The 51,005-nt window shown below is 62.6% G+C and carries 74 protein-coding genes; 29 read left to right on the top strand and 45 right to left on the bottom strand.

Going from position 1 to position 51,005, the window contains the following annotated elements; all coding sequences use genetic code 11:
• Positions 1-775 precede the first annotated feature (775 nt).
• The 4 genes from DY201_RS20275 to DY201_RS20260 all read right to left on the bottom strand — a co-directional run bounded on the left by DY201_RS20275 (position 776) and on the right by DY201_RS20260 (position 3,034).
• Complete coding sequence (locus DY201_RS20275; protein ID WP_115732767.1) at positions 776-961, bottom strand: hypothetical protein; 186 nt, start codon at positions 959-961, stop codon at positions 776-778.
• A 98-nt stretch (positions 962-1,059) separates the two neighbouring features.
• Positions 1,060-1,752 (bottom strand): outer membrane protein, encoded by a 693-nt coding sequence (locus DY201_RS20270; RefSeq protein WP_115732766.1) that lies wholly within the window; start codon positions 1,750-1,752, stop codon positions 1,060-1,062.
• Positions 1,753-2,003: 251 nt separating this feature from the next.
• Entirely contained in the window at positions 2,004-2,237 is a 234-nt protein-coding gene (locus tag DY201_RS20265; RefSeq protein WP_245432052.1) for a hypothetical protein, read from the bottom strand.
• Positions 2,238-2,275: 38 nt separating this feature from the next.
• Positions 2,276-3,034, bottom strand: coding sequence for an SOS response-associated peptidase (locus DY201_RS20260; RefSeq protein ID WP_115732764.1), 759 nt, complete (start codon positions 3,032-3,034; stop codon positions 2,276-2,278).
• Positions 3,035-3,115: 81 nt separating this feature from the next.
• Here DY201_RS20260 and DY201_RS20255 point away from each other — a divergent pair, with 81 nt between their 5' ends.
• On the top strand, positions 3,116-3,322 hold the full coding sequence (locus DY201_RS20255; protein ID WP_115732763.1) for a hypothetical protein: 207 nt from the start codon (positions 3,116-3,118) through the stop codon (positions 3,320-3,322).
• Between the two features lie 73 nt (positions 3,323-3,395).
• Here DY201_RS20255 and DY201_RS28785 read toward each other — a convergent pair whose 3' ends face one another.
• Complete coding sequence (locus DY201_RS28785; protein WP_131922196.1) at positions 3,396-3,725, bottom strand: hypothetical protein; 330 nt, start codon at positions 3,723-3,725, stop codon at positions 3,396-3,398.
• 332 nt (positions 3,726-4,057) lie between these two features.
• On the bottom strand, positions 4,058-4,291 hold the full coding sequence (locus DY201_RS20240; protein WP_115733896.1) for a hypothetical protein: 234 nt from the start codon (positions 4,289-4,291) through the stop codon (positions 4,058-4,060).
• Between the two features lie 253 nt (positions 4,292-4,544).
• On the opposite strand from DY201_RS20240, the gene DY201_RS20235 reads away from it, so the two are divergent.
• Positions 4,545-4,802 carry a hypothetical protein gene (locus DY201_RS20235; protein WP_115732760.1) on the top strand — a complete coding sequence of 86 codons (258 nt, stop codon included), beginning with the start codon at positions 4,545-4,547 and terminating at the stop codon, positions 4,800-4,802.
• Between the two features lie 514 nt (positions 4,803-5,316).
• Positions 5,317-5,481 (top strand): hypothetical protein, encoded by a 165-nt coding sequence (locus DY201_RS29135; protein ID WP_165915782.1) that lies wholly within the window; start codon positions 5,317-5,319, stop codon positions 5,479-5,481.
• Between the two features lie 196 nt (positions 5,482-5,677).
• Here the strand turns inward: DY201_RS29135 and DY201_RS20230 are convergent, their stop codons facing one another.
• The 3 genes from DY201_RS20230 to DY201_RS20220 form a co-directional block, all read right to left on the bottom strand.
• The gene (locus tag DY201_RS20230; RefSeq protein ID WP_115732759.1) at positions 5,678-6,367 is read right to left on the bottom strand and encodes an outer membrane protein; all 690 of its coding nucleotides are present in this window, start codon (positions 6,365-6,367) and stop codon (positions 5,678-5,680) included.
• A gap of 451 nt (positions 6,368-6,818) precedes the next feature.
• Positions 6,819-7,115, bottom strand: a complete 297-nt coding sequence (locus DY201_RS20225) for a PRC-barrel domain-containing protein (RefSeq protein ID WP_115732758.1) — start codon at positions 7,113-7,115, stop codon at positions 6,819-6,821.
• Positions 7,116-7,312: 197 nt separating this feature from the next.
• Positions 7,313-7,813: a YciE/YciF ferroxidase family protein gene (locus DY201_RS20220; RefSeq protein WP_115732757.1), complete on the bottom strand. Its 501-nt coding sequence runs from the start codon at positions 7,811-7,813 to the stop codon at positions 7,313-7,315.
• A gap of 225 nt (positions 7,814-8,038) precedes the next feature.
• Here DY201_RS20220 and DY201_RS20215 point away from each other — a divergent pair, with 225 nt between their 5' ends.
• Positions 8,039-8,293 (top strand): DUF1344 domain-containing protein, encoded by a 255-nt coding sequence (locus DY201_RS20215; protein ID WP_115732756.1) that lies wholly within the window; start codon positions 8,039-8,041, stop codon positions 8,291-8,293.
• A 318-nt stretch (positions 8,294-8,611) separates the two neighbouring features.
• Here DY201_RS20215 and DY201_RS20210 read toward each other — a convergent pair whose 3' ends face one another.
• Both DY201_RS20210 and DY201_RS20205 read right to left on the bottom strand, forming a co-directional pair.
• Complete coding sequence (locus DY201_RS20210) at positions 8,612-9,016, bottom strand: response regulator (RefSeq protein ID WP_115732755.1); 405 nt, start codon at positions 9,014-9,016, stop codon at positions 8,612-8,614.
• Positions 9,017-9,073: 57 nt separating this feature from the next.
• Complete coding sequence (locus DY201_RS20205) at positions 9,074-10,123, bottom strand: sensor histidine kinase (RefSeq protein ID WP_115732754.1); 1,050 nt, start codon at positions 10,121-10,123, stop codon at positions 9,074-9,076.
• A gap of 587 nt (positions 10,124-10,710) precedes the next feature.
• Between DY201_RS20205 and DY201_RS20200 the strand changes: the two genes are divergently transcribed.
• The 4 genes from DY201_RS20200 (at position 10,711) to DY201_RS20185 (ending at position 12,293) form a co-directional block, all read left to right on the top strand.
• Positions 10,711-10,920, top strand: a complete 210-nt coding sequence (locus DY201_RS20200; protein ID WP_067966826.1) for a cold-shock protein — start codon at positions 10,711-10,713, stop codon at positions 10,918-10,920.
• Positions 10,921-11,056: 136 nt separating this feature from the next.
• Positions 11,057-11,308, top strand: coding sequence for a hypothetical protein (locus tag DY201_RS29555; RefSeq protein ID WP_115732753.1), 252 nt, complete (start codon positions 11,057-11,059; stop codon positions 11,306-11,308).
• Positions 11,309-11,398: 90 nt separating this feature from the next.
• Positions 11,399-11,674, top strand: coding sequence for a hypothetical protein (locus DY201_RS29550; protein ID WP_245432051.1), 276 nt, complete (start codon positions 11,399-11,401; stop codon positions 11,672-11,674).
• Positions 11,675-12,110: 436 nt separating this feature from the next.
• Positions 12,111-12,293 carry a hypothetical protein gene (locus DY201_RS20185; protein ID WP_115732751.1) on the top strand — a complete coding sequence of 61 codons (183 nt, stop codon included), beginning with the start codon at positions 12,111-12,113 and terminating at the stop codon, positions 12,291-12,293.
• A gap of 425 nt (positions 12,294-12,718) precedes the next feature.
• Here the strand turns inward: DY201_RS20185 and DY201_RS20175 are convergent, their stop codons facing one another.
• The 4 genes from DY201_RS20175 to DY201_RS20160 form a co-directional block, all read right to left on the bottom strand.
• On the bottom strand, positions 12,719-13,000 hold the full coding sequence (locus DY201_RS20175) for a hypothetical protein (RefSeq protein ID WP_115732749.1): 282 nt from the start codon (positions 12,998-13,000) through the stop codon (positions 12,719-12,721).
• A gap of 13 nt (positions 13,001-13,013) precedes the next feature.
• Positions 13,014-13,196 carry a DUF3606 domain-containing protein gene (locus tag DY201_RS20170; protein WP_115732748.1) on the bottom strand — a complete coding sequence of 61 codons (183 nt, stop codon included), beginning with the start codon at positions 13,194-13,196 and terminating at the stop codon, positions 13,014-13,016.
• 264 nt (positions 13,197-13,460) lie between these two features.
• Positions 13,461-14,078: a general stress protein gene (locus DY201_RS20165; protein ID WP_115732747.1), complete on the bottom strand. Its 618-nt coding sequence runs from the start codon at positions 14,076-14,078 to the stop codon at positions 13,461-13,463.
• Between the two features lie 50 nt (positions 14,079-14,128).
• The gene (locus tag DY201_RS20160; protein WP_115732746.1) at positions 14,129-14,440 is read right to left on the bottom strand and encodes a PepSY domain-containing protein; all 312 of its coding nucleotides are present in this window, start codon (positions 14,438-14,440) and stop codon (positions 14,129-14,131) included.
• Positions 14,441-14,787: 347 nt separating this feature from the next.
• Here DY201_RS20160 and katE point away from each other — a divergent pair, with 347 nt between their 5' ends.
• Entirely contained in the window at positions 14,788-16,887 is a 2,100-nt protein-coding gene (gene katE / locus DY201_RS20155) for a catalase (protein WP_115732745.1), read from the top strand.
• Between the two features lie 173 nt (positions 16,888-17,060).
• Here the strand turns inward: katE and DY201_RS20145 are convergent, their stop codons facing one another.
• The 3 genes from DY201_RS20145 to DY201_RS20135 form a co-directional block, all read right to left on the bottom strand.
• Positions 17,061-18,137 (bottom strand): extracellular catalytic domain type 1 short-chain-length polyhydroxyalkanoate depolymerase, encoded by a 1,077-nt coding sequence (locus tag DY201_RS20145; RefSeq protein ID WP_115732743.1) that lies wholly within the window; start codon positions 18,135-18,137, stop codon positions 17,061-17,063.
• Between the two features lie 204 nt (positions 18,138-18,341).
• A complete protein-coding gene (locus DY201_RS20140; RefSeq protein ID WP_115732742.1) occupies positions 18,342-19,253 on the bottom strand; it encodes a hypothetical protein in 912 nt (303 codons plus the stop codon).
• 272 nt (positions 19,254-19,525) lie between these two features.
• Positions 19,526-20,422 (bottom strand): DMT family transporter, encoded by an 897-nt coding sequence (locus DY201_RS20135; protein ID WP_115732741.1) that lies wholly within the window; start codon positions 20,420-20,422, stop codon positions 19,526-19,528.
• A gap of 156 nt (positions 20,423-20,578) precedes the next feature.
• On the opposite strand from DY201_RS20135, the gene DY201_RS20130 reads away from it, so the two are divergent.
• Positions 20,579-21,466, top strand: a complete 888-nt coding sequence (locus DY201_RS20130; RefSeq protein ID WP_115732740.1) for a LysR family transcriptional regulator — start codon at positions 20,579-20,581, stop codon at positions 21,464-21,466.
• 615 nt (positions 21,467-22,081) lie between these two features.
• On the opposite strand, the gene DY201_RS28780 is transcribed toward DY201_RS20130, so the two are convergent.
• The 8 genes from DY201_RS28780 to DY201_RS20090 form a co-directional block, all read right to left on the bottom strand.
• Complete coding sequence (locus DY201_RS28780) at positions 22,082-22,276, bottom strand: hypothetical protein (protein WP_131922192.1); 195 nt, start codon at positions 22,274-22,276, stop codon at positions 22,082-22,084.
• A 143-nt stretch (positions 22,277-22,419) separates the two neighbouring features.
• Positions 22,420-22,680 carry a hypothetical protein gene (locus DY201_RS20120; RefSeq protein ID WP_131922190.1) on the bottom strand — a complete coding sequence of 87 codons (261 nt, stop codon included), beginning with the start codon at positions 22,678-22,680 and terminating at the stop codon, positions 22,420-22,422.
• A gap of 112 nt (positions 22,681-22,792) precedes the next feature.
• A complete protein-coding gene (locus tag DY201_RS20115; RefSeq protein ID WP_115732737.1) occupies positions 22,793-23,293 on the bottom strand; it encodes a hypothetical protein in 501 nt (166 codons plus the stop codon).
• 101 nt (positions 23,294-23,394) lie between these two features.
• Positions 23,395-23,703, bottom strand: coding sequence for a hypothetical protein (locus tag DY201_RS20110; RefSeq protein ID WP_131922188.1), 309 nt, complete (start codon positions 23,701-23,703; stop codon positions 23,395-23,397).
• A gap of 54 nt (positions 23,704-23,757) precedes the next feature.
• Positions 23,758-24,741 carry an SDR family oxidoreductase gene (locus DY201_RS20105; RefSeq protein WP_245432140.1) on the bottom strand — a complete coding sequence of 328 codons (984 nt, stop codon included), beginning with the start codon at positions 24,739-24,741 and terminating at the stop codon, positions 23,758-23,760.
• A complete protein-coding gene (locus DY201_RS29130) occupies positions 24,741-24,884 on the bottom strand; it encodes a hypothetical protein (RefSeq protein ID WP_165915780.1) in 144 nt (47 codons plus the stop codon). Before DY201_RS29130 ends, DY201_RS20105 begins: the two co-directional genes overlap by 1 nt.
• Before the next feature lie 1,006 nt (positions 24,885-25,890).
• Positions 25,891-27,117: an arsenite efflux MFS transporter ArsK gene (arsK, locus tag DY201_RS20095; RefSeq protein ID WP_115732734.1), complete on the bottom strand. Its 1,227-nt coding sequence runs from the start codon at positions 27,115-27,117 to the stop codon at positions 25,891-25,893.
• 40 nt (positions 27,118-27,157) lie between these two features.
• Positions 27,158-27,475, bottom strand: coding sequence for an ArsR/SmtB family transcription factor (locus DY201_RS20090; protein WP_067963858.1), 318 nt, complete (start codon positions 27,473-27,475; stop codon positions 27,158-27,160).
• A 121-nt stretch (positions 27,476-27,596) separates the two neighbouring features.
• Here DY201_RS20090 and DY201_RS20085 point away from each other — a divergent pair, with 121 nt between their 5' ends.
• Entirely contained in the window at positions 27,597-28,418 is an 822-nt protein-coding gene (locus tag DY201_RS20085) for a sulfite exporter TauE/SafE family protein (protein ID WP_425358739.1), read from the top strand.
• A 25-nt stretch (positions 28,419-28,443) separates the two neighbouring features.
• On the opposite strand, the gene arsH is transcribed toward DY201_RS20085, so the two are convergent.
• Genes arsH through DY201_RS20055 form a run of 6 tightly spaced genes read right to left on the bottom strand, consistent with a single transcriptional unit; the run spans position 28,444 to position 31,968 of the window.
• Complete coding sequence (gene arsH, locus DY201_RS20080) at positions 28,444-29,169, bottom strand: arsenical resistance protein ArsH (protein WP_115732733.1); 726 nt, start codon at positions 29,167-29,169, stop codon at positions 28,444-28,446.
• Positions 29,144-29,566: an arsenate reductase (glutaredoxin) gene (gene arsC / locus DY201_RS20075; RefSeq protein ID WP_115732732.1), complete on the bottom strand. Its 423-nt coding sequence runs from the start codon at positions 29,564-29,566 to the stop codon at positions 29,144-29,146. Before arsC ends, arsH begins: the two co-directional genes overlap by 26 nt.
• Positions 29,566-30,627 (bottom strand): ACR3 family arsenite efflux transporter, encoded by a 1,062-nt coding sequence (arsB, locus tag DY201_RS20070; protein WP_115732731.1) that lies wholly within the window; start codon positions 30,625-30,627, stop codon positions 29,566-29,568. Before arsB ends, arsC begins: the two co-directional genes overlap by 1 nt.
• Positions 30,628-30,630: 3 nt before the next feature.
• Positions 30,631-31,161: an arsenate reductase ArsC gene (locus tag DY201_RS20065; protein ID WP_115732730.1), complete on the bottom strand. Its 531-nt coding sequence runs from the start codon at positions 31,159-31,161 to the stop codon at positions 30,631-30,633.
• The gene (gene arsN2, locus DY201_RS20060) at positions 31,151-31,624 is read right to left on the bottom strand and encodes an arsenic resistance N-acetyltransferase ArsN2 (RefSeq protein WP_115732729.1); all 474 of its coding nucleotides are present in this window, start codon (positions 31,622-31,624) and stop codon (positions 31,151-31,153) included. The genes DY201_RS20065 and arsN2 overlap by 11 nt, the downstream gene beginning before the upstream one ends.
• A 17-nt stretch (positions 31,625-31,641) precedes the next feature.
• Complete coding sequence (locus tag DY201_RS20055; RefSeq protein ID WP_115732728.1) at positions 31,642-31,968, bottom strand: ArsR/SmtB family transcription factor; 327 nt, start codon at positions 31,966-31,968, stop codon at positions 31,642-31,644.
• A 42-nt stretch (positions 31,969-32,010) separates the two neighbouring features.
• Here DY201_RS20055 and DY201_RS20050 point away from each other — a divergent pair, with 42 nt between their 5' ends.
• On the top strand, positions 32,011-32,559 hold the full coding sequence (locus DY201_RS20050) for a DUF6428 family protein (protein WP_115732727.1): 549 nt from the start codon (positions 32,011-32,013) through the stop codon (positions 32,557-32,559).
• 197 nt (positions 32,560-32,756) lie between these two features.
• Entirely contained in the window at positions 32,757-33,671 is a 915-nt protein-coding gene (locus tag DY201_RS20045; RefSeq protein WP_115732726.1) for a DMT family transporter, read from the top strand.
• A 122-nt stretch (positions 33,672-33,793) separates the two neighbouring features.
• Here the strand turns inward: DY201_RS20045 and DY201_RS20040 are convergent, their stop codons facing one another.
• The 3 genes from DY201_RS20040 to DY201_RS20035 all read right to left on the bottom strand — a co-directional run bounded on the left by DY201_RS20040 (position 33,794) and on the right by DY201_RS20035 (position 34,892).
• A complete protein-coding gene (locus tag DY201_RS20040; protein WP_165915779.1) occupies positions 33,794-34,324 on the bottom strand; it encodes a GNAT family N-acetyltransferase in 531 nt (176 codons plus the stop codon).
• A 102-nt stretch (positions 34,325-34,426) separates the two neighbouring features.
• Complete coding sequence (locus DY201_RS29125) at positions 34,427-34,591, bottom strand: hypothetical protein (RefSeq protein ID WP_165915778.1); 165 nt, start codon at positions 34,589-34,591, stop codon at positions 34,427-34,429.
• 40 nt (positions 34,592-34,631) lie between these two features.
• Positions 34,632-34,892, bottom strand: a complete 261-nt coding sequence (locus tag DY201_RS20035) for a hypothetical protein (RefSeq protein WP_115732724.1) — start codon at positions 34,890-34,892, stop codon at positions 34,632-34,634.
• 118 nt (positions 34,893-35,010) lie between these two features.
• Here DY201_RS20035 and DY201_RS20030 point away from each other — a divergent pair, with 118 nt between their 5' ends.
• From DY201_RS20030 to DY201_RS20015, 4 genes are all read left to right on the top strand, one after another.
• Complete coding sequence (locus DY201_RS20030) at positions 35,011-35,217, top strand: hypothetical protein (RefSeq protein WP_115732723.1); 207 nt, start codon at positions 35,011-35,013, stop codon at positions 35,215-35,217.
• An 85-nt stretch (positions 35,218-35,302) separates the two neighbouring features.
• The gene (locus DY201_RS20025; RefSeq protein WP_115732722.1) at positions 35,303-35,998 is read left to right on the top strand and encodes an SOS response-associated peptidase; all 696 of its coding nucleotides are present in this window, start codon (positions 35,303-35,305) and stop codon (positions 35,996-35,998) included.
• Between the two features lie 203 nt (positions 35,999-36,201).
• On the top strand, positions 36,202-36,561 hold the full coding sequence (locus DY201_RS20020) for a low affinity iron permease family protein (protein ID WP_115732721.1): 360 nt from the start codon (positions 36,202-36,204) through the stop codon (positions 36,559-36,561).
• Positions 36,562-36,665: 104 nt separating this feature from the next.
• The gene (locus DY201_RS20015) at positions 36,666-37,091 is read left to right on the top strand and encodes a CHRD domain-containing protein (RefSeq protein ID WP_115732720.1); all 426 of its coding nucleotides are present in this window, start codon (positions 36,666-36,668) and stop codon (positions 37,089-37,091) included.
• A gap of 162 nt (positions 37,092-37,253) precedes the next feature.
• Here DY201_RS20015 and DY201_RS20010 read toward each other — a convergent pair whose 3' ends face one another.
• Both DY201_RS20010 and DY201_RS20005 read right to left on the bottom strand, forming a co-directional pair.
• On the bottom strand, positions 37,254-37,490 hold the full coding sequence (locus DY201_RS20010; protein WP_115732719.1) for a hypothetical protein: 237 nt from the start codon (positions 37,488-37,490) through the stop codon (positions 37,254-37,256).
• Positions 37,491-37,751: 261 nt separating this feature from the next.
• Positions 37,752-39,830: an ATP-dependent helicase gene (locus DY201_RS20005; protein ID WP_115733893.1), complete on the bottom strand. Its 2,079-nt coding sequence runs from the start codon at positions 39,828-39,830 to the stop codon at positions 37,752-37,754.
• Between the two features lie 151 nt (positions 39,831-39,981).
• Between DY201_RS20005 and DY201_RS20000 the strand changes: the two genes are divergently transcribed.
• Together DY201_RS20000 and DY201_RS19995 are read left to right on the top strand one after the other, a co-directional pair.
• A complete protein-coding gene (locus DY201_RS20000) occupies positions 39,982-40,236 on the top strand; it encodes a hypothetical protein (RefSeq protein WP_131922186.1) in 255 nt (84 codons plus the stop codon).
• Complete coding sequence (locus DY201_RS19995; RefSeq protein WP_131922183.1) at positions 40,233-40,607, top strand: hypothetical protein; 375 nt, start codon at positions 40,233-40,235, stop codon at positions 40,605-40,607. The genes DY201_RS20000 and DY201_RS19995 overlap by 4 nt, the downstream gene beginning before the upstream one ends.
• A gap of 104 nt (positions 40,608-40,711) precedes the next feature.
• On the opposite strand, the gene DY201_RS19990 is transcribed toward DY201_RS19995, so the two are convergent.
• The gene (locus DY201_RS19990; RefSeq protein WP_131922181.1) at positions 40,712-41,272 is read right to left on the bottom strand and encodes a hypothetical protein; all 561 of its coding nucleotides are present in this window, start codon (positions 41,270-41,272) and stop codon (positions 40,712-40,714) included.
• An 890-nt stretch (positions 41,273-42,162) separates the two neighbouring features.
• Here DY201_RS19990 and DY201_RS19980 point away from each other — a divergent pair.
• From DY201_RS19980 to DY201_RS19970, 3 genes are all read left to right on the top strand, one after another.
• Complete coding sequence (locus DY201_RS19980; protein ID WP_115732714.1) at positions 42,163-42,465, top strand: DUF982 domain-containing protein; 303 nt, start codon at positions 42,163-42,165, stop codon at positions 42,463-42,465.
• A gap of 15 nt (positions 42,466-42,480) precedes the next feature.
• Positions 42,481-42,765 (top strand): DUF982 domain-containing protein, encoded by a 285-nt coding sequence (locus tag DY201_RS19975; RefSeq protein ID WP_115732713.1) that lies wholly within the window; start codon positions 42,481-42,483, stop codon positions 42,763-42,765.
• Between the two features lie 73 nt (positions 42,766-42,838).
• Positions 42,839-43,042 carry a hypothetical protein gene (locus DY201_RS19970; protein ID WP_115732712.1) on the top strand — a complete coding sequence of 68 codons (204 nt, stop codon included), beginning with the start codon at positions 42,839-42,841 and terminating at the stop codon, positions 43,040-43,042.
• A gap of 564 nt (positions 43,043-43,606) precedes the next feature.
• Here DY201_RS19970 and DY201_RS19965 read toward each other — a convergent pair.
• The 7 genes from DY201_RS19965 to DY201_RS19935 all read right to left on the bottom strand — a co-directional run bounded on the left by DY201_RS19965 (position 43,607) and on the right by DY201_RS19935 (position 47,485).
• A complete protein-coding gene (locus DY201_RS19965) occupies positions 43,607-44,020 on the bottom strand; it encodes a GNAT family N-acetyltransferase (protein ID WP_245432050.1) in 414 nt (137 codons plus the stop codon).
• 89 nt (positions 44,021-44,109) lie between these two features.
• Complete coding sequence (locus DY201_RS19960) at positions 44,110-44,397, bottom strand: type II toxin-antitoxin system TacA family antitoxin (protein ID WP_165915777.1); 288 nt, start codon at positions 44,395-44,397, stop codon at positions 44,110-44,112.
• Positions 44,398-44,914: 517 nt separating this feature from the next.
• The gene (locus DY201_RS19955; RefSeq protein ID WP_115732709.1) at positions 44,915-45,172 is read right to left on the bottom strand and encodes a hypothetical protein; all 258 of its coding nucleotides are present in this window, start codon (positions 45,170-45,172) and stop codon (positions 44,915-44,917) included.
• Between the two features lie 43 nt (positions 45,173-45,215).
• Positions 45,216-45,416 (bottom strand): hypothetical protein, encoded by a 201-nt coding sequence (locus DY201_RS19950; protein ID WP_115732708.1) that lies wholly within the window; start codon positions 45,414-45,416, stop codon positions 45,216-45,218.
• 82 nt (positions 45,417-45,498) lie between these two features.
• Positions 45,499-45,864 carry a hypothetical protein gene (locus DY201_RS19945; protein ID WP_131922179.1) on the bottom strand — a complete coding sequence of 122 codons (366 nt, stop codon included), beginning with the start codon at positions 45,862-45,864 and terminating at the stop codon, positions 45,499-45,501.
• Between the two features lie 151 nt (positions 45,865-46,015).
• On the bottom strand, positions 46,016-46,783 hold the full coding sequence (locus DY201_RS19940; RefSeq protein WP_115732706.1) for a hypothetical protein: 768 nt from the start codon (positions 46,781-46,783) through the stop codon (positions 46,016-46,018).
• 285 nt (positions 46,784-47,068) lie between these two features.
• A complete protein-coding gene (locus DY201_RS19935; RefSeq protein ID WP_115732705.1) occupies positions 47,069-47,485 on the bottom strand; it encodes a hypothetical protein in 417 nt (138 codons plus the stop codon).
• A gap of 110 nt (positions 47,486-47,595) precedes the next feature.
• Here DY201_RS19935 and DY201_RS29120 point away from each other — a divergent pair, with 110 nt between their 5' ends.
• The 7 genes from DY201_RS29120 to DY201_RS19905 are packed head-to-tail and all read left to right on the top strand — an operon-like array spanning position 47,596 to position 50,759.
• Complete coding sequence (locus DY201_RS29120) at positions 47,596-47,760, top strand: hypothetical protein (protein WP_165915776.1); 165 nt, start codon at positions 47,596-47,598, stop codon at positions 47,758-47,760.
• Positions 47,757-48,095, top strand: coding sequence for a hypothetical protein (locus DY201_RS19930; RefSeq protein ID WP_115732704.1), 339 nt, complete (start codon positions 47,757-47,759; stop codon positions 48,093-48,095). Before DY201_RS29120 ends, DY201_RS19930 begins: the two co-directional genes overlap by 4 nt.
• Positions 48,092-48,889, top strand: coding sequence for a YdaU family protein (locus DY201_RS19925; protein WP_115732703.1), 798 nt, complete (start codon positions 48,092-48,094; stop codon positions 48,887-48,889). Before DY201_RS19930 ends, DY201_RS19925 begins: the two co-directional genes overlap by 4 nt.
• Positions 48,831-49,277 (top strand): hypothetical protein, encoded by a 447-nt coding sequence (locus tag DY201_RS19920; RefSeq protein ID WP_165915775.1) that lies wholly within the window; start codon positions 48,831-48,833, stop codon positions 49,275-49,277. Before DY201_RS19925 ends, DY201_RS19920 begins: the two co-directional genes overlap by 59 nt.
• Positions 49,274-49,765, top strand: a complete 492-nt coding sequence (locus DY201_RS19915; RefSeq protein ID WP_131922175.1) for a hypothetical protein — start codon at positions 49,274-49,276, stop codon at positions 49,763-49,765. Before DY201_RS19920 ends, DY201_RS19915 begins: the two co-directional genes overlap by 4 nt.
• Positions 49,762-50,052, top strand: a complete 291-nt coding sequence (locus DY201_RS19910) for a hypothetical protein (RefSeq protein WP_115732700.1) — start codon at positions 49,762-49,764, stop codon at positions 50,050-50,052. The genes DY201_RS19915 and DY201_RS19910 overlap by 4 nt, the downstream gene beginning before the upstream one ends.
• Before the next feature lie 11 nt (positions 50,053-50,063).
• Positions 50,064-50,759: a hypothetical protein gene (locus DY201_RS19905; protein ID WP_115732699.1), complete on the top strand. Its 696-nt coding sequence runs from the start codon at positions 50,064-50,066 to the stop codon at positions 50,757-50,759.
• Positions 50,760-51,005 lie beyond the last annotated feature (246 nt).

The raw sequence follows: 51,005 nt of genomic DNA, 5'->3' as shown, positions 1-51,005 counted from the left end.
CGCCGGCACCTGCCGCTCCAGCACCTGCTCCGTCAGCTCCAGCTGCACCTGCTCCGGCAGCCCCCGCGCAGTAACGGCGAGGCGTTCCGGGGAACCTATTGAGGCTAGCAGAGTTGAAGTCGTGAGCATGATCCCCCCTCAGATCATGCTCACACAAGGCCTGTTGGATGGTGCCCCATCCGGCAGGCCTTTTCTCTAGCAGTTCCTGACAAAAGGGCTGCTTACGGGCAGGACCTCAGCGAAGTCCGTCTCTGCGCTCGTCACCTCGCCTTAGATATGTCCCCTATTTTGATGGCTTCACCCTCTTTCCTGCGGCACCCCTTTTTCCCCCAGTTTCCTTTTTCGGTGTCGCCGTCTGAAGATGCTTGGAGGCTTCGGTCCCTTTTTTTGAGAGCGAGTCCTTGCCGCCTGCTTTAGTCGTGGCCATTGCAGTGCTCCGGTTTAGCTAGAGGTTGCGGCGTTGGAACGTTGCCCCCCACCGCAAGTTCCAACGGACAGCGGTTTTTGTCTCGGTGCATCCGGCCAGTCTCGAGGAACCGAAACCCATTTATCGAATTAATAGGATACCCGGTTCGAGGCGGGAACGTGGTCATCCTTTCAACCACGTATGAGGGATAAGGGCCTGCCGCAGCAAAGCGGCAGGCCCTTGTCTATTTGGGAACCATTCAGCCGCTGCGGAATTGTCGTGCCTGGAGCCTGCCCGCCGCCTCACCGGTACGCTCCGAAGCAGGGCCGGCCGCTTCTCCTCCAACCAAGAGCGGCAGGTCCTCTTTCCTTAAGGGCTGAGGATTGCCGTAACCGTTGCATGCCGAAGCTTCACTTCGCCCTTCAGCTGCGAGACGATGACGCGCAGAGCCGGCTGGACAGGCACCGCGGCTTTGATGCCGGCGCCGATCGGCGTGGCGAAATGACTTGTGTGCAGGAACTCGAGCGCTTGCCAGAGTTTTGTCCCCCCGCGCACCAGGCACCGCTGGGATAGCCCGCCCCGGGAAAATTGTGTCGCCTCAAACAGAAACCCCGGCTGGAGCCGGGGTCAAAGGGCACGGATCAGGTCAAGCGTCAAAACTTGTATGACAACCCGACACGCACAGCATGGAACTGCGGGTCATGATCATAGGTAAAGCCTGGGAAAGCGACCGACGACAAATTGGAAACGCTCCCGAAGTCAGTATACCGATATTCCAAGCGAGTGGTGATGTTGTCTGTTACAGCATATTCAATGCCCGCGCCGGCAGTCCAACCGACTTTCGTCTCGTCAAATGATTCAAACGTCGTGCCAGCGCTGACGTAGGTATATTCGAGGTTGGCAAAGGCGGCACCCACAGTGCCATACACCAGCAGGCGTTCCATCGGAACGAAACCAAGTCGGCCACGAATGGACGCCTGCCAGTTCATGTCAAAATCAGTGCCATTGTCATTGTCCAGGCGATAGCCGCCATCGACAGCGGCGAACTCGAAATCGCCCTCGATACCGTAGACCACCTGTCCTGACTGCCAGTTGTAACCGGCATGGACACCCCCAATGAAGCCATCGCTGTCGAGGTCCTCATCAAAACCGGTGGCGACGCCGCCGATGAATTCTTCCGTGTGGTCTCTTCCCCACTGCCAACCGGCCTGAATGCCGACATAGCCGCCCGTCCAGACAAAGCCCGCCGGTAGGATAGGAGCTGCCTCTTCAACCACGACATCTGCTGCGCGAGCAGATCCGGCGAAAGCCACAAGAAAGCTAGTCGCAACAAGGAAGTTTTTCATCTAGGCAGCCCTTCCAGTTAAGAGTTGCCGGGAGGATTACGCAGCGGAACTAATTTAGCAAACGTAATTTACTTCCGCAGCTGACCTTTGGCGCCCTCCAGTTGCCATTCTGCAACTTATTTGCCCCCACAGGCTAAGACGGGATCAAATTCTGCGCCGAGTAAACCTTTGCATGCCAGGCCAAGCCTCTGAAGTGCGAAGTGACGGCCGCGGCTAATTGCGAGTATGCCCCGCAACGGGTCGCCTGTGCTCTAATCCATATCTGGAACTTGGCCAGCCTGATACAAAATGGTCGGCTCCCCATATTCGCCAATTGCCGGATTAGCTTCCCGGCTCCAGGCGATCACGCCCGCATGCTCGCTCTCGATCATCTTGGCCAGGCGCTTGGCCGCATCCTCGCTCTGCATCTGGCGTGGATCGAATGCGGGCTTCAGGTCGCCTTTGTCGTCACGATTGAACGCGGCGACAACGATCAGCTTCGGCATCTTCTGCTGTGGGACGACGTTACCGGTGTTTGACATCGCTACAGCAGTGACGCCTGAGTTGCGGCGATCTGCGTTGCCGGAAGATCCACGACAGTTAGCAGGTCGTCAGGCAGTGGACGCTGCAGCCTGCTCGCCTCTGACCACGGCGCGGTCATCCACGTTTCAATCTCTTCCGGTGTCGTCAGGATGACGGGCATTGCCTTTTCGTGGATCGGGGCAACAACACCGTTCGGGCTGGTCGTCAGGAAGGCGTAGACCTCCCAATCGAGCACGCCGTCCCGAATAGTGCGCGCGCCGCGCCATGGCGTCCATAGCCCGGCAAAAACAGCAAGCGGCTTGTTCTCGTTGAGCCCAAACCAGAAATTGCGATGCCGGCCGGTGAGGGGGTCTTTGTCACCTTCGGTCGGGCTGGGCTCGGCGAAGCTTGTGAACGGCACCACGCATCTGCTCTCGACGCCGAGATGGGGAGCCCAGTGCTTGCTGTCGGTCCGTCGGATGTTGGTAACGCCCTTGTCGGGTTCCTTTTCCAGCAACGCCTTGAAATCGACCGTCTGACCTTTCGCCTCGAGTTTTGCAGCGCGCGCCTTGGCCGCCTGGAATTGCACGTTGGAAGCCGTAGGCATGCCCCAGTTGAGCATGGCCAACTGCCGGCGCCCTTCGAAGTTGCGCACCACCGGGCCGTTGCGGCCGGGGTAGACGTCGATCGACGGTTCAAGGTTGCCGGCGATGTCGTCGAGCACCTTCGTCAGCGCGCGCAGTTCATCTTGCGACGATGAGAAATTGTAGAGGTTGCACATGGCCGGAGACTGCCGCGAGGCAGTAGCGGCGTCAATTGGGGCGGTGGTTTGCAACTGCCAACCGGCGCGCTAGGCCGGGGCATGAACGTCACCTATGATTCTGCAGCCGGCACCTTCACGATGGCAAATGGTGCCTGGACAAACACCTATCCAATCTCGGACCTGCCGCAGTGGCTCGCATTTTACAGGAACCAGCAGGAGCTGTTTCCGCGTTATGCAGCGTCCTATCAAGGGTCAGTCGACGGCCTCGAAAAGCTGGCCGCGGAGCTTCGTTCCGACATGATGTGAATTGACTCCCTAAGGAGTTTGTTCCTATTTCGTTCTCATGCCGCAGCCGAGCCGAACCATACCCTTTCCGCTATCAAAGCTGAACGATGCCCGCGATCTGGTCGAGGTTCGGTGCGCCTATTGCAGGCGAGCTCACGTCTATTATCCGACGGACCTGATTCAGCTGTTCGGCGACGTCGACGTCGATTCTCTTTCCAGCCGGATGAAGTGTGAAAGCGTCCCTGGAGGCCATGGGTTCCTTAAGGTCGAGCGCGTTTTCTCGGGCTCCAGGGAGATGGTGGGCAAGAAGATCCGTCGGCTTGTCGCCATCAGGGTCCGGCGCATACCGGTGTGGCGGGAGGAATAGCGCGGTGGCTAGGTCAAAGCGAGCTGAGAAACTGACCGAGAGCGAGATCGAGGCCATTGTCCTCGCTGCGATCCCTTTGCGCAAAGCGATCCAGCAGTGCTTCATCAGCCTGAGGCCGTTCAACGAGACCTATTCGCTTCTGAATGACCACGTTAACAGTCTGGACGCGGTACTGGGGAAGATCACTGGCCGATCCATTGACTACCGCGGGCGCGATCTTGGGCTGCTGCCTCGTCGTGATGTTTGAGCCACGGCTTATCCACACCAAGGGCGCTTGACCCTCGGGCTAGGGCTATTTGCCGGTTCCCCGCGTAGTGTTGCCTCGCGGTACCGATCGCTGCGAGTGTTGCTTTGCGGCAATGATGGCGCTCGAAAATGCCTGCCTCTGTTCAGGCGCTATCTGGATCGCCGCTTCCATTGTGATCAAGCACACCAAAATCCTGCGACTTCGCTCCGGCGCTTGCCTCGATGAAGCCTTCTGCGGCCAATCCTCGGCGCAGCAACTCGCGTACTGCGGAAGCCCGGCTAGGCATTCTTCGTTGGAAGCGAAAGTCCTCGACGGCCGCCAGTTCCTCTGCATTGAGCATAATCTGCAGGCGTTCGCCCCTCTCAAGCTCAGGCATCGACACCACCATCTTTCGGCATGAATGTGCTGAATGAGTAAGTGGCTAAAATATCGTTCTTGGCACAAACGTAGTCAAGACTGCCATGGTCTAGATCGGCGCATCATTTTCATTTGGCGTCCAACCCTAATTCTGGCCTCACCACCCATTTGCCGAATTCTACTAACTATATGATTTCGTTAATTTATTTATGGATTTCCCTTGCCATTAGCACGTCCGCCAGCGATAATCGGGCCTCAAAAGGAGATATCCAATGCGCCAGCTATCCCGAGATTTGATGAACAGCATATCGGCGGCCGTCGCAGCCGCCAGATCCTCGAGCCCAATCAACGTGGTTGAGATCGCGCAGACCGTTCAGAGCGAGAATCCGCAGGAGAATGTGGCCTTCGAGGATATCTTGAGTTACGTCCTCGATGTCGCGCAGTGCACCGGAGAGCCGCTGGTGTTCGAGCGGCAGCACAGCACCTCTGAAGGGGCCTACATGAACGGTGCTGGTTTGTTCGACAGCTAGCCTCCCGCCGCTTGAGCGGACTTGTAACCAGCCTGATGTCTAGAGCATCGAGCCAGTTACGCCACTGCTACGGCCTGCCCGAACTCACAGCGAAGGCCTGCCGGAGGGCGACCTCGGCAGGCCTCGCTGCATGGAGCGCCTGACGGTTCGGGTCGTTGCCTGGCGCTCCGCCAAAACAACGCATTCAAACGAAATGTCGTTCCCGCCATGAGCTATCCGGTGCGGTAAAGCCGACTGGACGGCCAAGGCCGCAAAGCCGGAACGGCATCAACAAGGCGTCTGTCCGGTTGTCGAACTGGTGCGGGCGATCATCCGGAGATGCTGCCTGACCAGCAACTGCGCAGGTCGCGGCTGCGCAGCCTCGTGGCAGCGGCACGGAAGCCGGCCGCGTGCCGCATCTTGCATTTCACCCGATGCCGGCGGAATAGTCCGGCCATGGCAGAACCCGTAACCAGCACCAGCCCGATCATGACCGGGCGCCATCGGGGCGCACCGGCAGTGACCGGAGGCAAGCGTGCACCACAAACGAAAGAAGCCCAGGAACGCCAGGGCCGGCTGCCTGATGTGCAAGCCGCACAAGGCCAATGGCGCCTGTCCGCGCCACCTCGACATGCGCATCGGCAACCGTCGCCGCTACGAGGCGGGAAGCGCTGAGCTCCGCTGCGAGGCTGCCCGCTGACAGCGGGCGTCGACCGGACGCAAAAGCCCCGCTGCCTCGAGGTGGCGGGGCTATCTTGCGTTTGGACAAGCAAAAACCCCGGCACAAGGCTGGGGTTTGCAACGTCGGACGGCTTGAGCTCGGGATTTGGACTCGAGCTCAAACGTTAGACTCGGGTTCAGAATTTGGACCTTGAGCTCGGAATTTATGCTTGGGCTCAGAATTTGTAGGCCAGGCCGACCCTGACATCGCTGGTCTTGAAGCCGAAGCGGCCGGTGGCGCCGCCCAGGCCGCTGAAGTCGAGATCGCCATAGTCGGTGTATCGATACTCGGCCCGGGCGAGGAGTGTGTCGGTGAAGGCATATTCCACGCCGACGCCAAGCGTCCATCCGACAAGGGTGTCGCTGAATTCCTGAAATGGCGTGCCATTGCCGAGAAGCGTAGCATCGGCGCCGGCAAAGGCCACGCCGCCGGCGATGTAGGGCAGGAACCGGTCTACGGCATATCCGAGCCTGGCACGCACAGCGCCCGTCCAGTTCAGCTCGTAGTCGATCCCGGCCCCTGGAACTGGAAAGCCGAGGACGCTTAGCTGGCCGATGCCATCGATGCCGGACCATGCAATGTCGGCGTCGATGCCGAGCACGACATCGTTGGCCAGCTGGTGATTGTATCCGGCATAGAAACCACCCGACCAGCCATCGATTTCGGCCGGTGCCGCCGCCGGCACATCTGACGACAGGTCGCCGTCACCCCAGCCATAACCCGCCTGAAGGCCGACATACCCGCCGGTCCAGACAAACCCTGCCGGCAAGATTTCGGGGCTTGGTTCAAGCACGACCGCATCGGCAGCCGAAGCAATGCCCGACAGTCCGAGCAGGAACAAGTTTATGAGCAGTAGCTTATTCACCGAAGTCTCCGAATTTTATTCCGGAAGACTTTAGCATGTAGCCGCAAAGTTCATATTGCCGATGTGTGTTTTCGGGAGTTCACCTGCCGAAGTTGCCGGAATACAACATGTCGGCATCTCTGCCGAATGGTGAATTCGGTTCCTGATCTTTCCAATGCTTGTTTTGGCATCGTTGCCGCAACGCCCGCGAAACCCTGGGCGCGATCAATCGTAGGTCGAAATGGGGGCGCAGGTCGAAATGGGGGCGCTCGATGCCTGAGCTGGCAGGCTTCCGGGCAGTCGGCCTCGCAGGCCCCCGACGTTGCAGGCCCCCAGACTTGGCGGGCCCCAGACTTGGCAGGCCCCAGACTTGGCAGGCCCCAGACTTGGCAGGCCGCTCCGACTAGCATGCCCCGACTGGCAGGCCTCGGCAGTGGCGCGGCCCCGTCGCCGCGCCACTGAAGCGCCAGATCTAGTCGAGGTGCTCCGGCATGTCTTTCAACTGGTCCTTCGTCCACGATGTCACCGCGTGGACGTCGCCATCCTCGTCGCGCATGAACTCGAGCTGGCCAACAGGCACCGCGACCGGTTTCGCGCCGATGCCGAGGAAGCCGCCGACATCGATGATGACCTGGGCCGTGCTGCCCGATCCGTGGACATGGGACACCGAACCGATGTCCTCATCATCAGGGCCGTAGATGGTGGCGTCTGCAAGCAGGTCGGGCGTGAGTTCGGCTTCGGTGAGGCGGACGTGATTGTTGTGGTCCATGATTGATCTCCTCTGGGGGTAGGGTGGATGGAGGGGGGCGAAACCGTCCGTTCGGCGATCCGTTCCGGCAGCCGCCTAGGGGCAGCAATCGTGATCGCGATGTCGCGGCGTTGCCGGGTTCGCAGATCGCCGCGCGGGGCAGGGCTTGTGCCCCACAGGTCGGCCTGTGCGGCAGACCTGTGGGGCCGCGCGGTCGATCATGCAGCCAAGGCCTGGCGGTTGGCCTTGCTGTCGGCCAGGGCCGTCAGATCCTTGTCGGTGGTCTCTTCCTCGGCCAGGGTGGCGGCGAAAAGCTCGGCCGCCTCCGGCATCTTCATGATTTCAGCCCAGCGGCGCAGCGTGCCGTAGCGGGTGATTTCATAATGTTCGACCGCCTGGGCAGCCGAGATCAGGCCGGCATCGCCGGCAGCCGTACCCTTGAAGTCCGCGAGAATTTCCTCGCCCTCTTCAAGAATGCCGTCGATGGCGGGGCAGGTCTTGCCCTTGGCCGGCTTGTCCATCAGTGCGAAGACCTGCTGCAGGCGCTCGACATGGCCTTCGGTCTGGTCGCGGTGTTTCTCGAACGCCGCCTTCAATTCCATGGAACTGGCGCCGCGGGCCATCTTGGGCAGCGCCTTCAGGATTTTGCGCTCCGCATAGTAGATGTCGCGAAGGGTGTCGTGGAAGAGGTCTTCAAGGCCCTTTTCTTTGGTCGGCATGGTTGGCTCCTTTGGTTGAGATCCCTCGGGGCCAGAACGACTGATGGCGCTTACAGTTCCAGAGGATTGAGGAGATCCGGACATCGCCGCCGCTGCTGCATCGGCAACAGCGTGCGAGCGTGCGCGCCAGTTATCTCGGCCAGGCATGGCAACCATAGAGGCGCGAGAAGGTTGAGTGAGTGGCCTGGAGGCAAACACGCCAGAAAGGTCAGGAGAAATCAAAAAATGAAAAAGCTCATTCTGGCGCTCGGCGCCACGCTGTTCCTTGCCGGCACGGCTTTCGCAGGAACTGCTGAAGGCGTGATCAAGGAATACAACAAGGAGACCAAGGTCATCATGCTGGAGGACGGCAAGAGCTTCACGGTCGGCGCCGACGTTGCCGTTCCCGCTGAGCTTGCGGTCGGCAAGAAGGTGGTGGTCACCATGGACGGCGACGACATCACCAAGGTCACCCAGGTGACGCTGTCGCCTCCGATGTGATCTGGTTCTCCAGCATGTAATCTGGTTCTCCAGATCGAGCCCCGCTGCCTTGAGGTGGCGGGGCTTTTTTATTTCATGGCAGGGCGCTGCCGGCCTGATCCCCGGGGGCTCATCAACAGGCGTTCGTCAGGTCGAGGCGCTTCGGGCTCGGCTCCGATCAGGGGCGAGCGGGGTATGGCGCTCAGGCGTCCATCATCATCAACGAGCCGGTCTGTATTCGCCGATCCCGAGCAGCCGCAAGCCGGCGGCGAAGCGGAACAAGAAGTGCGTGACGGCCGGGGTGCTGCGGCGCCTGTCGCAAGGGAAAACGCACGCGAACTATTTCCCCATTGCCCCGCTGTCGAAGTCCAGCTTGTCGCTTGAAAGCAGGAGGGCCATTGCCTCGGTGATGGTGAGATCGTCGTAGGGCTTCGAAAAGAAGCGACTGCCTCCGGGTAGCATGCTCTCCTCGATGATGGCAGCACCTGAGGCGACGATCAGCTTCACAGGCGGCCATCGATCGCGGATGTAGTGGGACAGTTTGATACCGTCCATCGTCCCCGGCATCTGCACATCGGTGAACACGAGATCGATGTCATCTCGCAGTTCGAGGATGCGGATCGCTTCGTCGGCGTTGCCAGCCTCCAGCGCTTCGTAGCCCGCCGACAGGACAAGATCGACTGCGCTCATTCGTATGATTGGACTGTCTTCCACGATCAGGACGACCGGTTTGCCGCTCATCATTGTTCACTCGATGTATGAGGTGCTGCAGCACTGCAGTCTGTTGGAGCAGATTTGTTTCTACGCCGCTGAAGAAAGGTCGGTCCGCAGGCCCGCGGTTTCCCGATGGCTGATTGTGACCACCGTACCTGGGGCCGCGTCGCTCACAGTAACTTCGCCGTTCAGGTTCTTCACGAGCGCTTCCACGACGCCAGTCCCGAGCCCCGCCTTGGGCGCATCGTCCCCCACGGGAATGCCGATCCCGTTGTCGGCAATGGAAAGCGTCCAGTCCTTGCCCGACGATCGATGCTCGATCACGATCGTCCCGGTTCGCTCGCCGGGAAAGGCATGCTTGAGGGCATTGATCACGAGTTCGGTTACGATGAGCCCCATGCTTATGGATACGTCCGCATCCACGGTGCTGTCATCGACCTTCACCTGGATTGACGGCCTCTCGGCGTCTGCGATCATCGATGCGCCAAGACTTTGACAAAGCTGCGTGAAATAGCCACGGAGCTCAACGCTGCCGCCAGCGGATGTGGAAAGCTGTCGTTGCAGCGCTGCGATTGACATGATGCGATGACGGGCGTCGTGGAGATGTCCACGAACCTCCTCCGACTGGACACGACGTGCACTCTGCATCAGGACGCTGGCGAAAATCTGCAGACTGTTGGCGACCCTATGTTGGACCTTCTGCAGCAGGATGGCCTTGTCGCGAACCAGATTATCCTTCAGTCGAGCCTGGGCGCGCATGTCGGTCACATCGGTTATGGCGAGAAGCAGGCGAATATGGTGGAGGTCGCCGTCGTCGAGCGTTCGTGCGTTGACAACCAACTGCCGCGTCATCAGGTCTGGTCGCTTCAGGTCGATCTCGTAGGCATCGATGCTCGCACTGCCGGTCGCGGTCGCCGTCAACAGTGAAACGAGCTTGGGCATCGCCCACTCCCCGTTTCCAAGTTCGCCGAGGAGCTTGCCTGCGACTGACGCGGGGTCGATCTCGAATGCCCGGCAGAACGACGCGCTTGCCGCAATAATTCTGAGAGTGTCAGACAGGAAAAGCAGCGGTTCGTTGGAAGACATCACCACGGCAAGTGTGCTTGCCGCTTCACAATGCTCTGTCGGATGTGGCATGGAGAGGCCCTCAAGGGCCGGAGACTTACGAAGCAAGTCATGACTCGGCAGTTGCGTCGAAAGGCTGATTGGCCAGGTCCGACACGAGTATTGTACCACGGTTGATGCGCGGGCCTTGCATCGATTGTTCCAACTTGACCGCAATGCCGGCAACTCGATCTCGGCCCTGGCGGAATGGGTGGAAGACGGACCCCGTCGGGCGTGCAACTGCTGCGCGTCGCCGCGCGGTACGGCTCCCGGCGTGCGGCCGATGGTCAGCCTGGCTGTTAGGCAGGCTTGCGGCACGCGCCCTGCGCGAGATCGGCAGGGCAATGGATGGTATCCTCTGGCTTCGGACACATTACACCAAGGCTTTCACCTTCCGGCTGCTCTGTACAATCTTAGGTAGAATCCGCTGAATTCCAAAAGCTGGAGTTGACAACGCGACAGGGCTGCCCTACATGTCCATCATCGATATTTGCTTGCTGAGCTTTGGTTACCGCGCGTTTGGCACCGCGCCCTGAACGAACCTTTTCTTTCAAAAATCGCTATCACCATCCGCAGCGCTTCGGCGTTGTGGTCCACTTTTTGCTATGAAAGGGTTCATCATGACCACTGGCACCGTTAAATGGTTTAATTCCACCAAAGGCTTCGGCTTCATCCAGCCCGACAATGGCGGCGCGGATGCGTTCGTTCACATCTCTGCCGTCGAGCGCGCCGGAATGCGCGAACTCGTCGAGGGCCAGAAGATCGGCTTCGAGATGGAGCGCGACAACAAGTCCGGCAAGATGTCTGCCTGCAATCTGCAGGCCGCCTAAGCCATACAGTATCTGTCTCTCCGTTGACCACGGATGTACTGGCACTGTGAGAGCATGATAACGATCAAGGTCAGGCAGTCCGCCTGACCTTTTTTATTGCCGCGCACCCTATGCGGCCTCCCAATCGGAAAACCCATTGTTTCAGACACACAGCAAATCTCGCCAGCAGGCCGAGATTGCCTTCAGCCGTGCGCAATCGCAATTCTTCGCACGCAACAGCCCCGTCGCTGCGGTGGACGTGCTCGTTCGCTCGCGCGCGGAAAAGACGCTCCGGCTTCGTCAAGCGCGGCTTGCAAAGGAACTGCACGATCATGCAGGGGCGACCGCGATCGCTCCTGGCCCAGCGATCCGAGACCAACGGACGGCAGCTGTTACGAGACAGGTCTGACGCGGACGCCCTGTCATCCGCGCGCCATCAGGCGGCTGCTCAAACCCAGGGTGAACATTGTCCAGGGGCAAGCCACCCAAAGGAACCTCGATGTCAGAAGAAACAAATGAAATCAACGCGATCAACACTGCCTGGCAAATAGCGATTCAGGAGGTCCTGCGCATGGTCATCCGTGACATGTATCGCGCGGACGGGGAGGTTGCCTTCATGGCGCATATCAAGCGCATCGAAGAGGCGGCTGTCGACAGCATCTACACCGACCTGAGGCTGCGCGGCACGGACGACTGGACGAATATGCTGGTCAAGGAAAAGGCGAGCAATTTCGTGACCACCTTGCTCACATCGTTCACATTCGACCGGGCCTGATCTGGCGACCGGGCCTGATCTGGCGACCGGGCCTGATCTGGCGACCGGGCCTGATCTGGCGACCGGGCTTGATCTGGCTGCGACGACCCCAACCGTCGGGCGTGGGACAGCGAGGTTTGTCGCGAGGCCCACCGATATCAGTGCCTGAGCGTTTCTTTCCGCGCAGTGCGAGAAAACCCTCCGGCAGGCCTTCGCCCAGGGAACTTATCGGGACGACAGGCGTTGTAGTCGCGAGCATGGCCTCCCCCCTCCGGTCATGCTCACACCAGGCCTGCCGGATGTGCCCCATCCGGCAGGCCTTTTCCATGGAACCTGTGATGATCTCGGCGATTGAGCTTACGAGCGGGCGCTTGTCCGTTGTGCAGGCTGCCGATGACGTGGCGCCTGCTTTCTTCGCCAGCCAACAGGGCCGCACCTCCCCGACAGGCAGAATTCAATGAAGACCACCAGCAATAACCTGAGTGACGCTGAAGCCATCCGTGACGACCTCAGGCTGCTCAGGAAACGGATCGCCGATCTGCATGATCGCAGAAGTTTCGACGACGTCGACATTCTATTGTCGGTGGCGGAATCGCATGCCGACCAGCGCCTGGCTACCCTGCGTCGTACCGGCGGATAGGGTGAGGTTGGCTTGCCGCAGCTTGCACCAACGCCTCTATGAGGGCGTCGGGATAGGCCTTGTCGGGGCATAGTTCGGCGATCAAGCCTCGTGCCAGCGCATGAAGCTCGGACCGGTCGGTCGGCAAAGGGGTTATGCGGCGCAACGCGCCCAGGGCTATTTCGAAATCCATTGCCGAGATGTTCGAGGGGCTGTTCATAGCTTCCTCCCGTAAGTGGGGCGGAAGCCTGATCTTCGCTCGCAGCCGACGATGCCCGTTCCAGTTATCGTCGATGTCTCGACTATACACCCTCATAACGGGAACAGCCACAGCTGCGCGGTTGCATCCGGAAATTGAGCAGCTTTGCCGTCGTCTTCGTCAGCGACTATCTTTGACGGTATTTGAGGGGGGCTGACGTGCCAATGTGCGCGCATAAAGAGCATCGCTATCGCCGCCGCTTGGGCGCAAAGCGCATGCGGAAATTCCGTCGGGCTTCATCGTCATGAATCGTCTGGCACTGGTCCGCGGCGACCAGATTGGCCTCGGGCACGATGCGATCGAAGGCCTCTTCCATGCTGCGGATGCGATAGTGACGGTGGCCGTTGTCGCTGGGCAGTATCGTCTTGACGGTGAAGCTGTTGGGCGTGCCCAACGGCACGCCGGCACGGGACCTGAGACTGACCGTCTCGTCGACGCTGAATGCGGCGGGCTGGCTCTGTTCAGGCATCTGTCCTGACCATCTACCCGCGCGGGCGCTGCGTGATGATGGCGTCAAGTTTGCGGCGCGATGGGCCATAGCGCCTGATCATCGCCGCGGCTTCGCCGCGCATCAGATCATATTTGCGCGCAAATTCCTCGATCTCATACTCCTGCCTCGAGACGAGCTTGCGGTCCTCAGCGGTTTTCTTCGGATCATCCGGCATGTCGGCCTCCTGTATAAGAGCCTGTATGAGAGAGTGATGAAACGCGCATGCGGGCGAATCGATCCCTCGGCCGGCAGCTATGTGTGCTAGCCAAGCGGCCCTACCGGAAGATCGGGCCGCCAGCATCTCACCCTCGGCATCTAGCCCCTCGGCATTTCAAGGTTTTGCCGCCGCGTCGTAGTCAAGACAGCGGCGGCTCACCGGTTCAGACTATGGGGGCCAGACTATGGGGGCCAGACTACGGGGGGCCAGACTACGGCGCGATCAGACCACCGGAGGGATGCGGGTGGCGTAGCGCCGGCGTTCTTCTTCGATGTCCTTGGGCGAGTACGGGTCGGCCGTTTCGTCGAAGGCCGTCCAGCCGCCATCGGCATAGGCTGCCCGGCGCTCGCTGACATCGACTGGATTGGCGTTGTGCAGGATGGACCTTGCGGTGTCTTCTTCAGCGCCTTCGGTGACGCGTGCGGTCACCAGCGTGCCACCCCGTCGCACGCCTTCGGCGTAGACATGGGCGTCTTCGGCGGGGACGCCGGAATCGGTCAATGCCCCGATGAGACCGCCAGTCGCACCGCCTGCGAGTGCACCGGCCGCAGCACCTGCGGCGGTCGCCGCCAGCCAGCCGGCTGCCACCACCGGGCCAACCCCGGGGATTGCCATGACGCCGAGGCCGGCGAGCAGGCCGCCTGTGCCGCCAACAAGGGCGCCGATGCCCGCGCCGGTGCCGGCAGCGTCTGCCGTATCCGACGAACGGGCGTCATATGAGCCGTCGACATTGCTCGCCACGACACTGATGTCGTCATGCGAAATGCCGGCTCGGTGCAGCTCTTCGACCGCTGCCTGTGCGTCGGAATAATGGTCGAACAATCCTGTCACACTTACCATGGTGATCTTCCTTCTACGTCCTGAAATGGGGTGAAAATGTTGGGCCCGGATTACTGGGCGACGACGTTGCCCTGGTAGTCGAGCGAAACGGCTGTTTCCTTGCCGTCCTTGGTCGCCTTGCCCTGCCAGATGCCGCTCTCGGCCTTGACCAGCGCCGTCACGTTCTGAAAGCCCGCCTCTTCGATCTTGGCCTTGGCTTGCGCTTCGGTGAAGCTGTTGGCGCCGGCTACCGGAGCCGTCGGATTGACAGTATCAGGCGTGGCAATGGCCGGCGTCTGAGGGTCGCTCGACGGCTGGGTCTGCGCCTGGGCATGGAAAGCCGTGGCAGCCAGAATGGCCGCGCTAAGTATAAGATTTTTCATTATTTTCTCCTGACTTGCGACAATAAAACCGTTGGCAGGACGATTGGTTCCCAAAAAGTGCCGGCACAATTTCGGCGCGCCGGCTCAGTCGGCCGCCTGGCATCCATGGCCGCTCGGACATATCAGCGGGGCGGCTCGGCGGGGCGGCCGGGATGTGGCCAATGCCGGCTCAGCCGGCGGGCGGCAGTGCCCACGCCAGTTTCATATGTTGCGGCCAGACTTCATTTCGCGAGCCCCCGTTTCATTTCGTGAGCCCCAACTTCATTTCGAGAACCAAGGGAACCGCACCGGCGTCGCGGCATTGAGGGTGATGTGCGCACCCGCACCCCCTCTCCAAGGAATGAGCAATGGCCAAGTCAACGAACCGCGGCAAGATTGCCACGATCCATGACCAGAAACTCCAGCGCGGCGAAGGCGGCGAGCTGCACCAGCTGGCCGAAGGCGCAACCCCCGTGCTGACCACCGCCCAGGGTGGCCCGGTCTCAGATGACCAGAATTCGCTGAAGATCGGCGCACGCGGACCGACCGCGCTGGAAGATTTCCATCTGCGCGAGAAGATCTTCCATTTCGACCATGAGCGCATCCCCGAGCGCGTCGTGCATGCCCGCGGCTATGGCGCGCATGGCTATTTCGAGACCTACAAGTCGCTGGCAAAATACACCCGCGCCGACATCTTCCAGCGTGCCGGTGAGAAGACCCCGGCCTTTGTCCGCTTCTCCACCGTCGCCGGCAGCAAGGGTTCGGTCGACCTGGCGCGCGACGTCCGCGGCTTTGCCGTCAAGCTCTACACCCAGGAGGGCAACTGGGACATCGTCGGCAACAACATCCCGGTGTTCTTCATCCAGGATGCGATCAAGTTTCCCGACATCATCCATGCGGTGAAGCCCGAGCCGGACAGCGGCTTTCCACAGGCGCAATCGGCCCACGACAATTTTTGGGACTTCATTTCGCTGACGCCCGAGAGCATGCACATGATCATGTGGGTGATGTCCGACCGGGCGATCCCGCGTTCGTTCAGGTTCATGGAGGGTTTCGGCGTCCATACCTTCCGGATGGTCAACGCCAGGGATGAATCGACCTTCGTCAAGTTCCACTGGAAGCCGAAGCTCGGCCTCCAGTCCGTGGTCTGGAACGAGGCGGTGAAGATCAACGGCGCCGATCCCGATTTCCATCGCCGCGACCTCTGGGACGCGATCAAGGCCGGCAATTTCCCGGAGTGGGAACTGCAGGTCCAGCTGTTCGACCAGGAGTTCGCCGACAGCTTCGACTTCGACGTGCTCGACGCCACCAAGCTCATTCCCGAAGAGCTGTTGCCGCCTGTCCCGGTCGGCCGCCTGGTGCTCGATCGCATGCCCGACAACTTCTTTGCCGAGACCGAGCAGGTTGCGTTCATGACGCAGAATGTGCCGCCCGGCATCGACTTCTCCAACGATCCGCTGCTGCAGGGCCGCAACTTCTCCTATCTCGACACCCAGATCAAAAGGCTGGGCAGCACCAACTTCACCCACATTCCGATCAACGCGCCCAAATGCCCGTTCCATCACTTCCAGCAGGACGGTCACATGGCCATGCGCAACCCGGTCGGCCGCGCCAACTACCAGCCGAATTCCTGGGGCGAGGGGCCGCGCGAATCCCCGCAGGCCGGGTTCCGCTCCTTTGCCGATGTCGAGGCCGGCCCCAAGCAGCGGCTACGTGCTGAAAGCTTCGCCGATCACTACAGCCAGGCGCGACAATTCTACCTGAGCCAGAGCCCGCCGGAGCAGGCCCATATCGCAGCGGCGCTGACCTTTGAACTCGCCAAGGTGAAAACACCGGTCATCCGTGAGCGCATGGTGTCGCATCTGCTCAATGTCGATCGCGGCCTGGCCAATGGCGTCGCCGCCAATCTGGGCCTCCAGTCCATGCCCAAGGCCGCCGACGCTGCCATCGCGACACGCCAGGATCTCGAGCCGGCAGCTTCGCTCAGCATTCTCGCCAAGGGACCGGAGCGTTTCGAAGGACGAAAACTCGGCATTCTCGTCACCGACGGCACCGATGCCGCCCTGCTTTCGGCGCTCACCGACGCGATCGCCAAGGCCGGGGCCAACTTCGAGATCATCGCGCCGAAAGTCGGCGGCGCCAAGCTGAGCGACGGCAAGCTCGTTGCCGCCGACCAGATGATCGCCGGGGCTCCCTCGGTGCTCTATGACGCTGTCGCGCTGCTGCCGGACGAGAAGGCAATGCCGGCCATCTCAGCCAATCCGGATGTTCGCGATTTCGTGTCCGATGCCTTCGCGCATTGCAAGTTCATCGGCCATGTCACGGCCGCCAGGGCGCTGATCGAGAAGGTCTGCGGCAATGGCGCACCGGACGATGACGGCGTCATCCACCTTGCCGCCGCGCAGGACATGCCGGCCTTCGTCGAGGCTCTCGGCAAATTGCGGATGTGGTCGAGAGAAGCGCGCTGACGCCTCAATGTCCAAGGCAGGCGAGCGGGCCCGGTGGTCCGCTCGCCTTGGCCGGAGCCGGCGCGTATCCCCTAGAGCGTTTCCGCTTTTCTTCGAACCGCGGAATCTCTCTATCTTCTTGTTTTTGCGCAATTCCTGACGGAAAACCGCTGCACACTTTTCCTGGAATTGCTCTAGCGCAGAAGCCCGGCCGATCGCAGCGCATCCTCGATTGTCCTGGTGATCCCCTCGGCGCGGGCCGGCCCGGCGGGAGCCGGCGCTGATACTCGTTTCTGCGGCAGCATGACCTCGGCCTGCGGGTCTGCAATGTTCCAGAATTGCGCGATGCGCTGCGTCGACGAGATGCCGGCGTCGATCATGAACGGGCCGGGTGCGCCGATGCCATCTGCGGCCAGCGGGGTGCCGTGCCCCATCCCCTTGATGCGATACTGTTCGATCACCTCCCGTCCGGCGCCGTCCTTCCAGACGATACGGCTGTGGCCGTCGACCATGGTCGTCCAGGGCGTCGCTTCATCGTCGATGCCGTGAAGGGTCCGCCATTGGCCGACGATGTCGTCGGCGTTCGATCCGACGACGATCTGGTCGGCCGAGCCGTGCCAGACGGAAAGTGTCGGCCATGGGCCCGTGTGGGGCGAGGCGGCGCGCAGCAGCTGCTGAAGCCGCCCCTCCGAGGGGCCGCCATGGCCGCGCATGCGGTCGAAGGCGGTCGGGATCGAATTGGCCGTGCCAAAGGGCAATCCGGCGATGATGGCGCCGCCGGCAAACACCTCCGGATAGGTCGCCAGCATCACCGACGTCATCGCGCCGCCGGCCGAGAGCCCGGTGATGAAGATCCGCTTGCGATCGAGGCCATGCGCCACGACCATCGCCTCGATCATCTGGCGGATCGAAAGCGGCTCGCCGCTGTTGCGGTTCATGTCGCCCGGCTCGAACCAGTTGAAGCAGAGATTGGCATTGTTGGCGCGCTGCTGCTCGGGAAACAGCAGCGCAAATCCCTGGCTGTCGGCAAGGGCGGACCAGCCGGCGCCCCTGTCGTAGCCAGCCGCGGTCTGGGTGCAGCCATGAAGCACCACGACCAGCGGCGCTGTTGCGGGCAGATTCTCCGGAACATGGCTTCGGGCGCGCAGGGCACCGGGGTTCGAGCCGAAATTGACCAGATCCGAAAGCACATGGTCGTCATGCCGGCTGGGCTCGACCATGTGCGTACGGCGTGCGGCCAGGCGCGAGATCGTATCCGATAGGTTTCTCATGAGGGGTGTCCTGTTTCCGCAGTCCGAGCCGGACCGCGCCCTCCACAACGTCGGCGAGCCCCTATCGTTGCTGCACTGCACAATAAATCGCGCGGCTGCATTGCCGGCCGCGCAGGCACGAAAAAAAAGGCCCGCTGGGGTGCCACCCCAACAGGCCTTTGCTTGCGAACCAGGTCTCGGCCGATCAGGCCGGGACAGCGCTGTTCATCGGCGCGACAGGTAGACAACCTCTTCGTCGTCGCGCTGCTTGCCGCCCAATGTGGCTGCGGCACTGGCGATGAAGGCGCCGATGGCGAGCGACAGGGCGGCGACGAGCGCGAATGTGGCGCTGGCCTTGCGCGCGGTGTCGGCAGCCTCCTGGGCCTTGACCTTGGCGGCCTCGACGCTCGCAATCATGGCATCGACGCGCGCCTGGGCGTCGGCTTCCGACAGTCCCGTGCGGGCAGCAACCAGTTGCGACAGATAGGTGCGATCCGCGGCGGAAACCTCGCCGGCGGCAGCACTTGCAACCAGGATGCGGGACGCCTGCGCGGTGGCCTGTGCCGCATCAGCGGCATCGGCGCTGGCAAGCCGTGCCGGGTCCGACGGACGGAACAGAGTGTCGACGAAATAGGACGTCGCATTGTCCGTGGCTGAGGCTGGCCCCGAGCCGGCATTTGCGGCCGCGCCCATCGCCGCACCCGATGCGACGTTCGATGCGGCCTGAACCCCGCTACCCACGGCGGCGGACAGTGCCGAGCCGAGCACGCCGGCGACCAGCAGTGTCGCCAGCGCCCAGGCCAGGAAGCCATGGGCGGTGTCGCGGAAATACACCTCGTCGGTGTGGATCCCGACCCATTTGGTGCGCAACCGGCCGGTCAGGTAGCCGCCCAGGCCTGCCGACAGCCATTGCACCACGACCAGCCAGATGGCCGTCGAGACGGCGAAGGTGGTTGCGGAAACGCCCTGGCTGGACCAGGGCGAGACCATCGTCAGGCCGAGCCCGGACCCCAGCAGCATCAGGATCAGCGTGATCGCCGACGCGGTGAAAGCGCCGGCAATGACCGGGCCCCAGCTGACGGCGGGAACCGAGGATTCGACAGTGGAGACGTCCACCTGAGATACGTTGGTTTGCATGGAGGTCTCCTAGCGGACGAAAAGAAGAATGAGGATGATGATCGGGATTGGTATCCCGAGTAGCCAGAGCAAGATGCCGCGTCCCATGGTCGTCTCCTGTTGGATTGTCCTCCGGGAAAGCGCCGACACATCAAAAGGTTCCCATGCCGTCCGAGTGGAATCGTCCGGCTCGAGCTCGGCTGTTGCGCCGGGCCGCAGGCGCCGGGGCGGCATCCAGACGCCGGTTGCCGTAGCGGCTCGGCCGCCGTCCCCATGCCGCTGCCGCTTTGCGCTCAGTTCCGCGACGTCATCCAGACGCCGACCAGAGTCACCGCCAGCCCGACGAACATCGCAGCAGTCAGCGGCTCCGAAAACAGCATCCATGCCCAGATCATCGTCACCGGCGGGCTGAGGTAGATGGCGGCACTGACCTTGGCGACCGGGAACAGGCGCAGGCTGGTGTAGTAGACGGCATAGGCGAGGAAGGTTGCGATCAGCACCAGCCAGGCGATGCCGATGGCGAAGTCTCTTGTCATCGGGGGAGCAAGGCTGCCCTGTGCCGCCGCGCACAGGCCGAACAGGACCGACCCCGTCAGCGTGTGAATGCAAAGGCTCTGGTGGACCGGCATATGCCGGGCCTTGCGTCTCCTGTGCAGGACGGAGGCGAAAGCGAAGACCAGCATCGATCCGACCGTCAGGCCATATGCCCACACCGGGGCGGTGCCGAAACCGAGACTGTCGAAGGACACGATCATAACCCCGGTGACGGCAATCGCGGTGCCTGCCCATTGCCGGGAGGTCAGCCGCTCGCCGAGCAGAGGTTGCGAGAGCACGGCGATAGCCAGGGGCAGGAGGTCGGCGATCAGAGCGACCAGCCCGGTCGGCACCTTTTGCTCGATGGCCAGCGCAAAACCGCCGAGATAGAGAAACACCGCCATGACGCCGAACAGCGCCTGGTCGCCGATCGCGCGCAGCGACATGGCCGGCCCGAAGGCCAGTGCGAAGGGCAGCAGGATCAGGCCTGAAAGCAATGTCCGCCAGAACAGCAGCAGCATGACCCCAGCCTCCTGGTTGGCATAGCGGATGCCGACGAAACCTGAGCTCCATCCGATGATCAGAAGGGTGGCGAGCAGCGGCCACAACAGCGGATGGCGACTCGCCGTGGCGGCGGAAAGGGCAGTTTCGGTCATGGGGCCTCTGTGGCGCGGAATGCCGCCTCCGGTAGAGGGAAAGCACCGCCATCGCACATGACAAATATAGATCAAGACATGACACGGCATTAAAGGATGTCATGTCGGAAGCAGCCTGTGCTAGGTTCGCGCCGGGAACATGCGACGGATGGGACGATGACCGAGCTGAACAGTCGCCGCCTGGAAATCGATGCGTTGCGGGCGCTTGCCGCAATCCGCAGGCATGGCGGCATCACCCGGGCAGCAACAGCGCTCGGGCTTTCGCAGTCCGCCGTCAGCCACAAGATCAGGCGGCTCGAAGTGAGCCTCGACTGCGAACTGCTCGGACGCAAAGCGGGTGCGCCGATGTTCACTTCCGCCGGCGAAGAGCTGCTCGACTATGCCGGGCGCATCCTTGGGCTGCATGACGAGGCGCTGTTGAGCCTGTCCAAATCTCCGCTCGCCGGCCGGCTGCTGCTCGGCTTCACCGAAGACACCGCCTGTACCGATCTGGCGCGCATCCTTGGCCGCTTCGGGCGGCTGCACCCTGATGTCTCGGTGCGCACCAGGGTGCGCATGAGCCTGGTCCTGCGCGCCATGCTGGAGCGCGGCGAACTGGATGCCGCCATCGTCCAGCTGTTCAGCCATGAGGTGCGCCCGACCGATGTCGTGCTCTACCGCGAAGGCCTCCACTGGGTGAAGCATCCCGACCTGACGATCCGGCGCAATCAAGCGATACCGTTCCTGTCGTTCGACGAGGAATGTTTCTATCGCCAGTGGGCGCTCGACATCGGCCGCGACGATGCGGTTCTCGAAACCGTGTTCGAGTGTTCGAGTGCCGCCGGCATCGTCTCGGCCGTCAATGCGGCAATGGGGGTCGCCTTGCTCAGCGACCGCCACATCCAGGGCGAAATGCAGATCATCACCGACCGGCTGCCGCCGCCGCCATCCCTGGCCTATGTCGTGCGGCGGGCGCGCAGGTCGCGCAATCCGGCGCTCGACAGCCTGGTCCGGGAAATCGAACAGGACATCGGTCGCAAGGGCGGTCTGGCTTTGGCCGGATGAGGGTGGAACACCTGCCGATCCGGCCGTGAGCCGCCCCGTCCATCGAACCCGCCGGCGGCGTGCCGCTTGCTGGTGCGGAGTCCGTCTTCACCCGTCGGCGGTCCACTCCTGCGGCTGGCGACCCCGCAGGCCATGACAAAGGCATAGGCCATGACAAAGACATGGGCCATGACAAAGACATGATGCCAAAGACATCCCGCAAGGCGGCCGACAGGGGGCGGTGCGCGAGGCGGCGATGCCGTTTCCATCGCGCCCCCGACTGCCAGGAACGGGCCAGGAGCGGCCTTTTTCGTCGATGGAAATTCCCTTGGGGAACCAGAAGCGACTTTCTGCGTTTCCTGTAGCGGAGCGATCCCCCACCCGCCCCACCAACATCGCTCCAGCATGAATGAAGGTCTGCCGGTTTGCCCCCCGGCAGGCCTTTTTCATTTCTGAAGCCGACGGAATTTGCTGGTCAAACCGCGGGGATCTTGCTGCGCAGGAATGCCGGACCATGGAACCCGTGCGCGCCACCGTCGAGGCGCGCGCCGTCAACCATGCGGCATCGAGGAAGAGCCGGTTTCGACCGGTCCGACCGGGCAAGGGCGCTGCGCGGTACGGCGCCGATGCCGCCTGTCAGGCAGCCGGCTTGCCGATCTGGTCGCCACGGCAGCTGTCTATGCCGGGCTCGCGCTCGATGCCAGGCTCGCGCTCGATGCCCGGCTCGTGCTCGAAGCAAGGCTCGCGGGCGATGCCGGGCTCGCGCTCGATGCCCGGCTCGCGGCCGAGTTCGATCTCGCCGTCACGTTCGATCTGGGCGCAGCCCGGCAAGGTGAACGAAAGGATGGAACCTCGCGGCCGTTTTCGAGTTGAAATGGTGCACAGGCGTAGCCGTTTTCGTCCCTTTCCCGGCTGCGCATCCTAGAACTTGACGGCCTGCCGACGGAGACGTGGGCAGGCCTCTCTTTGTTGCATCAGCGCTTCGGCTTGCGCTGAAGCTTTTCGACGTCCTTGTGGGGTGCGGTGTCGGGCTGGTTTTCGTCGGCGTCCGGATTGGCTGACGGGTCGTCCCGCGTGTCTCGTGTCGGTTTGTGGTTGGGCGTCGGTTCGTTCCTGGTCGTCGGTTTGTCAGTCTGTTTGTCCTGGGGCGTCGGTTTCACCCTGGGCGTCGGTGTATCAGGGGGCAGTGCCGGCCTGGGTTCGGCTGGGCTTTGCCGCGTTGCTGTCTTGACCATGGTGGGTCTCCGTTTCCTGTCAACAACCCGCCGTGCTCACCTAGGGTTCCCCCCTGAGCGAAGGACGCCGCCCGGCTCAAGAAATGTGCGTCTGTAAAGGAGCCGCCTTAGGTTAGTTGCGGCTGAAGGCGATATCAGCGGTCACCACTTTGTTTCCAGTCTGCGGGTGTCGTTCGACCGTGACGATGCGCATTTCGCCGGCAATCCTGCTCGCCACCTGCATGGTGGCGACCCGCGCGCCGGAGCCGCGGTCAGGCCAGTTGATCTGCAGCGTGACCGTATCGCCGCTGCGTCTGCCGGCAAGGCTGGCCGCACCGCGACGTGAACCGACATAGGTGCCGGAATAACGCGACCCTTCGGCGCGCAGATCGACGCCTATGCGCCGGGAAAAGACGATTTTCGCCCGGCAATTGCCGTCCAGATTGAGCGAAGCGCCCGTGCTGCGCGATTGCAGCGTGCAGACGACCGGGACCGGCGCCGTATCTGGCCTCAGCCGGACCTGGCCGGAGCCCTGCCAGCTGCCGGAAAGCGTTTGAAGAAAGTCCTTCTCCGCAACAACGGCCGCCGACATGGACATCAGTGCCAGCGGTATTGCCAACAAAGCCCTGGTCATCTCATTCCCCTCTCGAGGTTGCGAGGCGAGCCCTCTGTCGGGACGGGCCGGCCGGGCATTGCATGGATCATGCCGCAAGCGCCTGGCGATCGGCCTTGCTCTCAGCCGACGGCATCAGCGCCTTGCAGCGGCGGTCTCCGACACCCTTGGTCGGCATCTTGTCGGGGCATCTGGTCCCCGCCGTGGCGACAACGATCGAATGCCGCCGTGGTTCCCGGGCTGGATGGCAGCCTCTGTTGGAGGCTGCGTATACAGGCCTCGATCTCGGCCAGTTCGGCCAGCCATGGCGTCTCGCCGGGAGCGTAGAGGGCGCGATGCAGGCTGCGAAGATTGGCATCGAGGTTGCGCAGACGACCGATCTTCTCATCTGTGGAAAGATCCGGGTTGTCGACGATTTCGGGCGGCAACATGGCGCTCACCTTTGCATGCACGTGTCGTGCCGGCCTGTTGAGGCAGGCATTTGGTCAGTAGCCGCCGATGATCGGCAGGATCTCGCCGGTGATGTAGCTGGAACAGTGCGAGGAGGCGAGGAAGACATAGGCGGGTGCGATTTCCTCCGGCTGTGCCGGGCGCTTCATCGGGGTCTTGGCGCCGAACTGCGCGACGTCCTGCGCCTGCTTGTCGGACGGGTTCAACGGCGTCCAGACCGGTCCGGGTGCGATGGCGTTGACCCTGATGCCGCGATCGACAAGATTGGCTGCAAGCGCCCTGGTGAAGGCATGGATGCCGCCCTTGGTCATCGAATAGTCGACCAGCTCCTTGCTGCCTCTGATGCCGGTCACCGAGCCGGTGTTCAGAATGACGGCGCCTGGCCCCATATGCGCGAGCGCTGCCTTCGACATGTGGAAATAGCCGTAGAGGTTGACCTTGAGGGTGGTGTCGAAATGCGCCTCGGTGAGGTCGGCGACATCGGCGGAATGCACCTGGAAAGCAGCATTGTTGACGAGGATATCGAGCTTGCCGAACGCCTTGACCGTCCTGGCCACCGCCTTGCGGCATGCGCCGGGCGAACTGACGTCACCGCGAACAAGGATGCATTTGCGGCCTTCCGCTTCGACGGCGAGCCTGGTCTGCCTGGCATCGCTGTCTTCGCTGAGGTAGCTGATGGCGACGTCGGCGCCCTCCCGGGCAAACAGCACCGCAACCGCCCGACCGATGCCGGAATCGCCGCCGGTGATGAGGGCGACCTTGCCGGCGAGCTTTTGCGAGCCGAGATAATAGGGCGCGTCATACATCGGCGCCGGCTCGACAGACGTTTCGTGGCCGGGCTTCGGCAGATGCTGCCTTGGAAAGGGCGGCGTTGGATAGGGTCTGGCGCCGGCCTGCATCGCCTTTGGCGCCCTGGCCTTGCGCTGCGTCTCGTTCTTGCTCTTGTCGACCTTGTCGACCTTTGCCTGGATCGCGTTGCCTGGCTGCGGCGGCGCGGGGCTGTGCGGAAGCCACGGGATCAACCTTCCGCCTTGAATGTCCTGGCGAGCTCATCGAGTTTCCGCCGGTCGCGGCCATTGCGCTTGACAAGTTCGGCCGCCTGAAGCGGCGACAGGTCGCTGGTTTCCGTAAGGTGCCTGACCAGTTCGTCATCGATGGCCATGGCTGGGTCTGCCAGGGCTGGGTTTGTTGGGGGGCGGGTTGGCAGGGGTGGGGTCGTCGGTTTCATCGGGGCGCGCTCCGCATGGTTCCTGAACTGAGGAAATCCCGCCGGACAGGGTTGGTTCCATCTTATGCGTCGATGCCGAGGCGCCGGCAGGTCGCAACGGGGCAATCAGGCCCGCCTGGCCCATCGGACTGCCTCAAGTCGGGTTGCCTCAAGTCGGGCGGCCCGTTGCGCTGAATGCGGGCCGGCGCATTCATCCCGCGCATTCATCCCGCGTATTGATCGATGCAAGGCGTCGCCTCGGCCTATGCCCACCCGCTGCCGGATCTTGCGCCTGGCTTTCGACGATCAGCATCAATAGACGCGACGGGTGGGGATGCGAAGGATAGGTGGCAAAGGGAAGGGTTACGGGGGGCAGGGCGGATTGCCGGGAACCCGTGGCCCGGTCGGAGATTATGTTGGCGGAGTGCGTGCTCCCTCCGCAGCGCTCCACGCAGCGGGCCTGCCGTTTCCAGCCGGTAGCGGCAGGCCTCGCGCGACCGCCTTTGCTGTCAAACGTCCAGGCGCCTGATGCGCCCTTTGTCGATCCGGAATATTCCGCTTGTGCCGCCCTGGCGTGCGAAGTCGGTTTGCAGGTCATCCCAAGTGCCAAGAAACTGGCCGCAATCTGCACAGGTGATTGCAGTGCTGGGGGCCGCATCGGTTGGTATTCTCAGCCTGATGGTCCCACAGAAGGGGCATTCCAGCTTATGATTGAGATAGCCGTCTGACATGTCACACTCTCCCCGTGATGGTCGCGACGAGGCGTCGAAGGGGTTGTTGCTCAAGGGAAAGAGCCGCCCACCCCGACAGCGACCGAATTATAGACCGATGCGTTTGTCATTTCCACATCTGCATAGGTGGCGCGTCATGTCGGGTACTTCGGCGGCTCGATAGGCGGCTCTCCACGCCGGCCAATGGCGCCGCTCCAACCCCAGGCCCCTGGCGTTCGCCGCCATGCGGATCACGTCTCCGGCACCATTTCAGTTTCGCGGCGGCGCCAGCCGATACTCGCAAAGGCGATGGCAGCCGCGATGCCGAGGACGATGGCGATGGCGAGCGCGGGCCAGGTTCCAAAACGCGCCATCAGCACTGAAAAGAGAAACGGCGCCAGCGCCGATACGATCAATCTGATCGACGATATCTTGCCCAGCAACGCGCCATATCCATCGGAGCCGAACAGGGCCAGGGGCAGGGACCCCTGGACAATGCTGGTCAATCCCGAACCGAGGCCGAAAAGGATGGCGAAAGCCGCCGCACCCCAGATCCAGGGAGCAGACACCAGCAAGGTCGACAATCCTGCGACGAGGAACGTGGCGGAGATCACCGCCAGCACCAGCTGGGACAGGCCCCGGCCGGCCAGCATGTTGATGAAGCGGCTGAACACCTGGGAGGGGCCGAACAGTGTGCCCACCAGCACGGCACTGGCTCCAAGCCCGACGGCGCCGAGCAGCGGAACCATGTGGACGAGCAGCGCCGACAGGACGAAGCCTTCGAGCGCGAATCCCAGGCCCATCAGGGTGAACGCCCTGCGGCGATCCCAGGATGCGACGCTTCCTTCGATCGCCGCAGCGGCTCCGGCCGTGTGCTTGCCGCCGCGGCGATCGGCGTTCATCGCGCGTGCCAGCCAGCAATGAAACGGCAGGCACACAGCCAGATGCAGGACCGCGAAGGCCAGATAGACCTGCCGCCATGTCAGATGCGCGTGCAGTTCGGTGGTGATCGGCCAGAACAGGGTCGAGGCAAAACCGGCTATCAACGTCAGATGGGTGATGCTCTTCTGGCCGGTTTGCGGCGTGATCTGCACCAGGGCCGCAAAGGCCGCGTTGTAGAGGACGAAGGCCGAGGCAATCTCCATGGCGATCATGCCGGCGACGAAGGTCAGGCGACCGGGCGCGAGCGCGCACAAGACCAGCGACAAGGCCGCGACCAGCGACCCCAGGGCCATCATCGATCCTGCGCCATGACGATCGATGCGGCGGCCGATGGAAGGCGCGGCGAATCCGCCGATCAGCAAGGCGGCCGAAAAGACTGCGAATACCCATTCCTGCGTCCAGCCGAAATCCCTGGCCATCTCGGGCGCGAGGATGCTGAAGCTGTAATAGAGCGTGCCGTAGCCGATGATCTGGGTCAGGCCCAGGCCCCAGATGACAGTGCCGCGGCGGTGTTCAGTCGACAAGGGCGGTGCCATTTTCCATCTTTCCGGGATTATCGAAATAGTTGTCAAAAAACTATGCCGCGTTGTCTTTCGTCTGGGGGGAGCGAACGTCGGCGCAGCATTCGTCGGAGAGGAACCCGAGAAGGCCGTTCATTGCGGCGTAATTGGCACGGCAGATCAGTGTTGTTGCCTGGCGCTCCTGCCCAACGAGACCGGTGGCGATCAGTCGATGCAGATGATGGGAGAGGGTCGATGCGGCAATGCCGATCCTCTCCTGCAGATGGCCAACGGCCAGCCCCTGTTCGCCGGCGCGGACGAGGGCTCGGTAAATCCGTAGTCGCGTCGGGTTGCCGAGCGCTTCGAGCTGGGTTGCTGCTGTTTCGAGCTTCATGGAAATAGCTAGCGCTCATGGAGTGGCAACGTCAATGGGTATTTCGAGAATACTGGAAATATGACGGATGGACGACGAACGCTGTTGACGGCACCAACCCCGGACATCAGGAGTCGTTCGAATGCGACAGAAGGACGGGAACTGCATGGGGGACACTGAAGCGCCGACACGCTCCAAGGTGCAAGCATTTGGGAGCGGGGCGGTAATCGGGGCCTTGGGTGGCCTCATTGGCCTCGGCGGGGCGGAGTTTCGGCTGCCACTGCTGATCGGCCTGTTCCGGTTCCGGCCGCTGGAAGCAATCATCCTGAACAAGGCGATGAGCCTTGTCGTCGTTGCGTCTGCGCTTCCGTTCCGTATGCAAACCGTTCCCGCCACTGAGATTTTTCAGCATTGGGGAACAATTGCCAATCTGCTGGCCGGGAGCCTTCTGGGCGCTTGGTTCGGAGCTGGCTGGGCAACCCGGTTGAGCTCGGAGATGCTATTCAGGATCATCGCCGTTCTTCTTGTGGTGATTGCCGCAGTATTGCTCTTCGGACATGGAGGAGCAGGTGGCGTTGGTCTCGCTGGCCCCTATCTGCTGGTCACTGGCGTGGTCGTAGGTTTCGTGATCGGCATAGTTGCTTCACTGCTCGGGGTCGCCGGCGGCGAACTCCTGATACCGACGCTCATTCTGCTGTTCGGTGCAGACATCAAGCTGGCTGGAAGCCTGTCGCTGGCGGTCAGCCTTCCGACAATGCTAGCCGGATTTGCCCGCTACAGCAGGGACCAGAGTTTTTCGGTCCTGAAGCGCAACCGGGCGTTTCTGCTGATCATGGCAGCGGGATCGATTGTAGGCAGCTATGTCGGTGGACGGCTGCTTGGCATCGTTCCCGACAATATCCTGCTGCCGATGCTGTCACTGGTCCTCGTTATCTCCGCCGTGAAGGTCTGGCAGCACCGCTGACGACCCCCACGACGGGACCAGATGCTCAGATGGCCTTGAGCCTGACGCGCGCCTCGAGCTTTTCGGCATCTTCCTTGCGTTCGCTGTAGCGGTTGGTCAGATAGTCCGAGACATCGCGGGTGAGCAGCGTGAACTTGACCAGCTCTTCCATCACGTCGACGACGCGGTCGTAGTAGGATGACGGCTTCATGCGGCCTTCGGGATCGAACTCCTGATAGGCCTTGGCGACCGAGCTCTGGTTCGGAATGGTAATCATCCGCATCCAGCGGCCGAGCACCCGCATCTGGTTGACCGCGTTGAACGACTGCGAGCCGCCGGAGACCTGCATCACAGCCAGAGTGCGCCCTTGCGTCGGCCTGATCGAGCCTGTGGCGAGCGGGATCCAGTCGATCTGCGATTTCATCACCCCGCTCATCGCCCCGTGACGCTCCGGGCTGGTCCAGACCTGGCCTTCCGACCACAGGGAGAGCTCGCGCAGTTCCTTGACCTTCGGGTGATCGGTCGGCGCGCCGTCCGGCAGGGGAAGGCCGGCGGGATCGAAGATGCGGGTCTCGGCGCCGAAATGGTCGAGCAGGCGGGCCGCTTCCTGGGTCAGCAAGCGGCTGTAGGAGCGCTCGCGGAGCGAGCCGTAGAGCAGCAATATCCTGGGACGGTGCGTGGAGAATGGCTGGGAAAGCCGGGCCGGGTCAGGAAGCTCGAGGGCTTCGGGCGTGATGTTGGGCAGGTCAGGCAACGCGGTTTCCCCGGGCATCGATCAGCACTTCGCCGTCCTCCTTGAGAAACGGCCCTTTTTGCGGAAGCGGCAGGATGTCGAGCACGATCTCGGACGGGCGGCTGAGCCGCACGCCCCATGGCGTGACGACGAACGGCCGGTTGATCAGGATCGGATGCGCAAGCATGGCGTCGAGAAGGTCGTCGTCGGTGAGCGTCGGGTCGTCGAGGCCGAGTTCGCCATAAGGCGTGCCCTTCTGCCTGATGGCCTCGCGTATGCTCAGGCCGGCCTTGGCGATCATGTCCTGCAGCACGGCGCGCGCGGGCGGCGTTTTCAGATAGTCGATCACGGTGGGCTCGACCCCGGCGTTGCGAATGAGCGCAAGCGTGTTGCGCGACGTGCCGCAGGCGGGGTTGTGGTAGATGGTGACGTCCATCAGACGGTCCTTTCGCTTTGTTTGGTGGCGGAAACGGCCGCGCCGCGCTCGTACCAGCCCTTGCTGCGGTTCACGATCCAGACGACCGACAGCATCACCGGAACCTCGACCAGCACGCCGACGACGGTTGCAAGTGCCGCACCCGAGCTGAAGCCGAACAGGCTGATGGCGGCGGCGACCGCCAGCTCGAAGAAATTGGAAGCGCCGATCAGCGCCGACGGACCCGCAACGCAATGCTGCTCGCCCGAGAGGCGGTTGAGCAGATAGGCCAGGCCCGAATTCAGATAGACCTGGATCAGGATCGGCACCGCCAGCAGCGCGATGATCGCCGGCTGGGCGATGATCTGCTCGCCCTGGAAGCCGAACAAAAGCACCAGCGTAGCCAAAAGCGCCACCAGCGAAAGCGGCTGCAGCGTCTGCAGCAGCCGGTCGAGTGCCGTCTGGCCGCCCGAGGCGAGCAGCCGGCGTCTGATCAGCTGGGCGATGACAACAGGAATGACGATGTAGAGAACCACCGACAGGACCAGCGTGCCCCAGGGAACGGTGATCGCGGACAGGCCGAGCAGCAGGCCGACGATCGGCGCGAACGCAACCACCATGATGGCATCGTTGAGCGCCACCTGCGACAGGGTGAAATGGGGTTCGCCCCTGGTCAGGTTGGACCAGACGAAGACCATGGCCGTGCAGGGGGCGGCCGCCAGGATGATCAGCCCTGCAATGTAGGAATCGATCTGGTCCGCGGGCAGATACGGGCGGAACAGCCAGCCGATGAAGAGCCAGCCGAGCAGCGCCATCGAGAACGGCTTCACCGCCCAGTTGATGAACAGCGTGACGCCGATGCCGCGCCAATGCCTGCCGACCTCGCCCATGGCGGCGAAATCGATCTTCAGCAGCATCGGGATGATCATCAGCCAGATCAGCACGGCGACCGGGATGTTCACCTTGGCGATCTCGGCGCCGCCGATGGCGTGGAAGACGGCTGGCATCAGATGGCCAAGGGCGATGCCCACGACGATGCACAGCGCGACCCAGAGGGTCAGGTAACGTTCGAATGTCGACATGATTCAGGCTGCATCCGTGTTCTTTGAGGTCGACCCTTCCATGCGGCCGATCACCCGGAGGTGGTGATCGACTGCCATCCGGTCGATGGAGGCGAGCGGGAGGCTAAGGAACGCCATGATCCGGTTCTTCATGAACCGCGCCGCCGTGCTGAACGCGCGCTCTTTTTCGATGTCGGTTCCTTCGACGTGCGAGGGGTCTTCGATGCCCCAGTGAGCCGACATCGGATGACCGATCCAGACCGGGCAGGCTTCTCCGGCCGCGTCGTCGCAGACGGTGAAGATGAAATCCATTTCCGGCGCGCCAGCTACGGAGAACTCATCCCAGGACTTCGAACGAAAACCCTCTGTCGGATATTCGAGAGCCTCCAGCACCTTCAGGGCCATCGGATTGACCGCGCCCTTGGGCTGGCTGCCCGCCGAATACGAATTGAAACGCCCAGCACCTTCCTTGCGCAGAATGCTCTCCGCGAGGATCGAGCGGGCCGAATTGCCCGTGCACAGAAACAGCACGTTGTAGACGCGGTCAGTCATCAGTCGTCTCCGATATGGAACATGGTCGAAGGGGATGCAGGCGGCGCATCAGCAAGGCAGCGCTGGATGGGCACAGCGACGACGCTTGTCTGGTGGCCAGGATTTTCGACGGAGCCGTGTCTCGCCCGACGCGCTCGAAGCCCGCGGCTTCGAAGAAGGGCGCGGCCGAGGTGGTCAACAGATAGACTTCGGAAATTCCGAGATTCTCGGCTTTCCGAAGCAACTGCTCAGTGATGCGTTTTCCTGCGCCTTGGCCGCGTGCCGGGGGCAGCACGACGATGGAGCGCAAAAGGGCATGGTCTCCAACGACCTCCAGGCCACCGAAGCCGACGGTCATGCCGTTGTCCTGAAGCCGGAAAAACAGCCTGCCGTCTTCTGCGAGGTCGTCGGCAGGCAGGTGCTCCGCGGCAAGTGCGGCGACGAATTCGGCATCGCCGGGTTCGATCTGCTGGATTGTCTGTTGCATTGCAGCGTGTCCGAATGTCAGCAGCAGGCAGGCGCGAGTGCCGGCTGGCAGATGGCCGGATTGCCGGCGCAGCAGTCCTCCATCAGAAACCGGATCAGGCCGCTCAGCGCCTGGTAGTCGGCCGAGTAGACGATGGAGCGCGCGTCGCGGCGGGCGGTGACCAGGCCGCCGCGCTCCAGCTCCTTGAGGTGGAACGAGACATTCGACGCCGTAACCCCTGCGGCCTCCGCAATGATGCCTGCGGCCATGCCGTCCGGCCCGGCCTTGACCAGCAGCCGGACGATCTTGAGTCGCGTTTCCTGGGACATCGCCCCGAAGGCGATCAGCGCTTGACGTTCATCCATATTTCAACAATCCTAGAAATGTCAAAATGAGGAATAACCGAGATGCCGACCCCTGACAACCACGATTTTGCCGGCTCGACCGATTTCGCAGATGACGCCAGCGACGGCATTTCGATCGGTGCGCTGTTGTCCGTCCTTGGCGGGCACAAGGACAAGCCGTTGCTGTTCAGCTATGGCGGCCGCGTGGTGAAACCGGGCTACCACGTCACCGAGGTCAAGGCGGGAGCCTTTGCCGCACTTGATTGCGGCGCAAACCCCGAGGCCTGGACCGAACTCTTCATCCAGCTCTGGGATGTCGAGGAGGGCGAGCGGACCCACATGCCGGCCGGAAAATTCTCGGCCATCATCCGCAAGGTCGGCGAGCACGTGGCTCTCGATCCCGGGGCCAGGCTGACCTTCGAGGTCAGCGACGGCATCGCTGCGATGCAGTTGCACAAGGCATCCGTGCCGCTTGTCCGGGGCGGCGAGATCCATGTCGCGCTGTCTCCCCGGGCGGCGAGCTGCAAGCCGCGCGACCGCTGGCTGGCCGAGCAGGCCAAGGCCAGCTGCTGCGGCCCCGCCAAAGGCGATGGCCAGCCCTGCTGCAGCTAGGGCGCAAAACCCCCACAGCTTGATGGCTATTCCGGCAGGTGGTAGCAAGTTCGGGTCCTGCATGATGGGTTAGAGACGGATGGCCAGGCCTCCCAGAAGACCCGGTTACGACAACTGCGACGCGGACAGCTGCGCCGGGCGCTAGCCCGTTCGCTGCATCTGCCGCTTTTCCGTAACATCTTCTGGAGTCCATAAAGATGCGCCATTCGCTGCGCTTTCCTCCTGCTGTCCTGTTGGTAACCGCATGTGCCCTGTGGGGCGCTGCGACCGTCCTCAACAAGGCGCTGCTTGCGTCGATCGACCCGGTAACGCTGCTGGTCGTCCAACTGGCGCCGAGCGCCCTGTTCCTGTGGGCTGTGGTTCGGATCACAGCCTGTCCTTTTCCGGCGAAGTCGTACTGGTTGCCGCTGATCGCGCTTGGCGTGCTCAATCCGGGCATTTCCTACACGCTCAACCTGATGGGGCTTGCAAGTGTGTCGGCAAGTGTGTCGACGCTGCTGTGGGCGGCCGAACCGCTGATGATACTGGGCTTGGCAGCGCTCTGCCTTGGCGAGAAGGTCACCTGGCCGCTGCTGCTGGTCATGCTGCTCGGCGGCTTCGGGGTCGCTTTGGTGGCCAATGTCCATGGCGGGCTCGGTGACGCCATTGCGCCCCGGGGAATGGTCCTGCTCTTGGGAGCGGTGCTTTGCTGCGCCTTCTACACCGTGTTCTCGCGAAAGCTGGTCGAGAGCGTCGACCCTGTCTTCACCGTGGCCCTGCAGCAGACGGCCGGACTGGCCTGGGCCGTTGCCCTGCTGCTCGCCGACACGCCATTCGGCTCGGTCGACGATATCGGGGCCATTCCCCCTGGCCTCCTCGTTGCGGCGGCAATATCCGGCCTGCTCTATTACGCCGCCGCCTATTGGCTTTACATCGCCGCGCTGCGTTGGGTTCCGGCGGCCGTTGCCGGCAGCTACTTCAACGTCATTCCGATATTCGGCGTTGGGCTTGCCTGGCTGTTCCTCGGCGAGACGCTGACGCCTGTTCAGTGGCTGGGGGCGGGCGCAATCCTGGCATCGACCTACGCGCTGGTTCGGCTCACCCATGGCGCGGGATCCCGATCGGCGGAATGAGGTCGAGGGCGGTTTGACCGCAGGCACGATGGCACGGCAGTCCATGCCGGGCCGATGCCTTTGCCGCATCGCCGGAGGCGTCGTCTGCGCTGCCAGGGCGGCGGCGCTGTTCGGCTTGCCCGCTAGCGCCCCACTGGGGGCTCGAGGTGCTTCATGAAATAGACCGAGGCCCTGGAGTTGCCGAACGGATCGACAAAGTGGTTGGGCACGATGCCGATCTCCTGCCAGCCCCGTCGCCGGTAGAGCCGCTCGCTGGTGCCGCCCTGGACGGTGTCGAGGATCAGCAACGAACGGTTCCGATGACCAGCTTCCAGCTCGACCCTGTCCATCAGTGCCGCGCCAAGGCCGCGTCGCTGGAAGTCGCGGTGAACCAGAAGCTTGTAGACCTCCGCCCGGTGTGGTGCGTTTGGTTCAGGCGACAGATAGAGCTGCACGGTTCCGACCACCTGGCCCGCGATCAGGGCGCAGACCAACAGCCGCTCGCCATCGCTGACGGAGCGAATGGCGCCGTGCCAACAGGCCTGCGCCTGATCGGCGGAAAAAGGCAGCACGAAGCCGACGAGCGCGCCATCCTCGACGCTCGCCGTCAACATCTCCACGAGCCGCGGCATGTGCCGTTCGGCTTCGGCTGCGGTCAGCACGGCGATCGTCATGTTGTCATGCATCGGCGATCCCGTCTCAGCACCCCTCGGCCTCGTCAACGCCTCCGGCAGGTCGGCGATGCGCGGCGACGTTCGCTCCAGGGCTGCCGTAGCTCAGACCTTGCCGTCTTTTTGCGCCTTTTCGAGCTTTTCATGCGTCTTCTCGAACAGCGTCTTCTCGACAGGCTCAGGCCTGAACTGCTTGTCCATCTCCTTCACCTGTTCCATCGCCTTCTGGTGCGCTTCGGCTGCACCGACGATTTTTCCTTCGTTGGGCATGGTTATTCCTCCTTTTCTCCGGTTGATGACATCGACGCGTCTAGCGAACGCCCCAATTCGTGATGGCAAAATCCACGATCATCCATCCCATGGTCAAAACCAGCGCAGCGCCCAAAACCGCATCGACATAGTCGCCATATTTGCCGGGGAGGATTTCATCGAGAAAAACGGCAACGAAAAAGCCGAGTATCGCCCCGAGCGCGCCCAGGGCGGCAGCTCCACCCTGGCCCCACAGGACATATCCGGCCACGGTCAGGAGCAAAAAGATCAATATTCCAACGGCGCCGGCAGCGTGGTTCATCTGTCTTGTGCCCCGCGATCTCCTGTATAATACGGCACGAAATCTCCATTGCGGCAAGTTGTCGACGGTGTTGCGCGTGGTTTAGCTTTGCCAGATGCCATCTCGTTACAGAATCACCTTGAGCCTTGGTTTTTCTTTTGCCGTTCTCGCCGCGAGTGTGGCCGCTGCCGCGTGCCCGGCGGTCAGCCAGGCGTCCGAACGCGGCAAGCTGCAACAGCTGCTTGCATCGAACGGCGTGGCCGAAGCCGAGCGCGTCATCACAAACCTGACGCCGGTCCCGGCGGCCGGAACAGTCTTGGACTACAAGGCGTGGTGCGCGGCCTGAAATCTTGGCCCCTTAAGTCCTGGCCGCCTGACGTCTCCTTGGCAGAGCCATTGCCATTTTCCCGCTTGAGCGGCACTTTGAGGTCATGTGCGGCCGTGTCTTTGTCAAATCGACCCTTGCCGAGATGGTGCGGAGCTTAGGCTTTGCCGATCCTGCTGCCATCGGCCCGCTCGACAACAGCTTTCCGCGTTACAATGGCGCGCCGAGCCTGATCTATCCTGTCATCGTCCAGGACGAGGCCCAGACGGGCAGCGCCATGTTCGTGCAGGCGAAATGGGGGCTGGTGCCGGCGTGGCAGAAAGAGGCCGCCCCCGGCCGGCCGCCGCCGGTCAATGCCCGCTCCGAGACCATCGCCACCAACGGCCTGTTCAAGCGCGCTTATGCGATGAGGCGCTGCCTGATCCCGATCGACGGCTATTTCGAGTGGAAGGACATCCACGGCACCGGCAAGGACAAACAGCCCTATGCCATTGCGATGAAGGACGGCGCGCCCTTCGCGCTCGCCGGAATCTACGACATCTGGCGCAATCCCGAGACCGGCGAGCTTTTGCGCAGCTTCTGCGTCGTCACCTGTGCGCCCAACGAACTGATGGCGACGATCCACGACCGGATGCCGGTCATCCTGGCGCCGGCCGATTATGCCAGATGGATCGGCCCGGAGGCCGACCCCGCCGACCTGATGAAGCCGTTCCCGTCCGAATTGATGACGATGTGGAAGATCGGCCGCAAGGTCGGGTCACCCAGGAACGACACGCCTGATATTCTCGATCCGATCGAGTGATTCATGCCGGCGCCGCTGGCCTTCTTCGCGTGGCGACCATGCCCTGGAGCGATCTTGCCAATGTTCTGGGACCACGCCCTCGGCTGTCGGGTTGATAGTCTTCGGAAATCTCGTGATCTGGCCATCCTGGAGGCGCAGCTTTCAAGTGAACCAAAGGGCGGAGCCTGCGTTATCAGCGACGCAACCTGACGTCAGGCGTCGCCATGGACCCGCATCTGTTCAGATTTGCCGGATTTCTCTCACGGCCGCCCGGTTTTTACCTGCTGATGGCTGCGCTGATCGTCAGCACTGCCCTGGTTCCCTTTGGCCTGACGGACATCGTCACTTATGGGCTTTCGGTAGCAGCGATCCTGATAACGGGCGTCGTTCTTATCCAGGGTTACCGCGACACGGCGGCTATTCACGCCAAGCTGGACGAGATCGTGCTCAGTTTGAACAGCGCCCGCAACGAGGTGGTCGGGCTCGAACATGCCGACTCCAAGGAGATCAGGAAGGCGTTGAAGACCATCGAAAGGGAAGCGCAAGACGCCGATGACACCGGCCTTGCCGGCCCGACGGAATAGATGCGCGTCGCGGCCCCATCGGCGGAACTCCTGCGGCAGGCCGCACGTTTCAGAAAATCGTGTGCGGCCGCGTTGCTTCGCACATCCCCCAAGGAGGATAGGACATGTCCGCTTTCAAGACATTCGCGCTTGCGTTGACATTGGGAACACTGCTGGCGGTGACGCCATCGCTGTCGGAGACGATGAAGTTCAAGGCCGATCTCAACGCCGCCAGCGAGGTGCCGCCGACCGACAGCAGCGGTAGCGGGACAGCCGAAGTCACTGTCGACAGCGCCACCAGGAAGCTTAGCTGGACGGTGACGTCAACCGGACTGTCCGGCGATGCGACGGCCGCTCATTTCCACGGGCCGGCGGCGGTGGGCGAGAATGCCGATCCTGTCGTCGACATATCGTCCAGCGTCGCCAGCGGCTCCGCGGACCTGACGGATCAGCAAATGGCCGATCTGCAGGCGGGCAAATGGTATCTGAACCTTCACACCCAGAAATTCCCTGATGGCGAAATCAGGGGGCAGGTCGAAAAGGCAGAATGAGGTGATCGCCAGCCCCGCTCGCCGGCGGGCGGGGCGTGGCGAAGAAATGACGAAGCTGCGTATCTCGAGGCTAGGCAGACCTCGCCGACGAACCGGTTGAACCGACTGACGCCTCGTCGGTCTTGTCGGCGGAACGCCTTGCCGATGATCCTCGGTTCATGATCACAAGCTCGCCGCGCCGTTGCGGACGTGCCTGGCACCCAGTTGCTCGAGCGCAAGGCGAACCTGGCGAAGTTCCGCCTGCCAGCCGTCATCGGAATTCATCGCGCTTTCGGAAGCCGCCCGTTGCAGCGCCCGCGCATCGTCCTCGAGATGCCGCAGACGTTGTATCTTGATCTCGCGGGATGCGAGCGGGTCGTCGACAATTTTCTGTATCAGTTTTTCGCAAGGCGTATCCATGGCGACCCCCGATTGTCCATTGCATCAGAAGACAATGGCCGGTGCGCGGCTTGGTTCCGTCGTTGCCCCGCTTATTGACGCCCCGCTTCGTCGAGAAACGCAGCGTTCACAACGCAGCTTCACATGGGGCGTCGGCTTCCGACGATACCTCGGAACCAGATTGGCTGCCGACCGCACGCCATCCGGCAACGACGCGAGGGGATGAAGCCTGTCCAAGACCGCATTGCGCCTGGCCGAGCGCCGGTCGTCCATGTTCGCGGTCTATTTCCACATCGACCGCATCTTGCCCTTGATGTCGACCGATGTGCGCGGCCGCGTCGCCTTGTCCTTCTGGAACGCCTGGCTGGTCCAGGACGTCGCTTGGAAATGCTCCAGCAGATGCGCGGGGATGAAGCGGGTGCGGGCGGCATAGACATGCCTGTCGCCGCGCGCCGCCTGGCCGGAGGTGAAGAAGCGCTGCGGCGTGATCAGGTGGAGCGAATCCTTGGCCCTGGTCATCGCGACATAGAGCAGGCGGCGTTCTTCCTCGAGCTCCTTGCGCTCGCCGGCGCTGAGGTCGATCGGCATGCAGCCGTCGACCGCATTGAGCACGAACACCTTGGTCCACTCCTGGCCCTTGGCCGAATGGATCGTCGACAGGATGAGATAGTCCTCGTCGAGATGCGGCGGCCCGGCTTCGTCGCTGGTCGCCGATGGCGGGTCGAGCGTAAGCTCGGTGATGAAACGCTCGCGGCTGGGATAGGTCGAGGCGATCTGTTCGAGCTGGATCAGGTCGGCCCGCCTTGTCGTTGCATCCTCGTGCTTGCGCTCGAGATGCGGCTCGTACCAGAGCCGCGCCCGCTCCATCTCGGTGGGCCAGCCGGGGCCGCGCCTGAGCTGGGAGAACAGCGCGACAAAACCGGGCCAGTCGGCTGCCGCCCGGGCCGGCGGCACGAAGCGCGCCAGGCCCATCTCCAGGTCGAGCGACTGCTCCATGCTGTCGATGGCGTTGGCGGCCGATGACGGGCCGATGCCCGGCATCAGCTGCATCACCCGGAAGCCGGCGATGCGGTCGCGCGGGTTCTGGGCGAAGCGCAGGATGGCGAGCACGTCCTTGACATGGGCGGCATCGAGAAACTTCAGCCCGCCGAACTTGACGAAGGGGATGTTGCGCCTGGTGAGCTCGACCTCGAGCGGCCCCGAATGGTGGGCTGCGCGAAACAGCACGGCCTGCTCCTTCAGCAGCGTGCCCGCCTCGCGCTCCTTCAGCACCTCGTCGCAGACATAGCTTGCCTGTTCGGCCTCGTCTGCGACCGTCACGATAACAGGCTTTTCCAGCGACCTGCGCTCGGTCCAGAGGTTCTTGGTGAAGCGCTCCTCGGCCTCGCCGATGACCGCATTGGCGGCGTTCAATATGGCGTCGGTCGAGCGATAGTTCTGGTCGAGCGTGACCACCTGGGCAGGCTCGGCAAACAGGCTGGGGAAGTCGAGGATATTGCGCACTTCGGCGGCGCGGAACGAATAGATCGACTGGGCGTCGTCGCCGACCACCGTCAGGCCGCGGCCGTCGGGCTTGATCGCCGTCAGGATCGCTGCCTGCAGCCTGTTGGTGTCCTGGTATTCGTCGACGAGGATGTGGTCGAAACGCTGGCCGAGATGTGCTGCGATCTCCGGCTCGGCGGCCATCTGCGCCCAGTAGAGCAGAAGGTCGTCGTAATCGAGGATGTTCTGCGCCTGCTTGGCCTCGACATAGGCCCCGAACAGCCGCTTCAGCTCGTCGCTCCAGCCGACACACCAGGGAAAGGCGTGGCCGAGCACCGCCTCGATCGTTTCCTGGGAATTGACGACGCGGGAATAGATCGCAAGACAGGTCGCCTTGGTCGGAAAGCGGTTCTCGGTTTCGGAAAAACCGAGCTCGTGGCGAACCAGGTTCATCAGGTCGGCCGAGTCTTCGCGGTCATGAATGGTGAAGGCGGGCTCGAGCCCGATGTCGGGCGCATAGTCCCGGAGCAGCCTGGCGCCGACGGAATGGAACGTGCCGGCCCAGTTCAGCCCCTCCATCAGGCTCGCCGCGCGCTCCTTCAGCACGTCGGCGGCGATGCGCTCGACGCGTCTGGTCATCTCGGCGGCGGCCCGGCGCGAGAAGGTCATCAGCAGGATGCGCCTGGGGTCGGCGCCGCGGACGATGAGATGGGCAACCCGGTGGGCGAGCGTGTTGGTCTTGCCCGAGCCGGCGCCGGCAATGATCAGCAGCGGTGCGGAAACATTGCCGTCGCCCTGCATGACGGCAGCACGCTGGCCCGCATTCAAGCGGGAGAGATAACCCGGCTCTGCTGCCGAATCACGGAGGGCGATGTTCATGCGGGCATGAAGCATCGTTTCCGTTTCGTTCGCAACGGCCTGCACCGGATCCGGCGGGCCAAGCCTGCGCGCGGCGCGGAACATTGCCCTTCCGTCAGCGCAATGTGAATTGACTCCCGGAGGAATTTGTTCCTATTTTGTTCTCATGCCGATGTTATCAGAATTTCCCTCCGACAAGGTCATCGTCTCCTGCGACAAATGCGGGATGCGCAAGCAATACGACCGCGACGCCATGGTGAGGGCAGGCGGCGACCGCACGCTGACGCATCTGCTGGACGAGATCATTGCGCGCATCGGCTGCACTGCGAACAAGACGTTCAACATCTATGACCGCTGCGGCGCGAAATATGAGGAACTGGTGCAGCTGCTGGGGATGTCGACGTCGCATCGCGCGCCGGACCGATGAGCGTCGTGGATGAACTGCGTATCCCCTCGGCGATCAGGGGCGCGCCAGGGGATGGTGAGGGAAAAAGGATCCGCCGGCCTGCTCGCATCGCGGTCGCGTGGCATGCCGGTCAGGCAGGAGCAAACATGTCGCGCGGGCACAACAGAAACGACAGACTGACCGAGAGCGAGATCGAGGCGATTGTCCTGGCGGCGATCCCTTTGCGTATGGCGATCCAGAAGTGCTTCATCAGCCTGAAGCCATTCAACGAGACCTATGCGCTGCTGCATCACCACGTCGCCGGTCTGGACGCCGTTCTGGAGAGAATTACCGGCCGAAGCATCGATTGCCGCAGTCGGGATCTCTGCCTGGTGCCGCGTCGCGATGGCTAGGCACATACCTCGCCGGCATCGCTCTCACCGGCATCGCCCTCGCCGGCATTGCTTGAGCAACGCGCCCGCATTCGGCCGGCCCGCGCTTTTCGCATCATCGATGGCTATTTGAGCAGCTCCATCGAGCCACGCGGGAACTCGACGCCGGTGAATTCCGGATAGGCCTTTTGCAGCAAGAGCAGATGCTGCGCCTCCTGCAGGCGGATCAGATACCAGCTGTTGCCATCGAGCAAGGCCAGCGTCTGCGACCGGAAGCGTGTTCGAACCCCGTTCGGGTCCACGGCGATCAGTTCGGTGGGCACCAAAGCATAGGGATGGCCGCCGGAAAGCTCCCGATATTCCGCCTTGGCCATGTCGAAGCTAAAGCTTTCGATCCGAACCGCGGCGAGCGCGACCTTCATCTGCTCGACCATCGCGCGGCGCAGCTCGCCCGGCTCCATCTGTGCCGTTTTCGCGAGGTGATCGACAAGGCGCGGCGGCGTGACATCGGCGATGTCGTCATAGGCCTTCGTCTCTAACGCCCGGGAAAAGGACGCTATCTGTTTTTCCAGCGCCTGCCGTTCCGTTTCGGTTACCGGCCGGGCCAGCGCGGCCGCGCAGACCATCAACATGAGGCAAACAGACAGGCAGATTAATCCAGCGGGAAAGCCGACGTTGCTGCGCATAACTGTTCCCCATGCCTTGAACTTGTTGCCGCCGTCGCATCGATCGCAACAGTGCCTGGCTCCGGTGCCGAAACTTTCGGCTACATCTCTGCTGTTCGACGTCTTCAGTCAATCGCATCACTGGCATACCAGTTCTATGAACTTCAGAAGGACATGGAACTAACCATTTCCAAGGTCCGCGACCAGCGCGAAGCTGTGGCCTCGGGAAGGCTGGTTGCAGGAGGCAACAGCTTATGAGCCAGGCGAGCTACCGGGCTGCTCTACCCTGACTTGAAACTGGCCTCTGTGCATGCACTCTTGGCCGCTCGGCAGAGGGCGAAAACACCATGGTATCAGTTGCAACAACCTCCGGGGAGCTGGAGGACGAAGCATCGCGAATGAACGAACTTCTGCAGGGAAAAACAGTCGCCTACATCAACCGCCCTAAGCCAGGCGTACTTCTCGTGGGCTTCAAGGATGGGACGCGGCTATTTGTGGATCACCGCGTCGACGGCTTCGAATTCTCAATCGCTGGCTGCTAGATCACCCCGCCCGCTTAACGGTGCCCTTTGATCTAGAAGTTCGGGAGGGCATCGGCGGCGCGCCCGTGATTGCGCACTTTCCTGCGCGGGGCGAACCGCAATCGCGCTGGCTCCCATTACCAGTGACCTCGGAGAACACGTTCCATCATGCGCCACGCCGCAGCGCCGGGCCATCATGCCGCCTGCCGCATCTCGCCGCCCGGCGTCCGATGAGTTGGAGGTCAGCATGGCGTCAGCTCTACCCGATTTCTTTCGTCAAAACCGATCTTGAAACCGTAAATCTGCCGACACATATCGAGCGCGGGTCGGTGCCGCTGTCGGTATCGGCCTGTCCAAAAACGCAAACTTTCGTTCGACTTGGAGGATCTGATGAGCGATCGGATGTTCGACAGCCCTGTTTTCGTAAAGTCCGGAAACAGCCTTATCGAGGAAATCGCCTGTCTCGAGGACGCCCTCGAATTTCTCTATGAATGGCCAAAGAACAGACGCGGCACGATTTACGAGACGGCGCTGCGCGCCTGTCAACGCGCTTTTGACAGCAACTATCCGCTCCGCGCCGCGCGACAGGCATTCTGCGGTTTTGCCAAATCGGCCAATATTCTCGAAGAGGTCAGCATCCCGCTGCCATGGATGACAGGGGGCAAGGCTGGCGCAAGCGGTCTCGGTGCCTAGGCGGAGGATCGCGCGATGCTTGCACAATCTTTCGAAAAGCCCATCCGTGTCTGGGTCGGACTTGGCTTCCCGCGCCAACTCAACACCGTCGTCGATGCCTTTCAGTTTGCGATGGAGTGGTGCGGAAACAGCCCCGAGCAGCGAGCGGCAATCAGGGCGTGCAAGGCTGCACTGGCTGGAGACGTCGACGCTGAGACGGCCAGGGGTGTCTTCGCCGCCTTTGCGCGCAAGAAAGACATCCTGGTCGAGGACGGCGAGATGCCGCCGGAAACTGCGGGGTCCCGAGCGGCCCACGCCTGATTGATCGGAGAGGGATTGATCGGAGAGGGCGGCAGCTGGCTGGCGCCCTCTCCAGTCCATGCGGACGTGACGAATGACGAAGCCACCTATGATGAAATCGCCCGAAAATCACCCGACTGCCCTGGCTTACGATGCCGAATGCCAAGGCGCCTTGGCAGAACATGTCGACAAGCTTCTGGACCATGCCGAGGCCGCCGGCTGGGACCGCACGAAAGCGGCTGCGGCCATGATGTATCTCAGTGCCAAACGTCTGAAGGCCAGGGCCGACGGGGCTTAGCCTCGTCCGTCCGCCACCGTGACAAATGAGAGGCCGGCGATGGCCTGGCGCCGGGATGGGCGAGCGCGCCGGAGGCACCTGCAGCCAGCAGCCCTGCAGCCAGCAGCAATGAAACAACTGCGGTAGCTTCCGGACCACCGGAGCGGCAGACGCGACTTGACCTGCCGCGCCTCGGTGCAACCGGTTTCGGCGTCTTGCAACGGCGGGCGCCAGACTTGCTCCGGGCGATGACGGAATGGCAGGCAAGAGCGCTTGAATTTCTCTTCCTGCGGCGTGATGCCAAGGAATCTTGGGAGAGGGGAATAGTCATGGACACATCTGACGAAAGTCTCGAGGTCATCGAAACCTCAGGCGTGATGCTTCCTGTGGCAGCCAAGGCGCCGTAAAGACCAGGCTTGGTTTCCATTGTCCCGGGTCCGGGAATGTCGACCGAGCTCGCCAACTGGTCAGCGCTCAAAGGCGCCGTTGTCAGCGGGAGGAGGTGGCAATTCTTCGCCGCATCGACACGCGCATTTTTTAAGCCCTTGCCCAGCGACAAGCCGAAGTGGCTGAGCGGAGCGCGGTCTAAAAGCCGTTCATCGAAGCCAAGATGTCCTGCGTCGGCAAAAGCAGCTTGAGCGGGCTGATTTTCGTCGGTTTGAAGCCAACCGAAAGGTAGAATCTGGCAGCCTGTTCATCCACGGCATCGACAACGACAGCACGAAAAGCCACAGTTTGTGACGCTGATGCTGCATTGCGCAGCGCGTTCGCGAGAAGGGCTTTTCCTATGCCTTTGCCCTGCAATTCCTGCTGGACGGCGAGGCGCGCCAAAAGAGCAATGGGAATTTCGTTTGGCGTGCCCTGCGGGGCAAGTTTCTTACCGGCTTCCTTCCGGAGGATCATGCCAGCACATAGCGCATAATACGCCTTCACGCGGTTCTGCGCGTCACAAACCACAAACGTCCGCGTGTAATTGGACATTTGATTGTATATGGCCATGTCATGCAGCCAACTATCCAGGAGCTGCTTTCCGCTGCAGAATCCTGAATAGTCGTGATCACGCGAAAGAGGGGCTGGGGCGAAAAGCCCTAGCGATCGGAAGTCGCCCATACGCTGCCGTTCTTAAGAAGAGCGGCAAGTTCAGGATGCACCTGTGCCGGCTTGGAAATGGTCTCGGCAACGGAATCGAAGAGGTCCGCATCGAGGTTCATGAAGCGTTGATCCATAAGCGTTTTTTGGGCGCTGTAGGTAGCTGCTTCGATGACAAAGCTCGACAGACTCTTGCCACACGTGTCCGCCGCGCGCTTGATCAGATCAAGCTGCTCAGGAGCTATACGCATGTTGATGTTGTTGTCTCTCTTAGCTGTGGCAGCCATGGCAGCCTCCATACTCGTACACATAGACCGCCCAAGCCCCATGGCTCGATGGCAGTTTGAATGTGAGATGCCCTAACATAGATTACAACGTATTGACAACGTATGTACGTCAACACTTTGTTGATTGGTTCGTTCCGTCCTTCGACTGCGTGAGAGACAGGTTCGATGAACACGGGTTCGGCGAACGCGATGCATATTTCGATGCTCGCTTCGGGTTTGTGATTCACGACTTCCCAAAGGGAGGCGTGATGAGGGGGGACCATTTCCGGCTTACACAAGAGCAGTTTCGCCGCATCGAACCTCATCTTGCGACTGACACGCGGGGCTTTTTGGCGAGAAGTACCGTTTCATTGCTATCCCCTTGGTCATGCGGCCGCAGCACCAGCGCAGTCCCACTGGCTCTTGCATGGCGAGATGGCTGGCGTCACCCTTGCCAGGGCAGGTCGGGACGCGCAGCCATGAAGATGGGACCGGCGGGTCAAGGGATCGCGCCGGCCACCGATTGACCCGAAAAGGCTTACTTGGCGCCGCAGCGGCCTTTCAGCCGGGCGATTTCGGGCTCGTGTGTTTCCGAGCCGCCGAGCGGGACACCGATCATGAAGACGCCAAGCGCGTCCTGATTGGCCACGCGCTGCTGTCGCGATGTGATATCGGCGAGGCGATCCTTATCAGCCTGGGTGCATTGCTTGCCGTCTGACGGCCCGGCCTTGATATTGGATGGCGGCGTTGCGCAGCCTGCGAAGGTCGCAAGCGCGACCAGTAGTAGCTTCTTCATGAAATCCCCCCGGATGTTCTCATGCTTGTTGCATGTAACATCCTCATTGCCAATCGAGCTTTGCGTCCCGCTGCACTGGCGCCGCAGCATGGGGAGAGGTGAGGGCCAGGCGGGTGCGGCGCAACGCGCGGCGGGGATCAAACGTCTGCGCCGGTGCGGGCGCGTCGCAGCACGTGCCGGCGGCGAGCTCGTCGCCGAGCGCCATGGCCGCGTTGGCCAGGTAGCGGTCCTCGTCGCAGCTCATGGCCTTTTGGCCGGGCCAATGACGACGGCCGAAAGGCCGAGGCAGACGCGGTCGCATGTGTTGGGGATCAAGCCGGAACGCATCAGGCGGCCTGGCGCGCCAGGATCCGGTCGGCGAAGCGGCGGAAGAAGCGGAGATTAAGGCGCCTGGTCTTGGCCTTGGCGATGGCAGCGGCGTGGTTGTGCCGGCGCCATGTCGGCATGGCGCGGATGCGGAGGATGAAGGCTTTGATGTCTTCGAGCGCTTCGTCGACCGTCTCGGCCGGATGGATCATCGCCTGACACAGCGCGGGATCCCTGGCGAGGGCGTCGGTGAGCTTCTTGCGGGCAAAATGCGCCGCCCGCGCCTCTTCGATGCCGGAGCGGCGGATGGTTTCGAACGCGGCGAGCATGGCCGGGCTCTGGCCGGCATAACCGCATTGTTCGGCAAAGGCTTTGCTGGCGTTCATCGCTTGCTCCATCCCAAAGACGATGGAGTAAGTTTCCATTATGGAAATAGTCTTGTCAACCGTGGATTTCCAAAATGGAAATCAATGTGGAGGTCACCAGTGGCGGATGCCGCGAATCGGCTGATGGAAAGGCCAGGGCAGGGGCGCCTGGCTAGCTGACCGCAATGCCATAGGCAATCTCGGCGCGCAGCCGCCGCCCGCCCGGCGCTTCAACCGCCAGTATGCCGCGTAGGAACAGTTTCATCACCTTGCACAAATTTTCGTCCCTGGGGTCGAGGGCGGTGAGCGACCTGATATCATCCGTCGTTGCGCCCTGGGCGGTCATGGTCTTGTAAAGCTCTTCCCAATCGGCGTCCGTCGACGCTTCGGTCGGCTGCGGGTTTTCTCGCGCCGCACCGATCGCCTGGAACACATCGGCGGCAATGGCATCGAAAGCCAGGAGATAGTGCTGGTCCGGTCTGCCCAGGGCTGCGCCGCCACTGACGACGAAGCTGGCGCAGGTCGCCGCGTTCTCCCTGGCATCGACAAGTTCGAGCAGGTCGAGCTGCGACTTGATGGCCGGATAGAGGCTGTCATCAGGCGCCTGATAGATCGATTGCGCGTGCTTGCGGCGAACGGCCACGACCGCCTGCAGGGTCTCGTCTCTGGCCTCGGCGGCTGTCGCGCTCCTCGCTGCGATCGCCTCCATCTCGCTTTTCAGCGCGACATACGCATCCGGCAGCTCCTGCTTGATCGTGTCGTACATGCGGTAGCCCTGGCTTCGAAGGTCGGAGAACACATCTTCCGCGGAGGGGCGGCCAGCCGGTTGTTTCAGGAAATAGTCGCCTGATACAGCGTCGAAACCGCCCGACAGGACCTCGACCAGAAGCAAGGATCCCAAAGCAGCAACAGCAAAGGTGACGGTCTTCCACCAGGACATTGACAGCTCAGCCCCCCAAATCGACCAGCCTGATCCAATCACCTTTCGCCTGAAGTCACAATCGGGGAAAAGGGGAATATTTTCCTCTGATGTTCTTGACTCTGCTTCGAGGAAAATGTTCCTATCTGTCGCAGAAAAAGGGAGCCGGGATGGCGATCAGACATCAGATCAAGGCGCGCTACCGATCCCGCAATGACGAGATCGTCGCCGGGCTGCGCGATGCCGCGCACGCCGCAGCCCCGCTTGATCCGATGATGGTGGTCAAACGCAAGGCAGCCGAGATCTCTACCGCGATGGCTCTTTTGCACGGCGGCGACTGGCGGGTGCAGATCGATCACCGGGAAGGGCTTGTGCTGATCGTTCGCCGTCGTCATCGAGGAAACCCTTGACCACGGCAACCGCCTTGCCGAGGTCGTCCTTGTCGACACCGAAGGCCAGCAGGGCGGCGCGCAGCTTGCTCTCCGGCGAGGTCACGGCAGCAGCAGCCGTCGGATCGCGGTAAAGCTCGATCGGGCTCGCAAGCTCGAGCGCTGCCGCAAACTGCGCCAGCCAGACGCCGTCGATGTTTTCAGGCCTGGCGAGCTTCTTGCTGATGGTGCCGCCGGCGACCTTCATGCGCTCGGCCAGCCGCTTCCTGTCCAGGCCAGGAATGGTCGCCATCCATTCTTCGATATAGAGCCGCGGCGCCTCGAAATCTGTCATGGCTAACTCTTTCATGGCCAAAATGTAGCTTTCCAGAACGGAAAGCGCAAAATTTCCAAAATGGAAATAATTGCTTGACGAATGATTTCCGTTATGGAAATCATTCGCCCATGTTCACATCCAACAAAGACCGGCGCCACGCGGCGCTGAAATCGGCCGACCGGGCAGCGCCGTCGCGCCGCCTGTGCCGCCCTGGGCACGCTGTCCGCCCCGCGGGCGGCTTCGAGCTCGACACGCCGGCCGGCACGGCACGACAGGCGGAGACCGTACGATGATCCGGCTCGAGCTGGACATCACCAGGGGCAGGGGCCGCGTGCCTTCAGCGCGCGACCAGCGCGCTGACCTCGAGGTCGCCCTGTCAAGCCAGCGGCCGCGCCGGCTCAAGGGGCCGGTCGCCGTCTATGTCCGCCTCGCGGCATCAGGCGCCCGCGCCGAGGCCGGCTGCGGCGACGCCGCCGATTTTGGCCGGTGCATCCTCGACATGCTCACGGCGCATGGCCTGATCGACGGCCTGGTTCGCCGGCTGACGGTCGAGTGGGTTGCAGACGACAAACGGGCCGAGGACGGCCCGCGCTGCGTCGTGCTGATCCAGCCGGAGGTGGCCGCATGAGCGACATGCCCTGGGTTCGTTTCTTTGCCTCGGACTGGCTCGCCGGCACACGCGGCATGAGTGCCACCGAGACCGGCATCTACATCACGCTGGTGGCCTCGATGTATGAGCGCAATGCGCCGGTGCCGGAAGACCATGCCCGCCTTGCCAGATTGTGCGGCGCCTCCGGCGCGACCTTCAGGACCGTGCTGGAATCGCTTGTCGCCGAGGGCAAGATCCGGCGCATCGACGGCGGGCTGTGGAACGGCCGTGTCGAGAAGGAAGGCGCCTGGCGCGCGGAAAAATCGCAGGCCGGAAAACAGGCGGCACAGCTGCGCTGGCGGAAAACCGAGCACAATCAAGGCGCTTTCGATGCCGATGCGCTGCAGCCGCAGGCCAAAGGCAGTGCCAGCCAGAAGCCAGACATCACAAGACAAGAACCTGACGGTTCTTGCAAAAGGCGTGGGCGCCGGCTGCCCGACGATTTCAGCCCCGATGTCGACGACGCGCGCAAGGCCGGGCTTTCGCCTGATGAGGCGGCGCGCGAGGCGGAAAAGTTCCGCGACTACTGGATTTCGCAACCAGGCCACCGGGGCGTCAAGCTCGACTGGCCGGCGACCTGGCGCAACTGGTGCCGCAATGCCGCCGAGCGCCGCCCGCGCGCGCCACCCCGGCGCAAACGCAATTTCGTCGACGTCGCAATGGACCGACTAGGAGCCTCCCATGGACCAGAAAGCCTATTTGGCAATCACCGCAATGTTGAATTCCTTCCCCCAGACATCGGGCAATCCCGACCTGACGATGCAGACCTATGAGGCGGTGCTGGCCGGCGTTGCGCCGCAGGCGGTGGTCGAGGCAGCTCAGCGTTTCACCACGGGTGCGGTGGCGGGCCAGAACGGCAGCTTCGCGCCCTCGGTGGCCGAGTTCGTGCGCGAGGCGCGGCGCATCGCCGAGATCATGCCCCACCGCGGCCGCAAGGCGCTGCCGGTGCCGGGTCGCGCCCCGCGTCGCGAGCCGAGGCCGGACGAGCGCGCCCGCATGTGCCTCAAGCTGCCGTTGCTGCAGGCGGCCATCCGCAACGGCCGCGCCGATCTGTTGGCCGAGGCCAGCCGCCACGGCCTCGATGAGCTGGTGGCGCTGGCCCAGAGCTGGCGCGTGCCGGTGTCGGAACAGATCCTGACGCAGCTGAAGAGGGCACAATGAAACACCAGCAAACGGACGCCATGGCATCCCGGCCAATGGCCTGGGACCTCGATCTCGCCGGCCGGATGCGTGGATCCGGCATGAAGTTCAACCAGATCGCCGTGGTCTTCGGCCTGTCGCCCGACACGGTGCATTGCCGGCTCGACCCGGATTACCGGCGCAAGCGCGCCCACGCCAAGCTTGCGCGCTGTCAACCGGTGGCTCACGGCTTTCGCCGCTATGACGACAGGGTGACGCGGGCCGAATTTGCCGCGCGCCTGGCCGAGCTGCCAAACGACGACCGCGACCTCACCGCCCGTGTCCTCGGCGACCCGGTCTTTGCCCGTTCCGCTGCGGCGAAGGTTGCGGCACAGCCGCCGGCCGCCGTCACCATCACCCTGCCGCGCCTGTCGATCCTCGGCGACAGGATAGCAGGAGAGAAGATCCCCGGAGACAAGATTCTCGGAGACAATATTGCAGGAGACAACATTGCAGGAGGCAGGCGATGAACCATTTCCACGCCAAGGCGGAATGGATCGACGGGGCCTGGCGCGCGCTGGTCCGCTACAGCCACAAGGCCGACTACTGGCCGGTCATGTCGGGCGCGCGGCCGGCGGCCTATCCCTCGCGCGAAAAGGCGCTGATCGCCGCCTACCAGGCACAGGAAAAACACGTCAACGGCACCATCCGCGGCTTCGGCGACAAGGTTTGCGCCGCCCGCGCCGAGGCCGAGCGGCTGTTCAGGCCGGGCCGCAAACCTGTCGTCGTCGAACGCGCCCGGGCAAGACCACTATGAGCAGGGCCAATATGAGCAAGGGAGGCGAGGCAGGCATGGGCAAGGCGGGCATGGCGGGCACGAGCATGGGCACGGTGGCCATGGGCAAGGCGGCCACGAGGAAGGGCGCGGGCATGGGCCAAGCGGGCACGGGCAAGTCGGGCATGAGCAAGTCGGCGATGGGCAAGTCGGCGATGGGCACGTCGGGCACGGGCAGGGCGAAAAAACAGCCGAAGCCGCCGAGCCCGCTGGTCACCGTCGAGGTCGAAAACCCCGACTGGCGGCCGGCGCGTGACGGCGAAAAGGCGTTTCCGCGTGTCATCACAGCCCAGAAAAACATCAGGGAAAGTGCCGTCGAGACCTTGTTTGCCCGCGGCTTCCTGACGCGCGCGCAAAAGCAGGCGGCCGACCGCTTCCGCGCCTGTTGGGAAAAGGCCGGCGGCACGGTGCGCAGCCTAGACCATGCGCTCGACCGCGTCGACGGCGGCCGCGGCGACCCGCTCGCCGCCCGCATCGTCGCCGCCCGCGAACTCAAGCGCTGCCGCCAGCTCGTCGGCCACCGCGGCTACCGGGTGCTGCAGCTGGTCTGCGCCGAGGGCCGGGCGCTGGCCGAGATCACCCCGCACAAACGCGAGCGCCTGACCATGGCGGATAATCTGCGCGCCGACCTGGATGATCTGGCGGCGATGTGGGGGATCCAGACGGCGAGGAGGCGGGTGGGTGGGTGAGGGGGGAGAGGGCGTGGGCCGAAAGCGGAATAGCTGCTTCTAGCGTAGGGGAGCCTAGAGCACACGTTCAATTCGAGAGGAGGCGAAGGAATGGGCTATCCGTGTCGATACGTCCGACACCCATTTCTATCTTCGGGTGACGTGCCGACGGACATCTTGTGAAAGCTGTCCCTGGGTCGATGTCCCTCCCAGCCCACCAAGTCGGAACGCCTTCTCGGTCAACGTCTCCGCAATCGTGTTCGAGAC

The sequence above is a fragment of the Aminobacter aminovorans genome, assembly GCF_900445235.1.
Taxonomy (GTDB): domain Bacteria; phylum Pseudomonadota; class Alphaproteobacteria; order Rhizobiales; family Rhizobiaceae; genus Aminobacter; species Aminobacter aminovorans.
This window is presented reverse-complemented; position numbering and strand designations above follow the sequence as displayed.

Coding starts and splice junctions, on each gene's coding strand:
- DY201_RS20135 (WP_115732741.1), bottom strand. CDS start 20,422: ATGACCGAAACTGCCCTTTCCGCCGCCACGGCGAGTCGCCATCCGCTG.
- DY201_RS19970 (WP_115732712.1), top strand. CDS start 42,839: ATGACGAAGCCACCTATGATGAAATCGCCCGAAAATCACCCGACTGCC.
- katE (WP_115732745.1), top strand. CDS start 14,788: ATGGCCAAGTCAACGAACCGCGGCAAGATTGCCACGATCCATGACCAG.
- DY201_RS29130 (WP_165915780.1), bottom strand. CDS start 24,884: ATGGCCATCGATGACGAACTGGTCAGGCACCTTACGGAAACCAGCGAC.
- DY201_RS19905 (WP_115732699.1), top strand. CDS start 50,064: ATGAGCAAGGGAGGCGAGGCAGGCATGGGCAAGGCGGGCATGGCGGGC.
- DY201_RS29550 (WP_245432051.1), top strand. CDS start 11,399: ATGTCAGAAGAAACAAATGAAATCAACGCGATCAACACTGCCTGGCAA.
- DY201_RS28785 (WP_131922196.1), bottom strand. CDS start 3,725: ATGGCCTCGATCTCGCTCTCGGTCAGTTTCTCAGCTCGCTTTGACCTA.
- DY201_RS20270 (WP_115732766.1), bottom strand. CDS start 1,752: ATGAAAAACTTCCTTGTTGCGACTAGCTTTCTTGTGGCTTTCGCCGGA.
- DY201_RS19930 (WP_115732704.1), top strand. CDS start 47,757: ATGATCCGGCTCGAGCTGGACATCACCAGGGGCAGGGGCCGCGTGCCT.
- DY201_RS20085 (WP_425358739.1), top strand. CDS start 27,597: ATGCGACAGAAGGACGGGAACTGCATGGGGGACACTGAAGCGCCGACA.
- DY201_RS29125 (WP_165915778.1), bottom strand. CDS start 34,591: ATGCCCAACGAAGGAAAAATCGTCGGTGCAGCCGAAGCGCACCAGAAG.
- DY201_RS29120 (WP_165915776.1), top strand. CDS start 47,596: ATGTTCACATCCAACAAAGACCGGCGCCACGCGGCGCTGAAATCGGCC.
- DY201_RS19910 (WP_115732700.1), top strand. CDS start 49,762: ATGAACCATTTCCACGCCAAGGCGGAATGGATCGACGGGGCCTGGCGC.
- DY201_RS19920 (WP_165915775.1), top strand. CDS start 48,831: ATGTTGAATTCCTTCCCCCAGACATCGGGCAATCCCGACCTGACGATG.
- DY201_RS20040 (WP_165915779.1), bottom strand. CDS start 34,324: ATGACGATCGCCGTGCTGACCGCAGCCGAAGCCGAACGGCACATGCCG.
- DY201_RS20220 (WP_115732757.1), bottom strand. CDS start 7,813: ATGCCGACCAAAGAAAAGGGCCTTGAAGACCTCTTCCACGACACCCTT.
- DY201_RS20165 (WP_115732747.1), bottom strand. CDS start 14,078: ATGGTAAGTGTGACAGGATTGTTCGACCATTATTCCGACGCACAGGCA.
- DY201_RS20240 (WP_115733896.1), bottom strand. CDS start 4,291: ATGCCTGAGCTTGAGAGGGGCGAACGCCTGCAGATTATGCTCAATGCA.
- DY201_RS19915 (WP_131922175.1), top strand. CDS start 49,274: ATGAAACACCAGCAAACGGACGCCATGGCATCCCGGCCAATGGCCTGG.
- DY201_RS20255 (WP_115732763.1), top strand. CDS start 3,116: ATGAACGTCACCTATGATTCTGCAGCCGGCACCTTCACGATGGCAAAT.
- DY201_RS19990 (WP_131922181.1), bottom strand. CDS start 41,272: ATGCGCAGCAACGTCGGCTTTCCCGCTGGATTAATCTGCCTGTCTGTT.
- DY201_RS20110 (WP_131922188.1), bottom strand. CDS start 23,703: ATGTTGCCGCCCGAAATCGTCGACAACCCGGATCTTTCCACAGATGAG.
- DY201_RS20215 (WP_115732756.1), top strand. CDS start 8,039: ATGAAAAAGCTCATTCTGGCGCTCGGCGCCACGCTGTTCCTTGCCGGC.
- DY201_RS20035 (WP_115732724.1), bottom strand. CDS start 34,892: ATGAACCACGCTGCCGGCGCCGTTGGAATATTGATCTTTTTGCTCCTG.
- DY201_RS20200 (WP_067966826.1), top strand. CDS start 10,711: ATGACCACTGGCACCGTTAAATGGTTTAATTCCACCAAAGGCTTCGGC.
- DY201_RS20010 (WP_115732719.1), bottom strand. CDS start 37,490: ATGGATACGCCTTGCGAAAAACTGATACAGAAAATTGTCGACGACCCG.
- DY201_RS20005 (WP_115733893.1), bottom strand. CDS start 39,830: ATGAACATCGCCCTCCGTGATTCGGCAGCAGAGCCGGGTTATCTCTCC.
- DY201_RS20260 (WP_115732764.1), bottom strand. CDS start 3,034: ATGTGCAACCTCTACAATTTCTCATCGTCGCAAGATGAACTGCGCGCG.
- DY201_RS19940 (WP_115732706.1), bottom strand. CDS start 46,783: ATGTCCTGGTGGAAGACCGTCACCTTTGCTGTTGCTGCTTTGGGATCC.
- DY201_RS19945 (WP_131922179.1), bottom strand. CDS start 45,864: ATGAACGCCAGCAAAGCCTTTGCCGAACAATGCGGTTATGCCGGCCAG.
- DY201_RS20160 (WP_115732746.1), bottom strand. CDS start 14,440: ATGAAAAATCTTATACTTAGCGCGGCCATTCTGGCTGCCACGGCTTTC.
- DY201_RS20000 (WP_131922186.1), top strand. CDS start 39,982: ATGTTATCAGAATTTCCCTCCGACAAGGTCATCGTCTCCTGCGACAAA.
- DY201_RS20265 (WP_245432052.1), bottom strand. CDS start 2,237: ATGCCGAAGCTGATCGTTGTCGCCGCGTTCAATCGTGACGACAAAGGC.
- arsN2 (WP_115732729.1), bottom strand. CDS start 31,624: ATGCAACAGACAATCCAGCAGATCGAACCCGGCGATGCCGAATTCGTC.
- arsB (WP_115732731.1), bottom strand. CDS start 30,627: ATGTCGACATTCGAACGTTACCTGACCCTCTGGGTCGCGCTGTGCATC.
- DY201_RS20145 (WP_115732743.1), bottom strand. CDS start 18,137: ATGAGAAACCTATCGGATACGATCTCGCGCCTGGCCGCACGCCGTACG.
- DY201_RS20120 (WP_131922190.1), bottom strand. CDS start 22,680: ATGGTCAAGACAGCAACGCGGCAAAGCCCAGCCGAACCCAGGCCGGCA.
- arsK (WP_115732734.1), bottom strand. CDS start 27,117: ATGGCACCGCCCTTGTCGACTGAACACCGCCGCGGCACTGTCATCTGG.
- DY201_RS20175 (WP_115732749.1), bottom strand. CDS start 13,000: ATGCCTGAACAGAGCCAGCCCGCCGCATTCAGCGTCGACGAGACGGTC.
- DY201_RS20020 (WP_115732721.1), top strand. CDS start 36,202: ATGGACCCGCATCTGTTCAGATTTGCCGGATTTCTCTCACGGCCGCCC.
- DY201_RS20015 (WP_115732720.1), top strand. CDS start 36,666: ATGTCCGCTTTCAAGACATTCGCGCTTGCGTTGACATTGGGAACACTG.
- DY201_RS20130 (WP_115732740.1), top strand. CDS start 20,579: ATGACCGAGCTGAACAGTCGCCGCCTGGAAATCGATGCGTTGCGGGCG.
- DY201_RS19965 (WP_245432050.1), bottom strand. CDS start 44,020: ATGGCCATATACAATCAAATGTCCAATTACACGCGGACGTTTGTGGTT.
- DY201_RS20225 (WP_115732758.1), bottom strand. CDS start 7,115: ATGGACCACAACAATCACGTCCGCCTCACCGAAGCCGAACTCACGCCC.
- DY201_RS20055 (WP_115732728.1), bottom strand. CDS start 31,968: ATGGATGAACGTCAAGCGCTGATCGCCTTCGGGGCGATGTCCCAGGAA.
- DY201_RS19925 (WP_115732703.1), top strand. CDS start 48,092: ATGAGCGACATGCCCTGGGTTCGTTTCTTTGCCTCGGACTGGCTCGCC.
- DY201_RS19960 (WP_165915777.1), bottom strand. CDS start 44,397: ATGGCTGCCACAGCTAAGAGAGACAACAACATCAACATGCGTATAGCT.
- DY201_RS20140 (WP_115732742.1), bottom strand. CDS start 19,253: ATGCAAACCAACGTATCTCAGGTGGACGTCTCCACTGTCGAATCCTCG.
- DY201_RS19980 (WP_115732714.1), top strand. CDS start 42,163: ATGAGCGATCGGATGTTCGACAGCCCTGTTTTCGTAAAGTCCGGAAAC.
- DY201_RS20170 (WP_115732748.1), bottom strand. CDS start 13,196: ATGCCGGATGATCCGAAGAAAACCGCTGAGGACCGCAAGCTCGTCTCG.
- DY201_RS20205 (WP_115732754.1), bottom strand. CDS start 10,123: ATGCCACATCCGACAGAGCATTGTGAAGCGGCAAGCACACTTGCCGTG.
- DY201_RS20090 (WP_067963858.1), bottom strand. CDS start 27,475: ATGAAGCTCGAAACAGCAGCAACCCAGCTCGAAGCGCTCGGCAACCCG.
- DY201_RS20115 (WP_115732737.1), bottom strand. CDS start 23,293: ATGACCAGGGCTTTGTTGGCAATACCGCTGGCACTGATGTCCATGTCG.
- DY201_RS20185 (WP_115732751.1), top strand. CDS start 12,111: ATGAAGACCACCAGCAATAACCTGAGTGACGCTGAAGCCATCCGTGAC.
- DY201_RS19975 (WP_115732713.1), top strand. CDS start 42,481: ATGCTTGCACAATCTTTCGAAAAGCCCATCCGTGTCTGGGTCGGACTT.
- DY201_RS20235 (WP_115732760.1), top strand. CDS start 4,545: ATGCGCCAGCTATCCCGAGATTTGATGAACAGCATATCGGCGGCCGTC.
- DY201_RS19935 (WP_115732705.1), bottom strand. CDS start 47,485: ATGACAGATTTCGAGGCGCCGCGGCTCTATATCGAAGAATGGATGGCG.
- DY201_RS20025 (WP_115732722.1), top strand. CDS start 35,303: ATGTGCGGCCGTGTCTTTGTCAAATCGACCCTTGCCGAGATGGTGCGG.
- DY201_RS20050 (WP_115732727.1), top strand. CDS start 32,011: ATGCCGACCCCTGACAACCACGATTTTGCCGGCTCGACCGATTTCGCA.
- DY201_RS19950 (WP_115732708.1), bottom strand. CDS start 45,416: ATGAGCTGCGACGAGGACCGCTACCTGGCCAACGCGGCCATGGCGCTC.
- DY201_RS20210 (WP_115732755.1), bottom strand. CDS start 9,016: ATGATGAGCGGCAAACCGGTCGTCCTGATCGTGGAAGACAGTCCAATC.
- arsH (WP_115732733.1), bottom strand. CDS start 29,169: ATGCCCGGGGAAACCGCGTTGCCTGACCTGCCCAACATCACGCCCGAA.
- DY201_RS19995 (WP_131922183.1), top strand. CDS start 40,233: ATGAGCGTCGTGGATGAACTGCGTATCCCCTCGGCGATCAGGGGCGCG.
- arsC (WP_115732732.1), bottom strand. CDS start 29,566: ATGGACGTCACCATCTACCACAACCCCGCCTGCGGCACGTCGCGCAAC.
- DY201_RS20045 (WP_115732726.1), top strand. CDS start 32,757: ATGCGCCATTCGCTGCGCTTTCCTCCTGCTGTCCTGTTGGTAACCGCA.
- DY201_RS19955 (WP_115732709.1), bottom strand. CDS start 45,172: ATGAAGAAGCTACTACTGGTCGCGCTTGCGACCTTCGCAGGCTGCGCA.